This is a genomic window from Clostridia bacterium (genome assembly GCA_035628995.1).
GTDB lineage: Bacteria > Bacillota > Clostridia > Lutisporales > Lutisporaceae > BRH-c25.
This window is the reverse complement of record DASPIR010000023.1, coordinates 57672-115342: the sequence shown is the minus strand read 5'-3', so window position 1 is coordinate 115342 and position 57671 is coordinate 57672. Positions and strand designations below refer to the sequence as shown.

Sequence of the window (57671 nt, the reverse complement as noted above, 5' to 3'; positions counted from 1 at the left end):
TTTATTTGTATTTTCAGTTCCACCTCATCCAGTATAATGTCCGAATCACTTCCCAATATATCTATAAGACTTATTTCATTCCCTTCCTTATCGATCCCAATGGGGTCATGAAGTGACACCTCTGTTTTTGTTTTCTTTGAAGCCCTTATTGTCATCAGAATTTCATTTTCTATGCATCTTGCTGCATAGGTGGCAAGCCTTGTACCTTTGCCCTCGTCAAAGGTTATTATTGCTTTTATTAATCCTATTGTACCTATGGATATTAAGTCGTCTATTTCTCTTCCTGTGTTTACATATTTTTTGACTATATGCGCCACAAGTCTGAGATTTCGCTCTACCAGTATATTTTTTGCATCCTCGTTACCTTTTCTGTATTCCTCCAGATAGAATTGCTCTTCATCTGCTGAGAGTGGCTGCGGAAATGAATTGACGTTCTGAATATAGCCGAATAGCAGGCATATGTCCTTTATTGTGGTTATAACTAGAGAGGCAATAAAGAGCAGCAAAGAAGCACACCTCCAAATTTTAAAAAGTTCGCCAAGTACAAACTCATATCAGAAAATTCTGCCTGGAATTAACACGGGTTTATACAGGGGAAACTTCGCCTACTAAAATAATATGATTATCCTTTTGAAAGTGTGCATGTTTTACTACGGAACATAAATATTTTTATGTAAAGAGGGGTACGTAATTACACGGTAGTTATACATGTCATCCTGAACAAAGTGAAGGATCCAAGACCCTAAATAAACACTTACTAGTATTTCTTCAAATTAAACACTCAAGCAAAGATTCTTCGTTTCACTCAGAATGACACAAGTGGAGCTTTGAAGTCTATTTCTTTCCCGCCGTGTGTTCAGTGGATTTCAGTGTCTTCAGTGTTACACGTTATCTCTTAACGACCTCTAATATTTCCGTGGCTACCTCCTTGAAAATCGGAGCAGCCGCACCGCCTCCTGACTGTCCATTATATATAAATACAGTTATTGCATACTTGGGTTTCGCATAAGGTACAAAACCCGTAAACCATCCTTGTACAACTTCACCATCATCTATGCCTGTCTGTGCAGAACTGGTCTTACCGCTGCTCCCGCCGTACTCCTCCATATTTGCCTGCTTTCCCGTACCTGTCAATGTGACCTCATGAAGCATATCTTTCAATAGCTTGGAGGTTGTTGGATTTAGAACGATTTGGGGTCTTGACCTTTCAAGCTTCTTGACGGTAAGCCCTTTATCAGTTATTAACGCCTCTACCAGCTGGGGGTCATTCCTTATGCCATTGTTTGCAATTGTAGCCATCATCGAAGTTACCTGAAGCGGTGTGACTTGTATTTTCCCCTGTCCTATAGAGATATTGCCTATACCATCCTCCTGCGCCGTTGGCAGGTAGCCTGCTTTTTCTTCGGGGATTGTAAAACACAGTTTTTGACCAAAGCCTAGTTTTTCTGCCATCTCAAGTATATTTTCAGCTCCTATCCTAGTTCCTATCTTTATATATGCGGTGTTACAGGATAGGGCAAAGGCCTCCTTCATATCTATCTCCCTGTTTTCATGTGACTTATAGGTGGAACATTTTATCCTCTTGCTTCCCACGTCTATATAACCCTCACATTTGTATTTCTCATCACTGTTTACCATTTTTTCTTCAATTGCTGCAGCAGCCACAACAGTTTTGAATATCGAACCGAGGTCAAACTGCCATACCGATTGGTTTATAAGCTCATTGCCGCTGCTTTTCATATATTTTTCAACATTGCTCTGATCAAAATCAGGCTTGCTCACCATGCCCAAGATATCCCCATTCTTTACATCCAAGACAACAATAGAGCCTTGAATATCATTGTCCTCCAAAGCTTTCTCAATTATACTCTGAATATGGTAATCAAGAGTAAGCTTCATGCTGTAGTTGACTCCATCCTTTGGTGCTTCAACCTTTCTGAAGCCCAGACCACGAATAATATTTTTGCTGCTGTCTACAACTGCCGCAATGCTGTCGCTTCCTCGACCCTCCAGATAGCTGTTCATACTTTTTTCAATACCCATATTCCCCAGCTTGTCTGTTTTTCCTATATAACCCACCACATGCTTTGCGATACTGTCTTCGGTATACCTAAGTCTTTTTTCTACTGAAATGACTCCTTTCAGCCTGCCACTGTCAATCAAGGATAAATGCTCATTCTGCTTAATCTCACATATGAATTCCACTGTATCCTGTGAGCTGTCCATCTTCTTCTCAACAATTTCCCTGGAAATGCCACATGCTTTAGAGATGGTCTCTATAGCTGCCTTTTTGTCATATACAAAGGCCGGATATGCAACAACTACTTTCTTGACCTCTCTGTCTGTAATGGGAATAAGATTCCGGTCATATATTATTCCTCTATTGGTGGAAATGGGTATGTATACCATTCTCTGCTGAACTGCCTTCCTGGTATACTCCTTCCCCATGTAAACCTGAATAAAGAGAAGTCTTGAAAGAAGAAGAGCATATATCAGTATTAAGGAAATTCCTATTATCTGAAGTCTTTTTTTATGAATAATCATATAATTGTTCTTTCTGTAAAGTCTTGTTCCCGGAAGAGTATGAATCTCCGTGCTTTTATTTTCCTCCTCATTTTTGTGCTCTGCTTCACCGGTTTTCTTGAACATATTCAAAATTCTGGACAATATAAAACCTCCCTCAATCTTAGTATTGTCAGATTGTGGGAGGTTATTCACATTTAAGCTCTTATTGATGAAGCCCTATGATTGATTTCACCTTTGTTACCATTATATCCACGGCTACTTTGTTGTAGCCGCCTTCTGGTATTATTATATCTGCATATCTCTTAGTAGGTTCGCAGAATTCATTGTGAGCAGGCTTTACTATGTTGAGATACTGGCTGATCACCGACTCCAGGGATCTGCCTCTGTCCCTCATGTCTCTTACTATTCTTCTAATAATCCTAACATCAGCATCAGTATCTACAAAAATCTTTATGTCCATAAGTTTTCTAAGCAATGGAGAATCAAGTATCAATATTCCTTCAAGCAGTATTATCTCTCTGGGTTCAACCCGTAAAGACTGCTTTTTTCGGTTATGTACCGTAAAATCATACTGTGGTTTTTCTATAGCTTGTCCCTTAATAAGCTTCTCTACGTGCTCAATAAGCAGGTCGTTGTCAAAGGCCAGCGGGTGGTCATAGTTAACATTCACTCGTTCCTCCGCCGGCAGATGGCTCTGATCCTTGTAATAACAATCCTGTTCAATAATTGCTACATTTCTTTCTGGGATGCTCTCTAGAATTGCCCTAGTCACAGTACTTTTACCCGAGCCGGTTCCCCCCGCTATGCCAACCACTAAAGGTTTTTTGTTATATCTTGCCTCACTCCCCATCTTTGCGCTCCCTCCTTAATATATCATGCTTTTCAACAGGTCTTTCCATCTTTATAGTTACTATTTGCTGTGGATGCGGGGCAGCCGTTATCTCTTCCCCCTCAGCATTCCACATTTTCTCTAGTTTTTGACTAAACAGCTGTCTGTGCGGTCCTATTACTTCTATTTCATCCCCAACAAGCATTTTGTTCCTTTGTTCTACAGTAGCAATACCTGTTTCGCTGTCATAGTCCAACACCATTCCAACAAAAGCATAATCCCTGACATAAGCGCTTGACTCATAAATCTGCCCTTTCGCATCAGGCTTGCCAAAATAAAAACCAGTGCCAAATTCTCTGTGGCTGGCTTTGGAAAGCTCATCCAGCCATTCCTTTTTGAACTCATACCTTTGCGGGTTATCCATGTAACTGTCTAATGCCAATCTATATGCTCTTACCACTGATGCAACGTAATATGAACTTTTCATCCTGCCTTCGATTTTAAGACTTCTTATCCCTGACTCCACAAGCTCCGGAATATGCTCTATCATACATAGGTCTCTGGAGTTGAATATGTATGTCCCTCTGTCATCCTCATCTACAGGCATATATTGTCCAGGGCGCTTTTCTTCCATCAAGTAATATTTATACCTGCAGGGCTGTGCACATTCGCCTCTGTTGGCATCTCTGCCAACCATGTAGTTGCTGAGCAGGCACCTGCCTGAGTATGACATGCACATTGCCCCATGCACAAAAACCTCGTATTCCAGACTCTTTGGAGATTTGCTTATTGTTTCCCTTATCTCATCAAAGCTCAACTCTCTAGCCAATACTATTCTCTTTATCCCAAGGCTGTGCCAGAATGAGCTGCTCTTATAATTGGTGTTGCTTGCCTGGGTGCTGAGATGCAGCTCCATATCAGGTATAACCTCCCTGGCAATCATTATTACGCTCGGATCTGATACGATAAGAGCATCTGCTCCAGTATCCCCCAGCTCCTTCAGGTATTCCGGAAGCCCTTCCAGATCTTCATTATGCGGTATAATATTTACAGTAACATAAAGCTTCTTGCCATTAGCATGTGCATAATCCACGCCTTCTTTTATACCTTCCACGGTGAAGTTCCCCGCAGCTGCCCTAAGGCCATACTTTTCACCGCCTATATATACCGCATCAGCTCCATATATTAACGCCATCTTAAGTTTTTCCAGATTGCCCGCTGGGGCTAGTATTTCAGGTCTATTCATTAAATTCTACCTCCTTAAGCTTACAGCTTATGGACATACCATCACCAATGGGAATAATCGTAGTCTGCAGGCTTTCACATGAGGAAATGAAGCCTAGAAATTTCTTGAGTCTTTTTACAATAGTGATTTTTCTTCTGATAAGCAGGCTTCTTTCGGCTACCATACCCCTGAAAAGAACATTGTCACATACGAATAGTCCACCAGTCTTAAGCTTGCCTATGCTGTTCTTCATGAAATCCATATATTGGCCTTTAGCTGCATCCACAAATATCATATCAAAGCTGCCCTGAACATCTTTTAACAATTCTTCGGCATCTCCTGTTATAATCTTAATGTTATCTTCCATACCTGCCCTCTTGATAAAGTCTGCCGCCTTTACAGAGGACTCTTCATTTCTTTCAATTGTTGTAATTGAAAAACCCTCTCCTGCACAGAAACCCATATAGATTGCGGAATAGCCTATGGCTGTGCCAATCTCCAGTATGGACTTGACCTTTCCAGACTTAATCAGCACTGAAAGCAGACCCGCAATGTCCCGGGTAATGATAGGTACATGGTTCTCCTTTGCGTACTCTTCCATTTCCTTTAGTATTCCGTTGCTTTCAGGTATCATACCCAGCAGGAAGCTGTCAATATACTCATGGTTTATGTTTGTCACAATATCACCTCATATGTTCATAAAAAATACATGGATTGTGCCATGTATTTTTGTGACTTTAATAGTTTATATTTTTCGAATTATTTTTTCATTTTATTCTGAGCATTAAGGTGCTCATTATATGTCTTAGTAAAAATATGGGAGCCGTCGTCCTTTGCCACGAAATACAAGTAGTCCACATTTTCAGGATAAAGCGCAGCTTCGATAGACTTTAGACCCGGTGATGCAATGGGTCCCGGAGGCAGACCGGCATACTTGTAGGTATTATATGGTGATTCAATTTCCAAATCCTTATAAGTTAATACTTCCTTCTGCTCTTTGAAAAGGTACTGTACTGTGGCGCAGCTTTGAAGCATCATGTTCTTTTTCAGTCTGTTCTGGAATACTGCGGATATAGTCTTCCTTTCAGAATCCAGTTTGGCTTCCCTCTCAATAATAGATGCCAGGGTGATTACCTGATCTATTGTCATATTGAGCTCTTTAGCCCTATTCCTGTATTCCTCAGTAAAAATTTCATCGAAACGCCCTAGAAGCTTGTCTACAATAGCCTCTGCGGTAGTGTCTTTATATATCTCGTAAGTATCGGGGAATAGATAGCCCTCCAACTGTTTTTCTCTCTCAGGAATCTGTCCGATAAATTCATATTCATATTTTTTTGCTTCCAATGCTGCCTTAATATTCTCGGGACTTACTACTCCAAGGCTGTTTAATCTCTCTACTATCTGATTCAGCTTGTAACCTTCAGGAATTGTTAATTTCACAGTATCTACAAGGGCTTTGCCCGATACTATGACTTCAACAATTTCAGGCACATCCATGGAATTACTGACACTGTACTTGCCCGCTTTTATCTTGTCTGCCTTTTTGTTTATCTTGCAGTACATTTCAAAAACCAGACTGTTTTTTATAACATTTTCAGTCTCAAGCAGTTTTGATATTGACTTCACGCTGCTGCCCTTAGGTATAACTATCTCCCTTGTATCGGTGCTGTCTGATTTGCTGACAGCCTCCAAACCAGTGTTGTAATAGAAAAAACCGGCAGCGAATGAGAGCAATAAGCAAAAAATTATGAATCTAAATATGTTGAATTTTAGTTTGATTTTCATATTGCAACACTTCTTTCATATATTCAGTATATATTGAACGCACTTATGTTATTACGTTGTAGTATAGTGCGAATTCAATGAATATTAAGGAAACATTTACGCGAAACTTGAAATAGTAATGTACAATGTTTTTCGCGAAATATATAGAATGCGAAAAGCTTTTCCGCAATTAATATAATTTATTATATAATGTGCAACATATTTTGACAAGGCTAATAATGTCAGCTAGTGCTTATTAACATAACAAAAACGCACCCCCGCCGCAATAACGGCAGAAGGTGCATATAGTTGAAAAGTATTTATTTATTATACTTGCCGGCTTTTGCCCTTAGACTGCTATCCAATATTCTCTTTCGGAGTCTTATTGAATCAGGGGTTATCTCTACCAGCTCATCTGCGGCAATGAATTCCAAGCACTCTTCAAGACTCATGTCCAGGAAGGGTGTTAATCTTAATGCTTCATCAGTACCTGAAGCCCTCATGTTTGTAACATGTTTTTTCTTACAAACGTTGACTTCGATATCATCTGATTTTGCATTTTCTCCAACTATCATTCCTTCGTAAACCTGCACTCCAGGGCCTATGAACAATTCGCCTCTTTCTTGGGCGTTATAAAGTCCGTAGCCTGATGTCTCTCCGCTCTCAAAGGCAACAAGAGAACCTCTCTGCCTTTCAGGTACTTCCCCTTTGAACTCTTCATAACTATGAAAAACATGATGCATGATTCCGTTACCCTTAGTATCGGTCATGAACTGAGATCTATAGCCTATAAGGCCTCTTGCCGGTATCTTGAACTCAAGTCTCAGATATCCGTCGCTGTTATTGCTCATATTCAGCATTTCTGCTTTTCTGGGGCCTAATCTATCCATTACCACGCCCATGAAATCTTCAGGAACATCAATTATCAAATGCTCCATAGGCTCATGCAGCACACCGTTTATTTCTTTCATTATTACAGAAGGCTTTGACACTTGGAACTCATATCCCTGCCTTCGCATTGTTTCAATTAGTATGGAAAGATGCAATTCACCTCTTCCCGCCACTTCGAAAGTATCAGGAGAATCTGTCTCTGTAAGTCTCATTGCTACATTTGTCTCAAGTTCTTTAAACAGTCTTGACCTTAAGTGCCTTGATGTGACATAGTTGCCCTCACGTCCCGCAAAGGGGCTGTTATTTACAGTGAAGGTCATTGATATTGTAGGCTCTTCAATATTAACAAAAGCTATTGGCTCAGGATTCTGAGTATCACATATGGTTTCTCCGATATTTATTTCATCAATTCCTGCAACGGCTATGATATCACCCAAAGATGCCTCTTGGACCTCTGCCCTTTTAAGCCCCATATAGGTATATAACCTGCTCAGCTTAACGTTCTGTATCGATCCGTCCCTCTTGCAGAGAGCAGCATTCTGGCCATTTGTTATTTTGCCTCTGACTACTTTGCCCAAACCAATTCTGCCTACATAATCGTCATACTCTATTGTTGTGACAAGCATTTGCAGCGGTCCATCCACATATCCCTTTGGAGGCTCAACATAGGATATTATTGTATCAAATAGGGGTTTTAAATCCACTGATTCATCATCCAGTTTAAGTTTTGCTATGCCCTGCTTTGCTGATACGTATACAACAGGGAATTCCAACTGATGGTCATCTGCACCAAGCTCAATGAATAAATCAATTATTTCGTCCTCTACTTCATCAATCCTTGAGTCTGGTCTATCAATCTTATTAATTACAACTATTGGCTTCAATTGAAGCTCCAGTGCCTTTTTCAAAACAAAACGCGTTTGAGGCATCGGGCCTTCTGCTGCATCTACAATAAGAAGTACACTGTCAACCATCTTCAGTACACGCTCTACCTCGCCACCGAAGTCAGCATGCCCTGGGGTATCCACTATATTTATTTTAATGTCATTGTATAGCACTGCTGTATTTTTTGCGAGTATTGTAATACCTCGCTCTCTCTCCAAGTCATTGGAATCCATAACTCTTTCCATAACACTTTCATTGGTCCTGAAGGTACCGCTCTGTCTCAGCAGCCCGTCCACCAAAGTTGTCTTTCCATGATCAACATGTGCAATTATCGCTACATTTCTAATATCTTCTCTTGTTGTTTTTTCCATTTTATCTTCTCCAATACACAATTTAAGGTGTGATTCGCCTGTATATTTCACACCTCAACAATTATACGCTTATATCTATTTTTCTACAATGTTTTTATTATCATACTAAACATTATATATTTAAACTAAGATATTTAATACTTTTGGCAAAAGTTCAAATTCTGCATCATCACTTCCCGGTATCTCTCCATCTACTTCAATGAGGCCTTCGCCGTTGCTTCTTACTTTAACCTTGCTGCCTCGATACATCTTAACCTTTGGATGGCTTAGATGCTTTCCCTCATATATAAGCGGGAAGCTCTTTATCAATTCAAGCTTGCTCAAGTCTCCAAGCGTTATTATATCAAAAACTCCGTCATCTACAAGTGCTTCAGGAGCTACTTTCATTCCTCCGCCGAAATACTTGCCATTGGCTATAATGACGCTGTTCATTCTAGCTTTTAAAACAGTTTTATCATCTATGACCACTTCAAAATTCTTGTTCTTATAAAGTATTATTGTGCTTACTGCTCCCAGCATGAAGGATAAAAAGCCTTTCAGCAGCTTGGAATGCTTGTTGACCCTATTAGCTGTTTCTGCGCCTAAGCCTATATCCGCCACATTCATAAAATACCTAGTTACCGTTTTCCCTACTGTATCAATAAAGTCTACACGACCCACATCTATTTTCCTTGCTTCATTTCTCTCTAAAGTAAGCAATAACTCTTCGATGCCTTTTTTTATGCCAAGAGTTTTTATAAAATCACAGCCTGTCCCTCTGGAAAATACAACAAGCCTTGAATCTTCATACATGAGCTTACCACCCTCAAAAAATCCATTGACTACCTCATTCATTGTGCCATCCCCGCCTACAGACATTATTGTCTTATAGCCTGCATTCAATGCCTGCCTTGTAAGCTCTGTAGCATGCCCGGGGCGTTCTGTCAGTGCTGCTTCAAATTCGTAGCCCGAACCCAGCAGCACCTTCTCAAACTGAGGCCATTCCTTAGCTGTAACTTTATTTGACGAAACAGGATTCACTATAATGAATATTTTCTCCATTTTACAGTAGCTCCCCCTTGAGTAAAAGATAGAAAAAGTAAGACCTTGATTAACAAGGCTTACTCTTTACCGGGTTGTAAGAAATCCATATCCAGTTCTACCGCTTTGCCTATTATATTATATATATCAGAAAACATCTGGTTGAACTTATACTCTGCATGCAGGTACTCAGCTATATCAGGATTAAGTATTATAACCTGGTACAGGCTCTGTATCTGGCTGAGCTTAGATTCATCCGGCTTCTGTCCTGAAAGCTGCATTGCCTGAAGCTCAAACTGTCTTTTCTTGAAGTCCTGAAGCATTTCTTTTGCGCTGCTGATTTTATCTACTTTTTCCTTTGAAGCTTTATAGCTTTTGTATTCCTCTGACTCAGCCAAGGCTTTCGCCAGTTCATTTGCTTTATCATAAACATACATATTAAGACCTCCCTTAACTTGCTATATTTCCATTATAATAGGAAGAATCATAGGATTCCTCTTGGTCTTTTCATATATGAATTCCCTGAGGCTGTCCTTAACTTGCGATTTTATGGTACCCCATTCTGTTATCTGCTTTTCCTCGCATTTTGCCAAAGCTTCTTTTATGACGTTCTTCGCATCCTCCATAAGATCTTCTGACTCTCTGACGTATACAAAGCCTCTCGAAATTATATCCGGGCCTGCTACTACCTGCCCATTCTCCTTGCTTATTGTAACAACTACAACTATTAGTCCATCCTGTGAAAGATGTTTTCTATCCCTCAATACGATGTTACCTACATCGCCTACGCCAAGGCCATCAACAAGTACCTTTCCTGCGAAAACAGTTCCTGCTACACGCCCTGTATCTCTTGTGAATTCAAGCACTGTTCCGATATCCGCAACAAATATATTTTCCTTTTCCACGCCCATTTTTTCTGCTAATTGCGCATGCTGCTTAAGATGTCTATACTCCCCATGCACAGGGACAAAAAATTTCGGTTTCACCAGAGCTTGAAGAAGCTTCAGCTCTTCCTGGTATGCATGGCCAGAAACGTGGATATCTGCAAGAGATTCATATATAACATCAGCGCCTTTTTTAAAGAGCTGATTGATTACTCTTGACACAAGCTTCTCATTACCTGGTATAGGTGTTGCTGATATTACCACCCTATCTCCCGGAATTATAGTTACCTTTCTGTGTTCAGCGGTAGACATCCTGGCAAGAGCTGATAAAGGCTCACCCTGGCTGCCTGTAGTCAAAATCATTATTCTATCATTAGGGTATCTGTCAATATGTTCAACATCTATCATCACTCCGTCCGGAACGCTGATATAACCCAAGTCACATGCTACCCCTATTACATTCACCATGCTCCTGCCTACAATAGCTACTTTCCTGTTGAACATGACTGCAGCGTTTATCGCCTGCTGTATTCTATGTATATTGGATGCAAATGTTGCTAGTATCACCCTTCCAGTAGCATTTCTGAACAACTCTATGAAAGTGGCTCCTACTGTGCTCTCAGACATTGTATAGCCGGGACGCTCAACATTGGTGCTGTCAGCTAACAGTACAAGTACTCCTTGCTTGCCAAGCTCTGCAAATCTATGCAAATCCATTATTTCACCGTCTATTGGCTGGAAATCCACCTTGAAATCACCAGAGTGAACTACTACTCCAATAGGGGAATGAATAGCTATAGCTACTGAATCTGCAATGCTGTGACTGGTTTTTATAAATTCAGCCTCTAGTTCTCCAATTTTCACAATATCTTTTGGTTTAATAATCTTTAATTCTACTATAGGCAGAATGCCGAATTCTCGCAGTTTATTCTCAACTAGGCCCAAGGTCAGTTTTGTTCCATATACGGGGACATTTATCTGCGGGAGAATATATGGCAGTGCCCCTATATGGTCCTCATGGCCGTGAGTCAACAGTATAGCCTTGACCTTTTCTTTATTCTTTATAAGATATGTTACATCAGGTATAACCAGGTCAATACCCAGCATCTCCTCATCAGGGAACGCCAGACCGCAGTCTATAACTACTATGGTATCTTTGTATTCGATGGCCGTCATGTTTTTCCCGATCTCATGAAGCCCTCCCAGTGGTATTAGTTTTAATTTCGCCTTACCTTTTGACACTTTCTATATCAGTCCTTTCAGTTTTTTTCCGATCCCGATCAATAAAATAATTATACTTTATTTTTAATTTAATGAAAAGCAGAAAGCACGTCTGCCTTTAGCATCCTTTATTTTATTCTCGTCAATAATGGGTGATTTTATAACGAGTAGGAGCGTTTATTCCACCTTAATTTATTACGCTCCGTTAAACGAGTTTCATAAAAGGCTACCTTAGTTGTTAAAAACACTTAAATCATAGCCTTTTATATAACTTGTGTTTTTTGCTGCATTGAAAAAGGTATTGCATATAATATGCAATACCGTAAACTACTTCCTACACTTTTCACAGTAGCCGAAAAACTTTACGTTATGATTATTAATTTTAAAATTATATTTCTTCTCAATGCCCGTCTCTAACTGCTCCAGCAGATCTTCCTCAACCTCGATTACCTTGTTGCAGCCGACACAGATAAGATGGTGATGCTGGTGGTCCTCATTGTGATGGTTAAGCTCATATCTGCTTCTGCCATCATCAAAATTGTGCTTGTATACCAGACCCACCTCATCGAACATCTGCATAGTCCTGTAAACTGTAGCCAAGCCAATTTCAGGACATTTATCCTTCACTAGCTCATATATCTCTTCAGCACTTAAATGCTTCCCCTCAGTCTCCAATATAATATCGAGTATAGATCTTCTCTGAGGAGTTAATTTGTAGCCCTTTTCCTTTAGCTTTTCCCCCAAATACTCGTACTCTCGAATCAAAGCATCCATCTTCCTTCACACTTACTTATTCTCATATTATTATCATTTGCATATTTTTGTCAACTAATATCTTTTGCGCGGTCGATATTAATTTTTATTTTTTATCATTTTTCATAGCTTCTGCGGAGCATTTTAGACAGTTACCCGAACACGACATACTGCATTGTACAATAGTACCACACCTCGGACATTTGCCGTTTTCTTTTAAAACATATCCGCAATTTCTGCATTTTATAATCTTTTTTATATCAGCCATGCTATTATTCCTCCTGTAGCGAATGCTACTGCAAAGCTGCCAAGCCAAATAGCCAGAGCATCCCTTGTTCCTCTTTCTTTAAAAATAACCATAATTGCAGCTATGCAAGGTACAAATAGCGTCATCACTACTAATGATACAAGCACCTGCTGCTGTGTCATTACTATTGAACTGAGTCCTGCGGCTCCGAAATCTCTTCTTATAATCCCCATGATGAAAGCTGTAGCAGTTTCTTGCGGCAGCCTAAGCAGGCTTACTGTTATCGGTGACATCGCACGCTGCAAAAATACCAATGTGTTTGTATATTGTAAAACGCTTATTAATACTGCACCGAAAATGAATAATGGTACTGCCTCCTTCAAGAACATCATTGTCTTTTGGAGAGTTTTCTTTAATACGTTGCCAAGCATCGGCATCCTTATTGCAGGAAGGTCGATGAGCAGTTGGGAGCTTTCCCCCGGCATAACCTTATTGAGTATTGTTCCTGTTAGTATGAAAATTGCGAGTATCGCTGCAGTATATATAAATACATAAATTACATCCAACTGAGATATCAGTCCCATTATTACACCCAGCTGTGCGGAGCATGGTATTGCAAGTCCTAGAAGTATTGTCGCGATTATTTTCTCTCTCTTTGTACCTAATATCCTGGTAGTCATTGTTGCCATTGTGACACAGCCAAAGCCTAATATTATAGGTATTATCGCCTTCCCATTGAGGCCAAGAGAAATCAGCATTCTATCCACCAATGCCGCAATTCTAGGAAGGTAGCCGCTGTCCTCCAAAAAGGCCATAAGCAAATAAAAGCCTATGATAAGCGGTAATAAAAGACCCAATATATATATGGGCACCATTGTAAGTATCCCGAATTCTCCAATTATTAAATTTCCAATAAAACTGCTTCCACTTAATATAGGTGACATCAGTGACATAATAAACGGCCTGTATAAGCCCTCCATTATTGTTTCCTCAGTAAAGCCTACTACTGTTCCCGCTACGAATACCCCTATGATTTTATACATCAGATAGAGTGTTACTGCAAGCATTGGAATTCCTGTAACAGGTCTCAACATCCACCTGCCCATCAGCACACCAAAGGACGCTCCCTTGTTGGTCTCCTTAATAACCTTGTTAACAATCTCTTCAACCTCCCTGCGTCTTTCCATATACAATTCATCACGCATGCCTGAGGTCTTTACACCATATCTTTTTGCAATTATTTCGTCATCCTCCAGTATTATCAAGGCTTCAGCCTCACTGCAGGTGTTCTCAGCTATCTGCTTTATCCTATCAGCAAGTATTGGATTTCTATTACCCTGCCTTGCTTTTGGAAGCATCTTCATTATAGCTTCCATTCCACTCTTTTTAGCTGCCGCAGTAGGGATTACAGGAACACCAAGCAGCTCTTCCAGCTTGTTCACATCAATTTCTATACCGCTCTTTTCAAGCTCGTCCGTCATGTTCAGGGCGACTAAGACCGGCTTCCCCATGTCAATAAGCTGTTTGGTCAGAAATAAATCCCTCTCGATATGAACACTGTCAACCACGTTTAGTATTAAGTCCGCTCCAAGTATTACATCCCTGGCAACAGTTTCTTCCTCATTGAAGGAAGAAACACCATATACTCCGGGTGTATCCATCACTACATAATCCTTATATTTCCCCGTGCTTATATCAACCGTAGTTCCGGGAAAGTTTGATACATCCACATACAGACCTGTCAGATGGTTGAAGAATACTGACTTGCCGACGTTGGGATTTCCAACCAGAACCAGCTTCCTACCCTTTATATCCATATAATTAATATTATTGTTATTATGGCAATTGCTCATATTATATTTTTCCTTTCTGCACCTCAATATGTAAATCAACAGAAAATGGTCAGAAGCTAGCAAGACGAGACGTGCAAGGCGAAATGCCCGGAGCGTACGTATAATGTACGTGAGGACTTTTCGACCGCAGCACAACGAAGTATTGCGACGCTTATCACCTTTTTCGTTATACTCCTTCTACTTCTATGTCCTCCGCTAACCCTCTTCCTATTGCAACCTCCTGCATCCTGTTCTGCAGTATGATAGGTCCTCCAGGAAGCTTCTCGCTGCAAAGAAATACTGCCCCTTCATATATTCCAATCCTTATAGCCTGGGTTTTCAGGTCTTTATTATCAATTTTTTTTATTCTTACCTTATTCCCTCTTTTTACTTTATCTAATGTCATACTCTACACCTCCTCAGCTTATTGATAATCATTCTCATTCATTTATTTTAAGTATGCCTCTTTTCTGGCTGTGCCAATTAGAGGCCGTGTCATATTTATTGCTCAAATTAATAATAATATAGTTGAGAATGATTGTCAATACCATTTAGTATGGATAAAATAATTATTTTGAGAAATCTTATACTATGTATATAATGACGCCTAATTGTATATCACAATTAGGTAAAAGTTTGAAAAATTGATAAAAAAGTGTCATTTATTTTTCCAATGTGCTATTATGTACTTGTATACATATTAATTTTGGGGAGGTATTTCAGTTGATTCGTTTATCTAAAAGAGCAGAGCAAATGCCTGCGTCACCCATAAGAAAACTGGTTCCATTTGCACAAACTGCAAAGAAAAACGGAACCAAGGTTTATCACCTAAACATAGGACAGCCGGATATCAAGACTCCTGATTTATTTTTTGATGCTATCAGAAACTTCAGTGCTCCTGTATTGGAGTATGCGTTGTCCCAGGGTAATATTGAACTTATAAATTCCTTCAGGGATTACTACAAGAAGTGGGATATCGACTTTGAAGAGGACGAAGTGATAATTACGAATGGCGGAAGCGAAGCGTTGATACTTGCTTACTCTGCTATCGGCGACTATGATGATGAGGTGCTCGTTCCAGAACCATTCTATGCTAATTATAATGGCTTTGCCGTCCAAGCAGGAATGCATGTAAAGCCTATTACTACCAAAGCAGAAGAAGGCTTCCATCTTCCAAGCAAAGAAGTAATTGAGAAGCTTATCACATCAAAAACCAAGGCTATTGCTATTTCCAACCCAGGAAACCCTACTGGAGCAATTTATACTAGAGAAGAACTTGAAATGCTCGGAGATCTTGCAAAAAAGCATGACCTTTTCCTTATCGGAGATGAAGTTTATAGAGAGTTTGTATATGATGGATTGAAATATACAAGTCTCATGCATATAAAGGGCATTGAGGACAGAGTAATAGTTATCGATAGTATATCCAAGAGATACAGCGCATGTGGAGCAAGAATCGGCTGCTTATGTTCAAAAAACAAGGAACTTATGAAAGCTATCATGAAGTTTGCTCAAGCGAGACTCTGTGTTCCTACTCTAGAAATGGTCGGTGCAGTACATCTTGCTAACACACCCAAAGAATATTTCGATGAGGTGAATCAAGAGTATCAGAAGAGAAGAGATATCGTTTATAAGGCATTAAGGGAAATCCCTGGTGTCGTGTGCGAAAAGCCTACAGGTGCGTTTTATGTTATGGCTAAGCTCCCTGTAGATGATGCTGATGAATTCGCCAAGTGGATGCTCACAGACTTCAGCTTGAACAAAGAAACTACAATGGTTGCTCCTGGAGCAGGCTTCTATGCTACACCAGGCTTAGGCAAGAATGAGATAAGAATTGCTTATGTCCTTAATGAAAAAGATCTGACAAAAGCAATGTATCTGCTAGCAGAGGGAATTAAGAAATATAGAACTGTAAAAGGACTATAAAATGAAAGAAGCCGGTTATACCGGCTTCTTTTAATAATTCTAATTTGATTCTTCTTTTACTAATTCTTCATAAGCTTCAATTACCATGTTGAGCTCTTCTTCTTCATCTATGCCAATTAGTATGTCTTCTCCGTTTTCATCCTGTTCAATCCTTAAGACATATGCCTCATCCACTTCTTCAGCTTCCGGATCCCTTGTGTCATCTCTCGGCAGCAGTATTGCATATTCATTCTCATCCACTTCCAGAGTAGCGACAACCTCAAACTCTGTTTCATTGCCGTCTTCATCATAAAGCAGGATTATGTCCATTTCATCACTCATTTAAAATCACCTCAAATCTTTCTAGTTAAGGCTATTTTATCCTACTGACAATATAGTGTCAATAAGATAGAAGCCATATACTTTTTATTCTCCGACTCTACTAGTGCTTATTAACATCACAGACTAAATTCAATAAAAATGTTAATAACGCACTTCCTTAATGTTGTGCCCTGCTGCCATAAATGAATCCTATACAGGGCACTTAATTTTTCATATTATCCAGATACCCCTGCAATATCAACACCGCAGCCAGTTTGTCAATTACTTTCTTTCTGTCCTTCCTCCTCACGTCAGCCTCAATAAGTGTCCTTTCAGCAGCGCAGGTTGTAAGCCTTTCGTCCCACATATCAATTTCCATCCCGGGAAAATTCTCTTTCAAAATCTGCACAAATTCTATTGTCTTCTCGCCTCTTGGTCCAATGGTGTTATTCATATTCTTGGGTAATCCGATTACGATTCTTTTTATATTTTTCTCACAAATAATGTTTTTTAAACTATCAATATCATAATTAATGCTCTTTCTTCTTATTGTAGTAATTCCATGTGCCATCATACCCAATTCGTCGCTCGCAGCTACCCCGATTGTGGCATCTCCCAGATCCAAGCCCATTATTCTCATGTTTTTGCTCCTTTGTATATATTTTTTGCCTCGTTCTCGTGCCTCGTGCAAGGCCTTAGTATTCCTTAAGGGTCTAGATTCTTCACTTTGTTCAGGATGACATGAACCCCGCACCTCGTATCTCGTACCTCGAACCAGCTTTATATTATTTTTATGCAAAAATCAGGACAATAAGCACTGCAGTAACCGCAAAGTACACATTTGGAAGGGTCCACGACTGCTTTGCCCTTTTCAATTGTCAGAGCCTTCTGTGCGCACTTTTTGCTGCAGCTTCCGCAGCCACGGCACCAAGAATCAATCAAAAGCTTTCTTTTTTTCTCAATTAGCTTTGCTCTTATGTCCTCCGGTACTCTTTTTCCCTCAAAAACCATCACATTGTTCATTACTTCCTCATCACTCTGCATTCCCACTGCTATTGAGTGCAAATTATCATTGGAAAGCACAAAGTCAAAGCACTCACCGCTTTCTTTTATCATATTTCCTCCACCCAGCGGCTTCATGGAAAAAATGCCTTTCCCTGCCTTGCAAGCCTCAGCGACGGCATCCAGCATTCCGTTTATATTACCGTCTATTATTCCTAAACCCCGCTTGTTCACTATGGGATGCAGTACTTCAATCTCTTTGTATTTTAGTGAAGCTTTTACAGCTGCAATGGCATGGGTAGAGATTCCGAAGCTTCTTATATAGCCCTTTTCCTTTGCTTTAACAAAGTACTCAATTGCTTCCTGATGTCCTTTCAGAGTAAGCTCACTTTCCTGCTCGTGGAGTGAAAATATATCAATGTAATCAGTATCCAGCTCCTCCAGTGCTTTCTTAAGGCTTTTCTCAGCGCCTTCCCGAGTATATGCATAACACTTGGTTGATATTATTATATCCCCTCTTCTACCCTTTACCGCTTTTCTTATATAATCATATGTTCCATACAGCTCGGCTGTGTCTATAAAGTTTACTCCCATATCAAAGGCAGTCTTTATGACAGCAGTCCCCTCCTGAAGTCCCAAGTTGGCCTGAAGAGGCCCTATTGTCAGACTGCCGAAGCAGAGTCTCGAAACCTTTAGTTTTGAATTCCCCAAAATCCTATAATCCATCTTCAGTTTTCATTCCTTTCGCCTATGCACAAAATCAGCATAGTGAATGCTGCATATATCATTGCTGTTGCAGCTAGTACAATTCCAGAATCATTTACAGCAAATCCCACTAGCGCAGAACCAGCAATGCTTATCCATGAATACTTCAGATACCTGTACCGGTTGAACACGCTTCCAAGCAGCTTAACAGGCCTGAATAACATAATGGAAATTGCTGATATTATGCAAAGCAACACTTTTGTCCATATTGTATATCTTATAAGCCTGAGATTCATGGATACTTTTCTTTGTATCGTAGAAGTTATAATCACAAGACCGTTAGCTTCTGTTTCTTTTACAAGACCTCCAATATGTGATTGACTGCTTATGCCCAATGAATCTACGGCTACCAATAATGCAGCAGCTGATCCTAAAACAAGAATACCTATTGAAGTATTCCTTTTATTAAATTTTATACCATAACCCAGGAAATAGGCAAGCAAATAACCGAAAGCCCCTGCTATAGCCCCCCCAAAGTTTGCTCCGAGTGAGGTCAAACCCAAAAGTAATGTGCAGCCTGTAAATACAAGTATTGCAATTCCAGAATTTAGCTTATCAACCCATATTTCTCGAAGGCAGCCAAAAGCCATTAATGAGCAGCCAATAAATATACCCGCATATTCATTTCCTATTCCGTAGAATCTCGCTCCTATGATAGGATCATAGCCAAGCACCGACTGTTTTATAAATTGGCTATCCGTAAGTATGTCAACGGATAAACCTATAAACAGCAGTATGCATATAAAAAATATTACTTTCAATTTATCCTTAATTGCAGTATGTAGAATTAATGATAAAAATAAAGAAGCCGCAGCTGCAAAAGCTATATATCCTGCAGGACTTCCTCCCAGCAAAGCTGTGGGTAAATATAGAAGTGCCAATGGGAATGTAAGCATTGTATAGGCTAACAGACCGATTAACCAAGAAAAAGCAGGTTTATATTTCTTTCTAAAAAAGACTGCAGTAACAAATAGTATTACAATAGCTGCTATTACCATCACAGCATAAGAAGTAAGGACAGGAGCCCTTAATACTGAGGTTTTTACAATGTTTCTGTTCATATCTTCGAGAAAAGCTTCGGTTCTTTCACTTCCCGATTCTATAACAGCACTTGAATTTGAATATCCTAGCTTGCAGAGCATATAATCTGCCAGATCTGTATTAAGAACAATTCCTTCTCTCCTTGTGCTGCTGGAATACAATAAGCCTCCTCCAGATGCATCATAAACTAATACCGGTGTGAGGCGATTTCCCGCTTCTATATCAGATTTCGAAGGATAAGTTGACATAAATACAAGAGTATTGAAACCTCCGTAATTAAAAACATTCTCCATAAAAATGTCTATACTCTTTAATACTTCACTCTTGTAAGCCTCGTACGATTCGACAGCCAAAGAGTCTCTCTCTGTCTCCAGCCTCTCCATGTCTCCTGTTTCTATCACCACAAATGAAGAAGCTGCCAGATATTGCTTGTACAAATCTGCCAGCTTATTATAATCAGTTCTCTTACCCTGTGGAAACAATTCATCTTCTATTAAAATTCCTTCAGTTCCACCTATATCGATTTCTCCGTTATTATCCATTGCAATGAGCATGGAACTCCTGTTCTGCTCAGCTGCATCGGCATTTCCAAGAAAGCAGGTGCTTCCATTATTCTTATTTACTGCATCACCTAAATAGCCGATATAATTTTGATATTCACTTTTATCGTTCCTGTTTCTAAGCTTATATATATCAGTATAAACAAGGCTTTCTGGCTCTGGTGTTCTTCTACTTTCTATGCCGTAAAGCTTCCTGAGGTTTTCCTCACTGCCTCCAATTATCATGTTGGCGTTAAGTTCCAACCTTTTGCCGGAACCAATGATAAGCTTTGATTTGCTTGCACCTGCTCTTCCCGGTTGTCTGTTGTTCATTAGAGCGATGTAGCTTTCAGAAGCCTTTTTGCTCAGAAAATCCATACTGCCGATATCCTGAATATCCAGGTAATCCGCAACAACTACTACTACTTTTCGGTCAGCCGTATATCCTGTTGTTCTTGCTCCGTCAGCATCTACGCCAAGAAAAGATGTGTAAATTATAGCTGCTGCAAATGCAACTGTAGAAAAAAAAGCAAATATTCCTTTGCTCAATTTAATCTCTCCTGAAGAGTATTAGGCTATTTCCCATCAACATATGCTCTTACAAGTTCCTCCAGCAGCTCATCTCTTTCAAGCTTTTTAATAAGGCTTCTTGCATTGTTATGGCTTGTTATGTATGTCGGGTCACCGGAAAGTATGTATCCCACTATCTGGTTTATAGGGTTGTAGCCCTTTTCCTTTAATGCGCTGTATACTGATAAAAGTATCTCTGATGCTTCATACTTCTTATCCATATCAACTTGGAATTTCATAGTGTCTTCAAATTTTACACTCATTCTTACACCCCCAGCTTCATGTATATATTAATCGCGGAAAAAACTTTACAAGGACTTATTCAAGTTTCCGCGAAGTACACTAAGGAGACAAAAGTGCGAAATATAATTTCGTATTTTGTATATATATAATAATATAATATAGTTGATGCTTCATTTCAAGGAAATGTTTGCATGTGTAATGATAATGTCATATGGAGGGTGTATGCATTACACCCTCCGTATTTTATTTCAAGCTTACTTCCACAGTATGCTCTACCCCATCCTCAGTCAGGAGAATTTCATTTCCTTCCAGCTTTCTTCCGTCCAGAACAATTAAGACATCTCCCTTACTTACCCTGTTAGGATTCTTTACAGTGATTTGGTATACTGTGTCTTTGCTATGCTTATATTTAATATTGTACTCATACCAATCTCTTGGTATGCAAGGCTCAAACGCAATTTTGTCTCCTTTTTTCTTAAATCCCAATATTTGCTGCACGCCTACGTTGTACATCCAGCCAGATGCACCTGTATACCAGGTCCATCCTCCACGTCCTGTGTGAGGGGGTACTGCGTAAACATCTGCTGCCATTACATAAGGCTCTACCTTGTACCTTGAGGCTTCCAGCATTGTATTTGCATGGTTTATCGGGTTCAGCATATTAAACAGCTCCCAAGCCTTGTCACCATTGCCCATAATTGCATAGGCCATAATCACCCATACTGCTGCATGAGTATATTGTCCTCCATTTTCTCGCACCCCTGGCAAATAACCCTTTATATATCCCGGATGCAGATCACCTTCATCAAAGGGTGGCGTAAGCAGCATAATCAAGCCGTCATCCTTCCGGATAAGGTACTGTTCCACTGCCCCCATAGCTTCCTTTGTTCTTTCAGGATTTGCCGCACCTGAAATTACTGCCCAAGACTGTGCAATGGAATCTATCTTGCATTCCGTGTTCTCTGCCGAGCCCAGGGGTAAACCATTATCAAAGTATGCCCTTCGATACCAATTTCCATCCCAGGCATTTTCTTCCTGTGCTTTTGCTATTTCTTTTGCTATGTTTTTATATCTGTCTGCTTTGTTTCCATCCTTTTTTGTTCTGCAAAGCTCTGAAAAGTTCATGAGTATATCATATAGGAACCATCCCATCCAGACACTTTCTCCCTTGCCCTTGTTGCCCACTGTGCTCATGCCGTCATTCCAGTCTCCGGAACCCATTAGCGGTATACCATGATGTCCGAACTTCAAAGCCTTCTCAATAGCCCTTATGCAGTGGTCATATATAGAAGTGCTGATATCCGATACATAAGGAATATTGTATCTTTCATCCTCTCCCTCCTGCAATAGTTCATCCTCGATAAACTCTGCCATTTCATCCAGTATATTGAAGTCGCCTGTCCTTTTAATGTATTCTATCGTCACATATGGCAGCCATAACAGGTCATCTGAGAATCTTGTCCTTATACCTTTATTTGAGCCTGGATGCCACCAATGCTGCACATCTCCCTCTAAAAACTGGTGTGAAGCATGGAACAGAATCTGGTTTCTCGTAAGCTCTGGAAGCGTATTTATCACAGCCATCGAATCTTGAAGCTGATCTCTGAAGCCATAAGCACCCCCGGACTGATAGAATGCAGTTCTTGCCCACATTCTGCAGTTCAGTGTCTGATAAAGCAGCCAGCCGTTCAAAATCATATTCATATTCCGATCAGGGGTAGAAACCTCTACCTTCCTTAAAATGGCGTCCCAGTAAGCTTTTACTTCGGCAAGTGCCTTATGTGCTTCTTTTACATTTCTATATTTTTCAGTACAGGTGTTTACAGCATCGATACTTTCATTCTGTCCGAACATGAATACCAATTCCTTCTGCTCCTTGGGCTTAAGCTCAATTACAGCCTGTAAGCAAGCACAAGGATCAAAACCAGCACCCACTGTATTGGAAAGTCTTTCTTGCCTCAGGGCTTCAGGATGCCTCAAGCTGCCCATATTTCCCAGAAACTCCCTGCGGTCTCCGGTATAGTATTTTTCTTCCGAATTGGCATCAAGGAATGCTATTCTGCCTGGGAAGTCAGTATTGTAATTATTTCTTATCAGAATTGCACCATTACTGTGTAATTCTGTATATATATGCCGCGCAGTACTTTGCTCATTAACCCCCAAGACAGTTCTGGCATAATAGGTTGCAGAAAGCTTCCTCTTTGAGCCTGAAGTATTCTTAAGTTTGAGTATACACAGCTTTACACTTTCATTTACCGGAATAAACTCAACAAGCTCATGTTCTATACCGTTCCAGTTGTGTTCGAACACTGAATAACCAAAGCCATGTCTGATTATATATGGACTTTCAGTTCTTATAGGTCGAGGGGTAACTGACCAAATCTCACCGGTATTCTCATCCCTCATATAAATCATCTCTCCGGATGGGTCGGTTACCGGATCATTTGACCAAGTACTCAGCCTGTTCTCTCTGCTGTTCTCAGCCCAAGTAGTGGAAGAACCTGATTCTGTTATTAAGAAACCGAATCTCTTATTAGCTATTACATTACTCCATGGCACTGGTGTATTCATTCCTTCAGCAAGTCTAATTACATATTCCTTGCCCTCTTTGTCAAAACCTCCGTAACCGTTAAAAGATTGCAGCTCAAATTGTCTTGTATCCTGCTTGTTATATTTCTTAACCTTTCCCTTCCAAAGCTTGTATTCAAAAGCGTTCTTGCCGTTTCTAACCCTTGTCTGTACTGAAAGTGCTCCATTCCTTCCCTTTAGAACTATCCTTGCACTTGCAGCAAGAAGCTGCTTATCCTCTTCAGGTATTGAACCTCCCTGCTTTATGAATATTCCTCCAGGCCTTTCCCTTATATCTCTGGCATGGCTGACGGATAATATATCCTGCAGGAGATTATAGAGAGGTCGCGAATAGCTGCTTTCTTCCTCATTGATAACGACAATATCTACAAGCAGCCCTTTCAGCCTCCAATACTCGTGTGCCTTTATCAGTTCTTTTACAATATCAATTTCCTCTACCTTGCCTATAGATATCAGCACTATAGGAAAATCTCCTGAAATACCATAGGCCCAAAGCCCTGGCTGACCCTTCCTGTTCTCTTTTATTGCATTTTCAAGTCTTCTTCTATGTGGACTCAGGTAAAGTATCTGTGACATCATCTGCCTATATAGCTCAATTTCTTCTTTCTTGAGATTCAAGTATCTCATTTCAACCTGGCTCCTGGTCCATGCAAGCTCGAAGGCTCTATCTATGGAAGACCAGTCATGGTATTTTTCAGCTAACAGAGTAATCCTGTCCTTACTGTCAGAGACACCGGTAATATAATTAAGCTTCACTGTCTGCCCCGGCTGAAGCCTTACTCTGCATCTCAGGCTCATTATTGGATCCAGAACTGGCCCTACAGTATTGGAAAGGGGATGATTCCCTTCAACGGCTGCAGGCTTTTCCAAGCTATTTCCCCTGCCGATGAACCTGGCTCTGTCAGTCTCATATTGTATTCCTCCCAACGCTTCCTCATTCACTGTAAGCTCATGGAATGCCCATATGGAAGCCTTTTCCTTCTCCCTTGGCCTTCTTACTGCCAGCAGTGTATTGTATCTGTGCATATACTCAGTCCTGATAAAAAGGTTGCTAAATGCCGGATGAGCTTCATCAGCAGCCTGTGGTGTAATCACAGTTTCAAGATAGCTTGTTATCTCCAATATTTTGGCCTGCTGGCTGTGGTTGGTAAGCGTCAACCTCCTGACTTCTATATTATCCTCAGTTGAAACAATTATCTCAGTGTTTGTATCAATATCTCCATCAGTTCTGGCGAATGATATCTTATCCTGGGAAAACACCACCTTATACCTATTTGGAAGTGTATTGCAGGGATTCAATGAGCTAGACCATACTGAATTATTATCAATATCCTGTATATAGAAGAACATTCCTGAATTATTCAGTATGCTGTCTTCTCTCCACCTCGTAACTGCCATATCCTTGTATTTACTGAAGCCTGAACCACTGTCCGTTACCATTACAGAATAATCGCCATTAGAGAGCATGTGCACTTCCGGCAGTATATTATTGTTTAAGCCCAGTACCTTTGTATACTCAATATCATCCTTTATGGCTTCATCGAAAGGTTCTATTTTCTCCTTGTAATCCTTTGCGAATATCACCTTTGAAGGTATCTTTTCCTGCATAAGTATATCTACCGCTTTTATCACAGGCACTCCGTGGAACCTATCCTGCATTACATAGTTGTTGATTATGTTGTTCAGCGCCAAAAAACTCATACCCTGATGATGAGCCATAAAGCTTCTCACAATGCTGCTTTTCTTACCCTTACCCAATCTTTCAGGAGTATAATCTATAGCCTCATAGAACCCATAAGGACTATCCAAACCTTCCTCTTTGAGCTGCAATATATTTTTAACCGCTTCTTCCGGATTTACCAACAATGCTAAAACTGTAGCATAGGGTGCTATAACAGTATCATTTATCAGTCCCCTCTTTAGCCCTAGACTCGGTATGCCGAAGGCCTTATACTGATAGTTCAGCCGTAAGTCAAAAGCATTATATCCTGACTCTGATACACCCCAGGGTACTTTCCTCTTGCGTCCATAATCTCTCTGGCATCTCACAACAAAGTCGTAGGTCTCGTGCAGCAGTGTATTGGGGTAATTCTTCATTATTAATAGCGGCATGAGATATTCGAACATGGTACCCGTCCAGGAAATCAGCCCCTTGTAGCCGTTGACTGCAGTAAGTGTCCTATTTAGCATAAACCAATGCTCTTTCTTGACTTCGCCTCTTGCGATTGCGATAAGGCTTGCCTGCCTTGCCTCTGACGCCAGCAAATCATAATATGATTTGGTAAGCTGTTCCTCCTCCTCATTGTAGCCAATTGAAAAAAGCTTCCGCTTACTGTCATATAACGGAACAAAGGATATATCTTCAATCAGCACGTCAACTCTTGCAATTAAGCTATCCAGCTGACCGCTTATTTCTTCTGTACTCTCAAATCTATTTTCCTTGTTTAATTCATTAAGAAAACTGCTTGCACACTTATGAAGCTTAATTCCCCACTTAAGCCTTTTTAAATCGTTTTTCTTAATTATTTCTGCAAGCAACTCTCGAAAACCGGCCTGCTCCAGCTCATTATCCTTTAAAGCTGCACTAAAAAGCTCAGGGGCCAGATTCAGCTGTTCATCCTCATACCTGACCAGCAGAGATGTATCCTGCAGCCCAAATACCATGCTTCTATCAACTGAGGGTCTATTCTTGTACTCAAGCAGTCCTTGCCTCAAGGTCATCAGGTAGGCTATAAAATTACCGCTGTCTACTGTAGAGATATAGCTGGGTCTTAATACCTCCAATGTAATGGTGTCATACCAGTTATACAGGTGCCCTCTCCATTTTTTAAGCTTTTCTATTGTAGTAATTGTATTATTTAACCTTTCAAACATTTCTGTTGTACTTATATAGCCCAAATCCCTTGCAGCCATAATCGAAACCAATAGAAGCCCTATGTTGGTAGGTGATGTTCTATGGGCTATACCATTCGGAGGATTCTCTTGATAGTTGTCTGGGGGAAGATAGTTATCCATTGCACTTACAAAATCCTCGAAAAAGCTCCAGGTCTGGCGGGCAAGAATTCTTAGTTCCAATACATCCTTTTTGCTTATGCCAGTCTTTTCTATATCGCTTGATTTGCTCACCCAATATGCTATTGAGGGAGCTGCAGCCCATAAAGGTGCTATGACAAATACTAAAATAAAAGCCTCTGGAGCCTTAAATACACATAATATAACCGATGCAGCAGCTGCAGCGGGACAAATCCACATACGCCGCCAATAGCTTATCACATCATTCTTAAGTGCAAGCTCCATATCAGCAGCTGTAACCCATTCGAGCATTTTTTTCTTTGTTATAAGCACTCTCACCAGTGTCTTTACTATAGCATCCAGCATTAGCTGGGCTTGATGAGGAAGAAATATCAATATTAGCATGGACTGCATAAATGGCGTCCGCAATCTGTCAATAGCTCCATAGCCAGCCTTATCGCTAATCTTCCGATTGTACTTTATGAGCACAACTTCTGCAAAGTTCACGAATATGGGGAATATCGCAGCTATTAAAGTAAAAAAGAACCATATTAGTGCATTTCCAGGCATCACACTTAAGGAGAGCAGGAAAAGCAGCATCTCGCTGGGCGCAACAAGGCTCCTCCTCATGTTGTCCAGTATCTTCCATCTATTTATTGCTGATAGAGGGTTTTTTACTATCTCTCCTCTAGCATTACTAACTTTGCCAAAGAGCCATTGAAGGAGCTGCCAGTCTCCCCTGACCCACCTGTGATGACGCATGGAGTGAGCATTGTACCTGGAAGGATATCCGTCTATTAGCTCAATATCCGTTACGAGACCTGTTCTTACATGGGCACCTTCTATAAGGTCATGGCTAAGCACTGCATTTTCCGGAATAGCATTTCTTAGAATTCCTTGAAATACTGCAAGATCATATATACCTTTGCCTGTATAAATGCCCTCACTGAAGTAATCCTGATATACATCAGACACAGCATTGGTATAAATGTCTATACCACCCTGCCCTGCAAATATACTTGCGAACCTGGAAGCATTGGCACTTACTACGTCAACACTGATACGAGGCTGCAGCAACCCATAGCCTTCAGTAACTACTCCTCTGCTTTCATCCACTACAGCTCTGTTAAGAGGGTGTGTAATTGTGCCTAAGAGTTTTTTTGCTGTCTCAATACTTAACTTTGTATCAGCATCAATTGTAATTACATACTTTACATCTTTTAGTGCGTTGATATCTCCCTCAATATGTTCAAAGGATAGAGACTTATTTCCTAATAGTAATTCGTTAAATTCATAGAGTGCACCCCTCTTGCGTTCCCAACCCATCCATCTGTTCTGGGCTTTGCTTAACACCCTTTTTCTATGAAAAAAGAAGAATTTATCCTTCCCGTTTCCGTATTTTTTATTCAATTCCTTTACTTTTTCACTAGCAGCAGTTATTATTTTTTCATCTCCGGGAGCTCTCTCCTCTGAATGGTCCTTATAATCACCTAATAAGGCAAAATACAGATTCTCCTCTCTGTTGGCAAGATAATATTCCTCAAGGTTAAGAAGTAGTTTCACCGCAGTGCTTTCCTTAGTTATAAGGGTTGGAACTATAACAACCGCTGCCGCCTCTACTGGAATACCCTCCTGCAGCTCCAGCTTTGGTAAGAATGTCGGAGGCTTGATATGAACCAGTACCCAATTAACAGTAGAAACCGCAATGTCACTTGCTGGAATGAGTATTGCCAAGGCTATTAAAACCAATATTCCATATCCCACTGCCCCTGCTGTATATGCATAATGGAGGAAAGAAAGCACTGTCAAAACTGTAGTTACGAGTATAGAAAAAAAGTATAGGGCAGCAGGAGATAAATCAGACCTTCCTCCATGCCCGATTTTCGATAGCAGCTGCTCTTTCTCGCTCCTAAAAAGGTAATAGCCAATATGCTTCTCACCCTCGACAGCGCATTCTATCAATTTCTTTGCTACCTGTATCTCTGATACCTTCAGCTTTTTAGAAAGCTTTTCCACCTCATGGCGGTAGCTGTCCCTGGAAGGAAAGTCCATTTTCGAGTAAATGCTGACAGGATCCTGCCGCATAATTTGCTCAACCTGGCTCAACTCCTCAAAAATAACTTTCCAATCCAAGGTAGAAATAAATCTCAGGCTGGTAATGGAATTCCCCATTGAAACCTGTCTTGATGCTTGTTCCCTGTGCTCCAGATGAGTAATGCTTTCTGAGGTGGTATGCTGTTCACATAGCCGTTCATCTATGTACTGTATTATAGGAGCAATTTCTAAGCCTTGCTTCTTGAGCCTGTTTAGCAAATGTTCTCCAAAGGAAGGGTTAATGGCCTCAAGATGCTTCATACTTTCCTTCGCAACACCAAGAAGTTCTTCCGGTTTCCTATCCTTGTATGCGAGGAGCTGCTCTGCAAGCTTCTCCGCCTTATGCCAGTGCTGCTGTGATGCCTCAATACTTTCACATACATGCCTTACGTGCTCGATCAGCGCCATTCTTACCATCATTGGTATAGCCCACAGCTCACCACTGGAAAGAAGTGATTGGGTTTGATAAGCTTTTACAAAACCCAGCAGCTGCTTATCATCAAATCTTCCATCTGTATGTGAAACCAGTTCCAAAGCAATTGCATAAACCCTGGGGTAACCTTTCAAGGTTCCTGACTTCAGCCTTGGCAGCTGATAATAATATTTCCTTGAAAGGTTTTGTCTTATTTCCTTTACCTGCTCTTCAACAATATAAAAATTGTCCAGCAGCCATTCAGCAGCAGGAGTAACACTGCTCCTGACATTGGAATATTCATTCAAATCCTTGTATACAGAAGTTATCAGCTTGAAATTCTTATTCATTCTTGCTTCCAGACTGTAATACATCTTGGAGTTTTTCCCGACAACATGCTTCCGTGCTATTTCCAGAGCGTGACTTTCCAATTCTTCAGCATTCAGAATAGCATCATATACTTCCGGCTCATCCCTGTCTATAATATATAAGATCTTGCTGAGCAGATATACTAAAGCAGCAGCAAGAACAAATGCTGCTATATATATGTAATAAACTTCAACACCCAATATAATCCTCACCATTCCTTAGATTGCGTATTCCTCAGTTTTCCGACACAGAAATAATACTTTTTATTCTGTCTGTGAATTCAGCAGCAAGCTCTTTCGCATATTCCTCAGACACTCCCTCTGCATAAATATTGCATACGGGTCTCTCACTGTCGGGAAGTATGAGAACCCAGCCGTCTTCGCTGTTTATCCGTACCCCCTCAAAAAGTTCAATCTCTCTATTTTTGTTTTGCTCTATGATTTCCCTGATTACTCTTCCTTTATGCTGCCAGTCGCACTTTACCTCATTTTTCTCCATATGGAAATGGGGAAGCTCATTTACAAGGTCATATAGTATCACAGAATTAGCTGCCATAAAATCAAGAAGGCTGCCGATTCCCCATATTCCATCGAAGTTGAGTATATATTGGAACAAGGACTCCTCCATTCCTACTTTGTGCTCAAACATCGCTTTCATAATATCAGCAGGGGTGTTCTTTGTTCTTACAACCTCTATACTATAGCATTCTGCCATTTTCTCTATGACTCTTGAAGCTGTATGAGGGACTACGAGTCTTTTGTCCATTCCTGTTTTTAGTATAATAAGTGAAGTCAAAGCCATCTGCTTATCCTTGTCTAATATTCTCCCCTTGTGATCTATAAGTACTGCACTTTCACCGTCTTCGCTCAGTATTACTCCCATACATGCTCCATACTTTACAGTAAGCTCTGCTATGTGGCTGCTGTATACTGAAGGCTTGCGGTTATTATCAATTACATCTACCTCCACAGAACATCCCAGATTCCTGAGGTACGAAGCGGCCAGACCTGCTACCTGCTCTGATATGGAACCTACCACCAGCTTCATATTTGAGTTCTTTATTCTGGCGTAGTACTTAAGCATATTGGCCCCGTTTTGTATATAATAATCATCAAAGTTGCTCACTCTTACAATGTCCTTGATTCTATCTGCATTGCACCTTTTGAAATCTTCTCTTATAAAGCTGTTCTCAATTTTTCTCTCGGAAGCCCTATCTATGCTTATACCTTCCTCGTTTGAGAATTCTATGTGCACTTTGTTCTCTGAACTATTATCCATCCAGATGTGCACTCCGCCCTCTGCCTTATAGAATCTCACAGCAAATCTCATTATTGGCATTACTGCGTCTTCAATGCTTATGACCCCGATACCTGTAGACAACACCCCTGATATAAGCGATTCCCTTACGATTTCAGCTGCGTTGGTTCCATCACTGCTTACAATAATTCTGGAGTTCTCCTTCATCAAAGAGCCGAAGGCTGAGCCCAAGCGTGATGCAAATTCCGGAGTCAGACTTATATTTATATCGCCGTTTATATCCCTGTAACCGAATAAGGTTTTTGATGCTTTTGTCCCCCATACAAGATTCTGAGTTACCACTGCATCTGCCTCTACTACCTTTTCCGGCCATATTTTTATGTCAGGTTTTATTATTGCTCCAGTCTCCAGAATGGTATTACTTCCGATTACAGTGTTTTCAAAAAGATGCACTCCGCTTTTTATTCTTGCTCCAGTACAGATAACAGCGCCCCTGCACTGAACGTTCCGCCCAAACATTGAGTTCTTCCAAATTATACTTTTCTTTATTGAGGTTGCTTCTCCGATTTCAGTATTATCACCTATTATCGCAGCTTCTATTACTGCCCTGCTTTTAATCGTACAGTTGTTTCCTATAAATACAGGGGCTTTCAATGTGCAGTCATCTGGAATAATAGTATCTTTTCCTATCCAAACCCCTTCGCTTACCTTATTGCATTTTATATCTGCCCTGACTTTTCCCGTCAATATATCAAAGTTGACTTCTTTATAAACCTTCAGGTCACCGATATCATTCCAGTAGTCCTTTGAAACATACCCATACATAGGGATATTGTCCATTAAGAGCTTTGGGAATAAATCCTTGCTGAAGTCGAAGTTATCGCCTTTTTTATAATAATCAAGGACTTCTGGTTCAAGGATATATATACCAGTGTTTATGGTATCGCTGAACACTTCTCCCCAGCTTGGCTTCTCCATGAAGCTTGTAATTCGGCCATTTTCATCGGTGATTACGACTCCATATTCCAGTGGTATGGATACCCTCTTAAGCACTAATGTAGCTTTAGAACCCTTTTCTCTATGAAATTTCACTGCTTTATCCAGATCTATGTCTGTAAGAGCATCACCACTAATAATAATAAAAGTATCATCCAGAAAATCCTCTGCATTCTTCACACTTCCCCCCGTTCCCAATGGGGTATGCTCAATATAATATTTAAGCTTCATGCCAAAATCTCCGCCATTTCCGAAATAATCGGTGATTACAGCAGGAAAGTATGCCAGCGTAGCTGCAACATCCGTAATGCTATGTTTTTTCAAAAGTTCTAATGTGTATTCCATTACAGGCTTATTCAGCACAGGTACCATTGGTTTTGGTATTCCGCATGTAACGGGTCTCAGTCTTGTTCCTTCCCCACCAGCCATTATTACAGCTTTCATTCCGTCACCTCACAGCATATTTTTGCTTATCTGTCTTATTTTCCATCCATTGTAAACTGCACTATGCGATATTTTTCCCAAATAGCTGGATTTTATTATGAATATAGACAAAAAAGGTGAGAAGCTTTCGCTTTCCACCTTGAATTGGATAATCAGTAATGTATCGAAAGTTACCGCATTAGCTTTGTATATCGACTCACACAATATAAGCTTTGGACAGAATTAGAGCTTGATACTTGTAAAATCCTAACGCACATAAACCCGGCGTCCTACCGGTATGTGCTAGGTTTACATCACGTAAACCTTACGGATTTTCCTACGTATCAAGCTCTATTCTGTTACCCAAAGACTTATAAGTGTTCGCTGATATACAAAGCCAATGATTACTAAATCGTTACATAGAATACACCCCTAAGTAGCTACTTGCCAGAACAGCCATATCAATAGCCTAAGTATGCTTATACAGAAATTGTCAATGGCACTTAGGAGCGGAGCCTTAGAAAAATCGTATACGAGGCAGGACGCCGAGTAAGCCTTCCAGGGCCAAGGACGGCCTTTGGGAGGCGTTAGATTTTTCTTAGGTGTAGCGGATTAGTGCCATCAATTTCTGTATACTCATATGTGGCTATGATATGGTTGTTCTTATTTTGGATTAGCTATAAAACCCAATTAAAAAAGCGGGAAGCCATTGCTTCCGGCTTTTGGGGTCTGCTATTTTATCATGCTTTTCAATATCTCAGGCACTGCATCCATTGCAGTTTTTACTTTGTCCGCATCCTTTATCCCGCCCTGAGCCATATCAGGTCTTCCGCCGCCGCTTCCTCCAGCCAGCTTTGCAACTTCCTTAATGACATTTCCGGAATGAACTCCCTTTGCAATCGCATCCTTTGAAGCCATTGCCAGCAGTACAGTCTTTTCTCCGTCAAAAGAGGACAGCAGCACAAAGGAGGTTCCGAGCTTATCTCTTAGCTTATCTCCCATTTCTCTCAGGCTGTCAACATTCATATTATCAACCTTTGTTACAAGATATCTTACGCCCTTCTCCAAAACTGCAGAAGCAGCAAGTTCATCCAACATTCCTACTGCCATTTCAGACTTGAGAGTGGATATCTCCTTTTCAGCTTCTTTAAGCTGCTTCAGTACTGTATCGACTTTCTTCAAGCTCTCGCTAGGATGAGCCTTTAGTCTGTCACATAATTCATTCATCAGCCTTTCTTCTTCTTTTACATATTCATAAGCTTTTTCTCCGGTAACTGCCTCTATTCTTCTTACTCCTGCAGCTATGCCGCCCTCACTTATGATTTTAAAGAAGCCTGCCTGGCTGGTAGTCTTGAGGTGAGTGCCTCCGCAAAGCTCAACACTGTAGTCTCCCATAGTTACTACCCTTACCACATCACCATATTTCTCACCGAACAATGCCATAGCTCCTAGCTTTCTTGCTTCATCTATTGAGCTTTCCCTTATATTGATGCTCAAGCTGTCGAGAATAGCTCCATTTACTTCCTTTTCAACTAAATCCAGTTCTTCCTTGGTCATACCCTTGTAATGTGAGAAATCGAACCTTAAACGCTCAGGAGTAACAAGGGAGCCTGCCTGCTCTACATGTGTCCCAAGGTATTTTCTCAATGCTTTTTGCAGTAAATGTGTTGTTGAGTGGTTTCTTGCTATTGCCATTCTTCTCTTGACATTAATTTCTGCAATGCAAGAGTCACCTACTTTAACCTGTCCGCTAACCACCCTGCAAATATGAGCAAACCTTTCTCCTGTAACCTTCTTGCAGTCCTTTACTTCCAACTCAAAGCCTTCACCAATAATTCTGCCAGTATCAGCAGACTGACCGCCGCTTTCTGCATAAAAAGGAGTAATATCAAGTATTAAACTGATTTCATCCCCTTCCTTTGCCAAGTCAGTAAGCTCATTACCCCTTACTATGGCTTTGACTGCAGCTTTTGCAGTATTATTTTCATAGCCTACAAATTTGGTTTTTATGCTCCAGTCGATTTTTGCATATATGTCTTCCTTCCAGCTTTCTGCACTGCTGTCCGCTCTTGCAGCTCTTGCTCTTTCTCTCTGGCTTTTCATTTCCTTCTGGAAGGTCTCTTCATCAACCGTTAAACCTTGTTCCTCCAGTACATCTCTGGTCAAATCGAAGGGGAAACCATATGTGTCATAGAGTCTGAAGGCATTCTCCCCGGACAATGTATTGTTATTAGTCAGCTTCAATTCGTCGATATAGCCCTGCAGAATGAGAAGTCCCTGATCTAATGTCTCATAAAACCTGTCTTCTTCTACACTTATTATGTTCAGTATATAATCCTTCTTTTCTCTTAGCTCTGTATAAGCATCTCCGCTAACTTCTATGACCTTCAAAGCCAGGTTGCTCAGGAATGGATCGGTGAGTCCAAGGAGTCTTCCATGTCTTGCAGCTCTTCTAAGCAGTCTGCGAAGCACATATCCTCTTCCTTCATTGCTTGGAAGTATTCCGTCGGATATCATGAAGGTCACCCCTCTGATATGATCTGTGATTACTCTTATAGATACATCCCGCTTGGAATCCTTTCCATATTCTACACCGGTGAGACTGCAGATACTGTCCAATATATATTTTATAGTATCAACCTCGAATATATTGTCAACCTCCTGCAATACTGTAGCCATTCGCTCCAGCCCCATGCCTGTATCTATATTGGGCTTTGCCAGCTTATTGTAGTTGCCTTCTTCATCTCTGTCAAACTGTGTGAATACAAGATTCCAGAATTCTATATATCTATCACAGTCACAACCCAGCTTGCAGTCATCCTTACCGCAGCCTTTACCTGGTCCTCTATCAAAATATATCTCAGAACAAGGTCCACAGGGACCAAGGCCTATTTCCCAGAAGTTATCTTCCTTGCCCATTCTCACAATCCTATCCTTTGGTAATCCTATCTTTTTATGCCATATGTCAAAGGCTTCATCATCATCCAGATATACAGTCACCCAAAGTTTATCTACCGGAAGCTTGAATACCTCGGTGCATAACTCCCAGCCCCAGGCTATGGCCTCTTCCTTGAAATATTCTCCAAAGGAGAAGTTACCCAGCATTTCAAAAAAAGTTCCGTGTCTTGCGGTCTTTCCTACTCTCTCAATATCTGGGGTTCTAATGCACTTCTGACAGGTTGTAACCCTTAAGCTTGGCGGAACTGCCTGCCCTGTAAAAAACGGCTTCAACGGCGCCATTCCTGAGTTTATGATAAGTAAACTCTTATCACTTTGTGGGACAAGAGATGCGCTTTTCATCCTCAAGTGTCCTTTGCTCTCAAAAAAGCTAAGGAATCTTTCTCTGACTTCATTTAATCCAAGTTTTTCCATAATAATCCTCCTATGCGTTCAATATTGTAATTTTTGATAAAAAAATAAACTCCCCATCCCGGTTAGGGACGAAGAGATCTTCGCGGTACCACCCTAGTTGCCTAAAAAGGCCACTTTATTGGCTATTGCCATGCAGTATAACGCCTGCAGCGTCTTATAGAAGCTCAGCAGCAGCTTCAACAGCCTATCCCGGGGATTCTCACCACCCATCCCTTCTCTGCAAATGCTGCAATTTAGCACAGCATATTGGAAATCCGTCTGTTTACTCCTCTGCATCTACGCATTATGAATTTATATAAAATTATATATTAGCTTCGCAGCTTTGTCAATAATTCACATTGCTTGTCTGTCTCTCAGCACGTGCCTTAAAGTAAGCTTAATAGCTGCCACAACAGGGACAGCTAAAATAAGTCCTATTATGCCAAAAAGCTTTCCCCCTACTACAAGGGACATAATTACGTAAACCGGATGTATTCCCACACTTTTTCCTATTATTCTTGGTGTCAGAAATCCACTCTCTATCTGCTGTATGAAAATAAATGCCGCGGCTGCATATAATGCCTTACCTGTCGAATCCAGCAGCGCAAAAAGTATTGTCGGCACTATTCCTATAAAAGGCCCAAAGTATGGTATTACATTTGATATTCCTGCGAATATTCCCAATATAAAGGCATATTTAACCTTTATTAAAATGAGTGCTATTGTAGTGCATACACCTACAAAGCTGCCAACAATTATTTGTCCTCTTATATATTTACCAAAAACATTATCAATATCCCTTAGCAGTACAATAAATTTCATGCGTTTTGCCTTTGGCAGCAGAAGGATAAACTGACTCTTGAAGTATTCGCTGTCTTTCAACATGTAGAAGGCAATTACAGGTATTATTACTATATTGAAAAGCTGTGAAAAAATCTCAATAATGCCGTTGGCAATATTCTGAAGTAATGTGAGAATCATGCTCTGAAGCATGAAAATGTTTTCATCCAGCACTTCCTTAAAGCTTTCAGGAAGTCCGCTGTTCATGTACCCATCCTGGAACCTTTTTAAAAGCTGCTGCATCTGACTTGAATATTGCGGTATGTTCAAAGCGAGTATGCTGATTTCCTTTATGAGCTTTGGCACTAATACAAAAGACAGCAACAGGATTATTGCTATAAAAATCAAGTAGACAATAAGCACACCGAATATTCTTCCTATACCTTTCTTCTCAAAGATTTTCACTATAGGATTTAGCAGATAGGAAATGGCAGCCGCAATAATGAAGGGCTTTAATATGGTGCTGATAGTAATTCCATATTTCAGCACTATAAAAAGCATCACCGCCAGAATAATGATATTTATAAATTTTATATTGACCTTCTTTGAACCCCAAATATTGTTCATATAGCTCATCCCATACAAATTTTGATTACTATTTTATTAATTATGATACATATGGCTTTAAAATTCCTAAAATTTCTCGTTAAGCATATGCCCTGTGATAGAATTCGTTATCAGCAGCAGGGCACAACATCAAGGAAGTACATTTCAATCTTTGAGCACAACATTTTTGTCTGAGAGTGTGTGCCCGCATTCCAGTTCTATAATGTGCCTGCCTCTTAGAATATCATCTATGTACCCTTCTGAAAGCTCATATGCTTTTATGATTCCGCTGCTTGTATCAATAATCAGATCTCTTATTATTCCCAGAGTTTCACCTCTTGAGTTAAGTACCAGCTTTCCCAATATGTTTTTATAGCTCTGAAAACGTCTGTATTTCATACTTAAAACTCTTAGACTTATCTGATCGGTTCTGCCAGTCACTGCCACACTATTCTGCGTTATTGCCGATATATTCCTGTAGGGTATCGCTTCCAAAGACCTTCTAAAAACTCTTTCCTTGCATACAAGAGCATATACCCGGCTCTCTCTCATATCAATAATCACATCTCTAATTGTATATAGTCTTTGTGCTGACATGCTTTCAATCACTGGCAAATCAACTATGTCATTAACCCTAAAAATATTAATCACCTCACATTCTATGAAAGACTTCTATTGACTAATTTAACAACTGAGGGAATTTATACTTTTTTATCCGCTATAAAGAAAAAGACCGTAATTCGGTCTTTTTCACTTTTTCTGGTTGTCATACTGATTAAAAAGCTCTCTTAAATTATGTGCCATCATACCTTGCTCTTCAGCCATCTTCTTGAAGGTTCCCGACACTTTCCCGTCATCTATATTCTTTGAATACATTTCAAAGTCCCTGACCAGCTCCATGGTATTGTTCCAGGCTCTTTGGAGACAATCCCTGGTATTCATCATATTGTTGCTGTCCAAGCTTTCTCTATCCATTCTAACACCTCCGTAGCTTTTGTTCTGTCATTATTTTAGCTAAATCAGCCAATATTATTCACTTTACAAAATTTAATACAACAAAGCATTAAGTAATTCATGTTCCAGTGACTTCATTAGGTCTCCAAACATAATATGAAGTAGACGGTCCGAATAACCTTATGGGGGGCATTGAATAATGATGCATTATTATTACTCTGTTTACAGCAAGGAGTACATACACAAAGGCTTGGTGCTTTATAATTCTATGAAAAGACATGACAAGGATTTTACATTCTTTCTTATATGTTTAGACGAGGAAACAAAGCTATTGCTCGAAAGAATGCAACTGGACAAAATGATTTTGATAAGTGTAAAGGATATAGAAGCCTATGATTGTGAAATTATAAAGGTAAAAAGCTGGCATCAGGATAAGTCATATACATGGCTTGTCAAAGCCATTGGTGCCATGTATATTTTTGATTCATATAATGATTTGGATCACCTTTTGTGGTTAGATGGAGACACACAGTTTCTAACTGACCCTCAAGCAATATATGACGATTGGGGCAACTATTCAATCCTTCTTTCAGAAGAAAAATTCACTGACGATTATTTTATTTACAGTGAATTATATGGTTATTATAACACTGGTCTACTGGGGTTTAAAAAAGACGCCAATGCGATAGAATGTCTCAGATATTACAGAGAAAAACTTCTCGTTTGTAATTTTGACGACTACAAGGGAAGCTGGAATGACCAGCTTTATGTTACAGACTGGCCCCAAAGGTTTAATAATGTAGGTGTGGTAAGTAATATAGGTGTTAATCTGACGCCTTTCATAACTTACTACCGTAACAACATTGAAAAGGGTTGGCTTATAAGTAGAAAGGGCGATGAGTTTTTCCTTCACGATAATAAAATTGTATTATATCACTTCATGGCTCTAAAATATATTAACAGCGGTGAATATGACTTATGCAACTACGTCATGGATTTTAACGATGAGACTATAAAGCATGTTTATATGCAGTATTTGATGGAATGCAACGAGGACATAAAACAGATTAGTACTATCGACAATAGTTTTATTCAACCTGGCAGAACAACGGGCAGGTTTATAAGGAATTATTTCAATATTGCAGCCAATATAAATGAGCCGACCTTCAATATATGCACCGTTGCCAATGAAGAAAGTCTTGCAAAATCCATAGCATTGTATTCTTCTCTGTCATGCTGCTGCAAGGGTTTTCGCCTTTGGATATGCTGTACCGATGACAGATCTAATGAGATTCTTACCTTAATGAACCTTGATAGTGCTGTTATTATAGATATCAAAAATTTTGGGTATTCAAATGGCAAGACAGACATAGAATCGGAAAACCATCCCTATGTAAATAGCTTTACCCAACTAAAGCCTATGCTCGTTTATTACATTTTGAAGAATAACTACAACATAGAATGCTTGCTATATGCTGAAGCTGACTTTTTCTTCTATTCAAGCCCTGAGAATGTATTCCAAAAATATAAGAACTCTATAACAATATTTGAAGAAGCTAATAATGAAAAGAATTTAAATATTCACAGCTGGTACAACTCAAAACTGATGTTTTTCAGAAGAACAGAAAAAACTTTTAAATGGCTTTTGTACTCACTTAATGAAAGTAAGCAACCAGATAAAAAGATTAAATTTAATTGGTATGATAAACGCTTATATGAAATAAGGTCAGTTAATGGAGCTTATATTTATGATTCATTGAGCAAGCTAAAAGGCTCTAAGTTATCAATTCGGAAAAACAAGTTATATAATGGGCGCAAAAAGCTATCAATTATTAATTTTGGGGACGTTGCAGCTTCTGAAAATATATTAAGCCAGTTGGATACTAAAATTAGAAGTGATGTTAACCCCGTGATTTCCAAGCGAATTTGCGAACCCTATGCAGCAGCTGTAGCAGATGCTCTTAACAAAATAAAACTCCTGTATAGTGACATTGAATGCTAGACAGTGTTAAACTATTTATTACATTAGGGAAGGAGCTTTTCAAGTGCATAATTATTGTACTACGTGCAGTATGGAGTACTGCTATCAGAGTATGGTGCTTTATAATTCCCTCATTAGGTATGATAAGGATTTTAAGCTCTTTATAATCTGCCTGGATGATAAAATGGTGCAATTTTTGGATAATCTGCAGTATAGTAATCTGGTTTCAATAGATGTCCGTATTATTGAAGAAGCTTATAAAGAGCTTTTAGAGGTAAAGCAGGTTAGGAGTAAGCGTGAATATGCATGGACATTAAAACCATCTGTAATTTTGTATATATTTGAAAACTTCGATTATGCCGACCATGTTCTCTGGCTGGACAGCGATATGCAATTTTTGTGCAGTCCAGAACCTTTGTATGATGAGTGGAGCGGCTTATCGATCCTGCTTTCAGAGCAATACTATACAGGCGCATATGAATATTTGGTCAGTGGATATGGCAAATTTCAAGCAGGGCTCATAGGCTTTAAAAGAAACGAAAACGGATTGGAGTCTCTCCGTTGGTGGCAGGAGAGATGCATGGAATGGTGCTCTGATAAAGCTGATAATGGGAGATGGGCGGATCAGAAATACTTGGATGAATTTCCTCAAAAATTCAAAGATGTAGGCGTTGTTAATAATTCAGGCATCAATCTTACTCCCTTTACTATTTATAGGCTTAATACCGAACAGGGAAAAGTAGTAATGAAAAAACCTGATGGTCTTTATATTGATGATGTTCAAATCATACTTTATCATTACTACGGTTTCAGATTCTATGATCACAATGAGTATGACCTTTCCTGCTATTGGATGGTGTTCGATGAGGAAACAATTAAGTTGCTTTATGTGCCTTATATAATGGAATGCCAAGAGGCAATCCGTGAAATACAAGATTTTGACACCCTCCAATTTCAGCTTAAGGGTATAGGTAAAAACCAGGTAATAAATTATTATAATCTGGATAGAACTTACGAAGCGCAATATTATGATATATGTATGATAACCAGTAAGTCAGATTTGATAAAATGTATGACTCTCTATTATTCTATAACTCAAAATACTAGAAGAGTCCATATATGGATATGTTGTATTGATGACTTTTCATTCTCTACCCTGAACAATGCAGAGCTTGACAATGTAACCATTATTAATTCCAAGAGCTTTGAGACAAAAGAGCTGCTGGAGCTCAGAAAAACTTGCGATGACAAAGAATACATGTGTCTTCTAAGAGCCCATTATCTTTATTATATTCTTAAAAATAACTTCTCAGTTAATTACCTGCTGCACGTTGGTACTGATATATACTTTTACAAAAGTCCGTTATACTTGATGAAAGAATTTGAGAACGGGTCAATTTTTCTATATCGGCTTCCTAAACCTAATGAAAATAGTAAAAGCGTCTATAAAACTGATTTGATAGGGTTTAGAAGGGACAAAAATTCCCTTGAGTGCCTTATAAGCTGGAAGGATAGAAGTAGTGGATGGCACCTTGAAAGAACAAGTGGCAATGAATCCCCTGAAGAAAGTTATATCAATACCTGGCCTTCATGCATACGTGGTGTGAGGGTATTAGAAAACAAATATGTAAATACAGAGCCTCAAGCTACAATACATTATAAAATTGTCAATGATGGAGATAGGCTAAAGTACATCAACCGAATATTGATACTCTTAAATTTCTATGATTATAGATTGGATTATAATAGTGTCATAAACGATGAAAGTCTAGAGGATATATATATAAATGAACCAATTAATGCAAAGCTTAAGAAGAAGCATAAAGAGTCTGTTAATCGAGCAGTACTTACAATAAAAAGGACTTCTACTGAAGCCTTTTAAGAAACTCGAAATCTATACTTTCCTACTCGTTATAAAAAAAATCGAAGGCAGTATTGACAATCAATAATGCCTTCGAATAATTAAACTACCTTTCAATGGTTCCTCCGCCTACAAGGATGTCCTCCTTATAGAACACCACTGCCTGCCCTGGAGTTATTGCCCTTTGAGGTTCTTCAAATATAACCTTGACTCTGTCATCATCCAAAGGGATTACCTTTGCAGCAGCTTCTTTTGCACTGTATCGTATTTTTGCCTTCACATCAATAGGCTCCTCAAGCTTTTCAAATGTAATGAAATTCATCTGGGATGCTGTTAACTCCCTGCTGAATACCTCTGTCTCATCTCCAAGCACTACAAGGTTTTTCTCAGGAATTATCTCGACTACAAACATTGGCTTGCCCAGAGCTATTCCCAAACCCTTACGCTGGCCAACGGTATAATGGGCTATACCCTTATGGGTGCCAAGCTTTCTACCCTGTGCATCAACAAAATTCCCAGGCTTAATTTCGTCCCCTCTTCTTTCACTTATGAACCTGCCATAATTGTTATCTTCCACAAAGCAGATTTCCTGACTCTCTGGTTTGTTTGCCGTTCTAAGGTCCAACCCTCTTGCTATCTCCCTGACCTGATCCTTGTTGTAATCTCCAAGGGGCATAAGTATATGGCTGAGCTGATTTTGAGTCAGATTATAGAGCACATAGGTTTGATCCTTTTCTGGAGTGGCTGATTTTCTGATGATATGCCTCTTGAAGCTTTCATCATACATTATTCTTGCGTAATGCCCCGTGGCAACATATTCAGCCTCCAAAGCCATAGATCTTTCCATCAATGCATCGAATTTTATGAATTTATTACATGCAATGCATGGATTTGGAGTTCTCCCTACGAGGTATTCATCAACAAAATAGTCTATAACCATCTTTTCAAATACTTGTTTGAAGTTCATAACATAAAAAGGTATGTCAAGCTTATCACATACCCTTCTGGCATCTTCTACAGCAGATAAAGAGCAGCAGCCACCTTCCCGCTCAAAAGCTTCCTTGTCATCATTCTGCCAAACCTGCATTGTAACGCCTATTACATCATAACCTTCCTGCTTTAAAAGATAAGCAGCGACAGAGCTGTCAACTCCGCCGCTCATACCTATAACCACACGTTTCTTCATTAGCTTTCAACTCCTAAGGGTGATGCTTAAAGCTCTTTCCCCTGCTTTTTCATATAGTCCTCTATTGCAGCCTTTACAGCCTCTTCTGCAAGTACAGAGCAGTGTATCTTCGCCGGCGGAAGTCCGTCCAGAGCCTCAATAACCGCTTTGTTTGTGAGCTGAAGTGCCTCTTCTAATGTTTTGCCCTTTATCATTTCAGTGGCAATGCTGCTTGTAGCTATTGCAGCGCCACAGCCAAAAGTCTTGAATTTTACATCCTTTATGATGTTGTCTTCTATCTGAAGATATACTTTCATTATATCTCCGCACTTGGCGTTACCAACTTCACCTACACCATCCGCATTACATATCTCTCCAACATTTCTCGGATTTGAAAAATGGTCCATTACCTTTTCGCTATACATTAGTATTTCCCCCTTTAACCTTCTCATACAATGGTGACATTTGTCTCAGCCTGTCTACTATTTCAGGCAGCACTTCCATAACATAATCTATATCATCTTCAGTATTTGCATCTCCAATGGATAACCTAAGAGATCCATGAGCTATTTCATGGGGCAGACCAATTGCCAAAAGCACATGTGACGGATCAAGTGACCCCGATGTACATGCTGAGCCGCTGGAACCAGCTATCCCTTTCATATCTAGATTCAAAAGCAATGCTTCTCCTTCAATATACCTAAAACAGAAGTTGGCGTTACCCGGCAGCCTTTTCTCAGGATGTCCATTTAATCTAGTATAAGGTATTTTCTCCATAACAGCTTTAATAAGTTTATCTCTAAGTGCAGTTATTCTGGCACTGTGATCGTCAAGATTATTTGTTGCAAGCTCAATTGCCTTTGCAAGACCTATTATGCCAGGTACATTTTCTGTACCTGCTCTCCTGCCTCTTTCCTGAGCGCCGCCGTGAATAATGCTAAGAAGCTTAACTCCTTTTCTCACATAAAGAGCGCCTATGCCCTTTGGACCGTAAAATTTATGTGCTGACAATGAAAGCATATCTATGTTTTGTTCTTTGACATTTATCTTCACACTTCCTACTGCCTGCACTGCATCAGTATGAAAGTAAATTCCCTTTTCCCTTGCAAGCTTGCCGATGGAATCTATGGGTTGTATTGTGCCTATTTCATTGTTTGCATACATTATTGATATGAGTATTGTCTTATCAGTTATTGCATTCTTTACATCCTCAATGCTAACCATTCCATACTCGTCAACAGGCAGATATGTTACTTCAAAACCTTCCTTCTCCAAGTATTCACAGGTGTGTAATAGCGCATGATGCTCAATTCTGCTGGTTATAATATGATTTCCCTTATTTCTGTTAGCATAAGCTACGCCTTTTACAGCCCAGTTGTCCGCTTCAGAACCTCCGGCCGTAAAGTAAATCTCCTCTGGAAGTGCTCCGATAGCTTTTGCAATCTTTTCCCTGGCAATATCAACATGCTTTCGTACATCTCTTCCAAACTTATGTATACTGGAAGGATTGCCGAAATGCTCAGTAAAGAATGGAAGCATTTCCTCCAACACTTCTTTTTTTGTATAGGTTGTAGCTGCATGATCTAAGTAAATAGCCTTGTTACTGTTCATTTTTCTTTTCTCCTTCTTTCTTTTGCTGAAGCTTATAATAGTCATTTACCATATCATTTAATGTAATAGAATCAATCACGTTATTTATACTATCCATTATTTTTTCCCAAATTAGTCTTGTTACACAAAAGTCAGCCTTTGAGCATTCAGGTTCGTCATCAATTACACATTCCGACGGAGCCAGGGGACCTTCGAGAACTCTGATTATCTCCCCTACCGTGATTTCTTCGGGTTTTCTTATTAGCTCATATCCGCCTTGAGCACCCCTTACGCTGGTCACAAGACCTGCCTTTTTAAGATGGGCTATAAGCTGCTCCAAATAGGTTTCAGAAAGCTGCTGCTTCTGAGCCACCTCTTTTAACGACATCGGCCCTGTGCCGTAGTTCAAGGCGAACTCATACATCATTTTAAGTCCATATCTTCCTTTAGTTGATAGTATCATTTTATCAGCTCCTTATTAATTCCTACCTATTAACTCGGATTTCATTTTTAGATTACCATAGCATAAAAATATTGTCAATATTAAATTCTACTTTTTTAGTCGGAATTAATTATATTATTATTCATGTTCGTAATTATATGCACAAATTCAAAAGGTGCGGACCAAGCCGCACCTTTTTATATAAATTGCCCCTCAATATATCACTATATTGAAAAGCAACAATTATTCTTAATAAATCCCTTTTATAATCGTAACCATAATATATACTATGCAAAGTTATCTAAAATGTTAATACTGTCATTTTTTAAGATAAGCCAATGCCTATATATTTTATGCCTGCCTCAAGAATTTTATTCTTGTTAAGAGCCCTGCAGCCATCAAACAATATAGCTGTCCTCAAGGGCTTATATAAGTTTTCACTCAGCAGCTCCAATTACTCCTGCCATGGTGTCATAAGCACCACCGCGTCACAGTTTGAAGCTTCATTCTTATAATCTTCCGAGTAACTCAAGCCTTCTTTTTCTCCAAGTACTTTTCTTGCATTTCCCATTGCCATAGGATCTGTGACACTGACATTCGCTTTTCTTTCAATAAGAAGCTTCACAAGTCCTATAGACGGAGACTCTCTTATATCATCACTGTTCTGCTTGAAGGCAAGCCCAAGCACCAATATTCTTCTGCCTTCGATTTTCCCCAGCTCACTTTCAATCCTATCCACGATTTTAACAACCTGTTTTTCATTAATCTCTGTTACTATCCTTAACAATTCAGGTATATATCCCTTCTGTCTTGAAAAAGCTATCAGCGCTTTGACATCCTTTGGAAAACAACTTCCACCATAACCGCGCCCCGCCTTTAGGTATTTCAGTATATCCGGACTGACGAGCTTCCCATCTATTTTCGGACTAAGCCTTTTATCCAGAGATACTCCATAAAGCACCTCTTCCACATCCAAATCCCCTACCACTTCTGATATTGCTGCAATTTCATTGGAATACGAAATCAGCATAGCCAAAAGCGAATTTGAAGCATATTTGATTAGCTCAGCAGTCCTTAAGCTTACTCTTATTATTGGTGCTTCAAAATAATTCTCATCTTTATTTCTCCTTATAGCCCCAAGTAAAAACATTCTGCGATTTCCCTATCAACCTCTTCAATTTCGAATATCGCAGCTCTTAGTGCCTTAATGTAGATTCCACATACCAGACAAGGAGCTTCAGCACCGTATAATGCAGTTGAGCCGGATATTTTCTTTAGCCTTAAACCACTGAAATGGTAAAAAACCAACCTTTTCTTGCCTACATATATATTTCCGTCCCTCAGTACAAGGTCGGAATTGAAGTAATTCCATGTAGCCACATTTGCTCCTGGCAAATCAAGGTATGTGACTCCTTTGAATCTTGCTCTCATAAAATCCAAATAGCCCTGATCCGCAAACCTCCCGTTATCGTTTCTGTAATAGCACCACTCCAGACACCCTTCCTTCCACCATTTCAATGCTTTATAGGCGTGCCTGCCTCTCATGAACGCTACAAAACCTCCATTAGCCTTCCTATTAACCTTATGAGTAGTAAATAGTACAGACCAATTCTTACTTCCTTTAAAAAGCCTCATTGGACTATCAAAGAAAAAGAGATCTGAATCAAGATAGGCAAATATCTTAATGTCCTTGTAGCTTTCATATAGATTAAGCAGCAGTACAGGCTTCAATGTCCAGCAATATTCACTTGCATTCCTTTGTCTCTTTAGTTCTTTTAACTCAGCATCCTCCAGTTCTTCAGCAGAAATAACAGTTACCCCGGGCAGCTTCAATGCATCAAATACCTTCTTGCATTCCTCGTCAACCGCAAGAACAACCAAAGCTGCTTCAGCCATGAAGTGCTTCAAGGAATGATACAAAGCGACACATTGGTGCAGCCTGTATTTTGATGCTATTGTGCAAAATAATACTTCCATTGCATATTCACCAACTATACGTTTCGCGAAAAACATTCTATCTATTATTCAGATTTCGCGCAAACGTCTCCTTATTTTTATTGAGTTCGCCTTTGCTCTATAGGAATCCTTAAATGCGTTCAATATCCTTATGATATCCCTAAGATACTTTCGATGGTTCCCCAGTTCGTGTCCATATCCTGCAAATCTTTACTGGTATCCACTGCCTGCCAGAAGCCTTTGTGCTCATATACCGCAAGCTGACCTTCAGAGGCAAGCTTGGCAAGCGGCTCCCTTTCAAGAACACACTTATCCCCGCTAAGATAATCAAAGACTGCTTTATTAAATACAAAGAATCCGCCATTTATCTGTCCTTCTATTTCCGACTTTTCTCCGAAGGATGTTGCAAGGCCGTCTTTGATCTTTAATATTCCATACTGGCTTTTCTTTTGTATTCCTGTCAAAGTAGCTATTACCCCCATATTCTGATGATACTTGAGGAGTTCTCCAATATTGACATCACAAAGACCATCCCCATAGGTCAAAAGGAAGGTGTCATCACCTATAAAAGGCTGAATCCTTTTTATTCGCCCCCCTGTCATTGTATCAACTCCGGTATCTACAAAGGTTATTCTCCATTTTTCCGGTTTTTTCATCAGGAATATTTTATTCTCATTGCCATTGAAATCAAGAATAAAATCATTCTGCATCCAGTCATAATTCATAAAGTATTCCTTTATTTTATCTCCCCTGTAGCCCAATGGTAATATGAAATCATCAAAACCATACTTGCTGTATAATTTCATTATCTGCAACAGTATAGGTCTGCCTCCCACTACTGCAAGTGGCTTGGGTATTTGTTCCGTTACCTCCCTCATCCTCATTCCGTATCCTCCGCATAGTATAACTACCTTCAATATATATCACCCCTACAATCCAACAATTTGTCCTAATCCAATTTATGCATTTGATTCATTCCTTGTTACTTCTAAAGTCCAAATAATACCTGTTAAACAGGTTATATTGTTATAGCAGCTGGAAAGTATAGGTATCAGTATCCTCTGGGTCATATAGCTTGGACGCGGCAGCAAGTATCACAAGGTCTTCATCCTCGTCATTTCTAAATCCATGTGCAACATTCTCCGGCACTTTGATTACAATATCATCACCTGCTGAAACTTTAAGTATCTCAGCTTCTCCCTCCTCGATATCCTTAAGTGCTATTATTGCAGTCCCTTTTATTACGGTAAAAAACTCTACATTCTGCCTGTGGTAGTGATTACCCCTTACAGAGCCTTTTTTAGTATGCAGCACATATATTTCTTCAATTGACTTTTCAGTACTTAGCATCGATTTTACAAAAACCTTCTTAAGCTCGCCCCTTATATCTTTGTAGGGATTTATTTTAATGATTTCATGTATGTTTGTCATATAAACCTTCCTATACTATAAATTATTAGTCTGCATGTACCATCGAAAAATCCTCTTAAGGCCTGTTTTGAGATCCACCTTCGGATAATAGTTCAAGAAAGTCTTTGCCTTGGTCAAATCAGGACACCTTCTTTTCGGATTATCAGTCAGGTACTCCTTATCATCACTTTTCTTAAGCTTAACTTCAACATTCCCGACAATCTCTGCAATTAATTCCGCTATTTCCCTCATACTAATCTCCGTTTGGTCATCTCCTATATTAAACGCTTCTCCATTGAACTCTGATAGCAATGCAAGCATAAAGCCTTTTATTGCGTCGCTTACATAGCAAAAACTTCTAGTGGGAGAACCGTCGCTTAATATTTCTATCTTATGCCTATTAATGGCGTCGTTAAAAAAATCAGGTATCACTCTGCGGTCATCCAGTTTCAACCCAGGACCATAAACATTGAAGGGTCTTGCTATTTTTATGGGCACCCCGCATTCTTTATAGTAGTTGGCACACATAGTTTCGCCCATTCTCTTTGATTCATCATAGCATGCCCTTGGCCCTGTACAGGATACATTCCCGTTATAGTCCTCTCTTGTAGGTATATGAGCTGCATCAGGATCCCCATATATTTCACTGCTGGACAAGTTTAGAAAGCTCTTTATGTTCTTTTTCATGCCCAACTCAACGAGATTTTTAAGCCCAAGCACGTTGGTCTCCAAGGTCTTAATTGGATACTTCCTGTAAAAAGTAGGGGAAGCTATGCTCGCTGCATGTATGATGTAATCCACATCATTATTGAGTTCCAGAGGTTTCGAAATGTCTGAGTCTACTATTTTAAAATTATCATTATCTAAAAGGTGCTTTACCCTTTCTGGCACACCTGTAATAAAGTTATCAATACATATGACATTAGCAGGTTCTGAGAAAATGTTGTCATTGCAATATTTCAGCAAATCCATGAAATATGAGCCAAGAAACCCACCTCCGCCGCTAATTAGAAAGTTGCTGCCTTCCAAGGTTTTTAACTTTCCACCTATTTCAAGGAAAATATCCCTTACATCCTCCTGGATTATATTATTGAGACTCACCTTTTATCTCCCCTTTACGTTGTACTTGTCGTAATTTGCTCTAAACCACTCAATGGTTCTGTCTATACCTTCAGAAAGACTTACCTTTGGACTCCACCCCAACACATCAGTTATTTTGCTTATATCCGGCTGAGGGCTCCACAAATCGTTTTTCCTGTACTCTACTGAGCCATATTTGATATCACTTTTACATCCCGCTCTTTCCACTATCAATTTCACAAAATGCTTAAGCTGATATACATCTCCGCTTCCTATATTGAATATTTCATTTTTTGCCTTTTCATTTGCTACAGCCATTAGAAACCCATCAATAATATTCTCTATATAGCAGTAATCTCTGTATTGTTCACAAGGTGACAATTCGATGCTCTTCCCCCCCAGAACCGATAAAATAACATGGGGAAAGAATTTATGACTTCCCTCGTTTTCTCCAAAAACACCGAAGGGTATTATAGTAGATATATTAATATCATTTTCAGTCGCAATCTGATGTGCAATTATTGTTGCTGACCCCTTGGTGCTTCCATATATGTTTGAAGGGGAATAGTACTCTGTTTCCCGTATAGGCATTAACTTATTGCCATATTGCATGCTGGTGCCTGTATTGATGAATTTCTCACAGCCAACAGCAATAGCTGCGTTAAGCATATTTATTGTTCCAATAATATTTGTATCTGCTGCAATAACATAATCCTTCTGTCTTGAGTCAACTCCATAAGCCGCCATATGAAATATATAATCAGGCTTTATTTTTCTCATGTATTTCTCTACTTCCCCACCGTTTCTTAAATCCAGCTTGCATATTTCAATATCCTTGCTCACTTTATCCAACCTCCATAGGTCTGATGCTTCCCGGACCATGATGTGGACATGTGCCTTCTCCTCAAGCATTCTCATAGTCATATGTGATCCAATAAAACCGTTTGCTCCTGTAACAACAACTTTCTTTTTACCAAAAGACAATCTTTCCATATCTGCCTCCGAAAATGATATTTTAGTCAATAAAGTCTTTCACGTTTATCAAATTTGTAGGGTTTTCCACAGCCGATATATCATAGAATAGGGTGTAAACATCCTCAAATACGTGTTTTATCATCTGTATAGCATTGTATAAATCTGTGGCATAGGGAAGGTAAATAAGCCTTTTAGCCTTTTCATCCACCTCCGGATAATACCACCTCCACATGCCATATTCCCACTCATTGCAAATAATCAAGGCGCTGAAATGGTAGAATATAATATCCTTTTCATTAATCTGTGCCTTTCCTTCATGTTCCTTTATGTTGTGCTCAGTTATATTCCACATTGCAGCATTAGCTCCTGCCATCCTCTCACGATATACTCCATCAAACCTTTTTCGAAATTCCATCAAATATTTCTGATCACCAAATTTACCGTTTTCAATTTTGTCATAGCACCAGTCTATGCATTTATCACGCCACCAGCTAAGGCACTTTATTGCATTTGAATCTCTCCGGAACCCAATTATTCCCCCATTATAACAACCCTTCTTGGAATACAGGCATTTAAAATCGTTGTTAAAATTATGCATTGTCAGCAAAACCGAGTAGCTTTTCAGCCGGGCAAATAGTTTCTCAGGACTGGAAAATAGGTAAGCATCCGCATCAATATAAAATATTGAATCAATATCTTTATAGTATTTGAATATGTGCAAAATTAAAGGTGCTTTAAGAGTCCAGCAATATTCATGAGTGTACCTATAGTTTTTGACCGAAAGCAGCTTGTTGTCCTCGATGCTTTCAAGTGTTATTAATGTAACATTGGAAAGATTGAGTTTATTCAAGATATCGTATACAAGGTCATCCATGCAGCAAATCCACAAATGGAAGCTTTTTGCATTTCTCTTTAAAGAAAAGTAAAGTGCCAAAGCTTTGGGCAAATATTCTCTGGTAACAATAGTGCAGAAATTATAAGAATTGTTATTCTTAATACCATCTATTGAGTAGTAATATGCTGTATAATTAAAATCAGGTTTTTCCGGATAATAAAAGTTGTCATTATGTTCCCCAATAAGGGAAATTGCTTCACTGCACAACTCTATATAGGGCATATAAATGGTTTTGATAACTTTCTCGGGAAATCTCCAATTCTTATAAAAACACAGGTCAAATTCCGATTTATTAAAGAATTTGAACCCATAATAGTGAAAAAACACAACTTTAGATGCATTAACAAATATACCGCCAGAGCTTTTTTTGATGTCACCTCCCTCTTCATCCAACAATCTATTGAGTATAAATGGTGTCATATTTATGCCTACATTTCTAACTACACCGACATTACTGAATAAGCTCGGAAGATTGTTGAAATGCATTTGGTCACTCCACAAGCCTTCCTCGTGCCTGTCATAACACCATTCAATAACCTTTCCCCTCAGCCAATTCAGACATTTAATGGCGTTATCATCCCTCTTAAAACCCAAAAATCCTGTATTATACACTCCAAAATGCCAGCTCATGTAGTCATATTTACCGGAGTACTTCTCTTCAGTCAGTAATATGGAATAATCTCCCCATTCATCATATATTGGCTGAGGATTTGACAAAAAGGCTGTGTCCCCATCCAGCCACACAATATGCTCCAATTCCGGATAGCTTTCAAGCAGATATAGCATTACAGACGGTTTTACTGTCCAGGCATACTCTTTCTCATTTCTCCCGCTTTTCACTTCAAGGAGCTCCCAGTCTTTAGCTTCAATGCTATCTATGCCTATAATACTTGCTTTATCTAAATTCATCCCGCTGAAGAGCTCCTTAGCTTCCTCATTTAAGCAAATAAGAAAAAAGTGAAAATCTTCATCATATTTTTGTATTGATCTGTATAGTGCTAATACCTTATAGGTATAATCCCTGCTAGCTAGTGAACAGTAATTATGGCTCAATTTACTTGCCCCCTTCAGTGTGCATTTTTATGGACATTTTCTGTTGATACTTTGAAAGCCTAATCCGGAAGCCGGTAGTAATTCTTTATATAGTTGCCCTCAGTTGGCTGCGTGCAGCAGAAGCTCTTATCTATTGCACTTAGTTTCCCATTTATATAAACCGCCTCTTTTATATATGGAAGGTAAATATACTGTATCTGCGGTTTGTAGTATATATTTGTATAACCACACAAATCAAATTCTTTCTCATTAAAGTATTTAAAACCATAGAAATGGAAAAGCACTATTCTGTTTTCACCGATGTAAAGCTGTCCCTCTTCTCCAGTAAGCACACAGTTCCATTCCTCTATCAGCCTGTTAAAAATAAAAGGGGTAAGGTTAATGCCTGGACTTTTTACTATTCCAGTATTAGTAAATCTACTGTCCCAATCACTCACATAAAGCTGGTCGTTCCATCTGTACTGCTCCTTTTCTTCATAATTCCATTCATAAAGCAGCTTGTTTCTGAAGTATTTCAAGCATTCAATTGAATTTTCATCTTTTCTGAAACCCATAAACCCAGTATTGAAGTAACCATATATGCTGCTTATATAATCATATTTACCGGTAAATTTCTCTTCAGTAAGCAGTACTGAGTAGTTCGCCCACTCCTCGTAAATGGATTCAGGACTTGAAAGAAATGCCATATCTCCGTCAAGCCAGATTATTTGGTCCACCTCGTTGTGATGCTCCAGTATATATAAGGCAGCTATAGGCTTTGCAGCCCATGCATACTGCTTAATGCTCCTTTTATACTTTACTGCAGCAAGCTCCCCATCATAAGCCTCCAAAGCCTCAATATCTATCAGCACTGCATTTTGAAGTCCAAGACTTTCAAACATTTTAATGCTGTCACTTTGCAAGCAGACTATAAAAAACTTGAAATCCTTATCATGCCTCATCATTGAATTATATAAGAGCAATATTTTGTACGTATATTCCTTACTTGCAACTGTATAGTAATAGTGTGTCATCCGAGATACGTCCTCCTTTTTTAAGCGGTTAAATGTATTCTTAATTTCAGAATATGCTTTTCTGCTGTGACAAGTTACTTCAAAAAAACAAAAAAAAGATTAGAGCTAGTAAACACTAGCCCTTTATCTTGTTATTTATTATATTTATGATCTTGTTCAATTCTATTCCTCTCGATTCGGCAGCCTGCCGAAGGGTCCTACACTGACCTCCCCCTCAGCCACAGCCTGATGAAAGCAAGTCATATTGTTTTAAGACTATTTTTGTATGTGGATATTTCTTGATTATTTCCTTTATTGTCATGTCCTCTGTTATCATAATCAATTCCTAGCCAGTTGTGTATGGAGGAGTCGGAACACCGAGCTGTGGAGGATTGAACGAAGGAATATCCTCAAATTCGAATTCTTCGCAGAAGTTAATGTCTATAGGTGCTACATCTTCCTCTATTGCGCAGTATCCCAATACAGGAACACAAAGCTGAACTTCAGCGTCAAACTTTATTGCAATAAATGCACCAAGGTTGGTAATGAGTATTTCGCCAGTTGTTGTATTGTTTTCCTCATCTATTACTGCTTCTCCAAAACACTGCAGCTCAAATCTCCCTTGATCAAGGAAGTGCAGCAGTCTTTCAAAGTTTTCTTCTGTCACATTGGGATATGTTCTTCTAACGCTAAATGTAAAGCAAAGTTCTCCACTGGGTCCCTCTGATAGATTAGTTCCCTCAGGAACATCGATTACTTCGAGTCTAATAATTTTCCCTCTGCTATCCTTTCCAAATACGTCACAGCAGCATCTTGCCGAGAATTTAAGTCTTTTATCTGCATTAGTGGATACATCCTTAATTTCAACATTACTAAGCTTACAATTTCTCAGTATCAAGGTCGGTTCTATAGTTCCTCCATGAGGCTCCCCACATACTTTGAACTTTATGCCTTCCACGCAATCCCTCAGAACAAATTCGTCAAATACTTTCTTAACCTTAATACATTCAAATACCAAATCTTTGCTTTCAGTTCTTCCACCTACGGATATTTCTACCTTAGTAGTTCCAGTACATAATACCGTTGGTAATGAAACATTTGGGACTGTCATTATCTCACCTTCCTAATATATTAATTTCTTTGCTGTCTAGTTTATAATATGGAATTACCATTATTTTTGTGACCAAGTTAACACAAATATTTTTTATAACGAATAGGAAAGTATAAATTTCCTTAGTGTGCCACTTTCCGTAAATGAGTTTCATAAAAGGCTTCCTTGTTTTTTAAAATTTTTCAATAAAAGCCTTTTTTATTTCGTATGGCAATAACATATAAACTTGAACAAACCCATATAAATTTATAGAAGTGTATATAAATAAAATGTGAAATTCCGAGGTGGTGATTGCATGGTAGATATAAAGCCATCAATAGTACTGGAAGATTCTAAAGGCAACAGATATTTCTTTTATTACAAGGACTCCTCTATATACTACAGGGAGGTCTCTGACATCGGAGATACAAAGGATACTATACTCATCAGTCAAGCGAATAATGATTATACCGCCGCAATAGATGCAGATGACACTATATACCTTACCTGCAATAGCAGGTACAAAGGGGTTCTACTTTTCATATATGCCAACAATGGGTGGAAGTTCGAACCGGTAGTGACTCTCCATAACAGCTCCAACATATATATTATGGATATGCTGGTACTGAATGGTTCCATTCATATATTTTTTTCAAAGAAGCTGCCTGTTGCCAACATGTACAACGTGTATCACATTCACAAAACCATCAATGAGCAGACTCCTTTTATAGAGTACGCCTGGAGGAAAAACAGCCTTTCCGAAATATACTCGCAAAATATAGAGAGCTCCTATTCCTTACTTCCATCAAAGGGGGGCATAATACATTATGCCAGTGTTTGGTACGATGGAACTCACTATTATATAAACTACTACTGCTATGACGATTCCACAAAATCCTGGCTTCAGAAAAGCCTTAATATCTCATACAAAAACCAGGTATTCATAAAGCTGATACATCATAATAAAAAAATCAACCTGCTCTGTTTTTCTATTGAACAGGAAGCAAGCAACATATATCATTTCTTGAGCAAATCCGGAAGTGCAGGTGAAACAGATTTTAAGGAACTAAATAATTGTCGTGTCGATACCAACGGAATAATCCCTCTGTTTTACTCTGATGATAAAGCTCTGCAGCTTGCGTGGGTAAAGGATAATGTATTTCATCAATATACTTTTGATGACTCTTCCGGTAAATGGAGAAAAGCTATAGATTTGCCTGCAACCGCAGAGACAAATATGCAAATAATCAAAATCATAAGGAGTTCAAGCTCCATCTCTATTACTAATGGTTACTTCATACTCGATAAAAACTTAAATATCTCCAGGCCCATTGAGCACACCTCCAAGAGTATAACAGAGGATAAGCCCAAGGAAAAGCTTCAGACAGCAGCCACCAATGAAACGAGCGACTATCTTAAGCAAATACTAGGCGAAATTAAGGATCTTAGTGAGAATGTAAAATGTCTTAATAGCAGGATAGACAGCATGGAAAGCAAGACCTTTGTGCAGAATACAGCAGAGGAGCAGCAAATAGACCTGATTCCTGCAAAATCAAAGACTGCAGTAAATGGTGACTCCGAAGGCTCAAGGCTCAAGAAAAGCAACTTCAAGGAAAAGTTCCTGAAAAGTGGGAAGACTCCAAATTATGACAGTCTGCTTATGAAGCAGGAAAGCATAACTACTTTTGTTGGCAAGCCGGGAGCTAATAATGAGTCAGGCGATATTCTCCAAGAAAACAAAACCATTGGTGTCACCATAGGCAATGAAAAGCAAGCATATGTTCATCCAGGTATAGCGCCAAGGAAAGCATCTGTGAGAAATGGCACTCTTGGCGCCGAAACCACTGAAAAGAATAATAGCCTTATAAAAAAAATAGGAGAATTCTTCAAATAGAATTCTCCTTTTCTTTTCTCTTTTTTATCTTTGGCAGCTCTCCAGCTTTCTTTTCATATCCATTGTTTGATGGGAAATAGTACTGGGCATCTTTGATTTCATCGGGCAGGTACTGTTGTTCCACATAATTGCCCTCAAAGTTATGAGGATACTTGTACCCGATTCCGTAGCCCCACTCCTTTGCGCCCTTGAAAGCATCATTTCTTAGATGCAGCGGCACTGCTCCAGTCCTTTTGCCCTCTATATCCTTTAAAGCCTTATCAATTCCAACCACTGCTGAATTGCTCTTCGGCGCACATGCTACATATAAGGCAGCTTGTGAAAGAATAATCTTTGCTTCAGGCATACCTATCATCTGAACAGCATTAGCTGCTGCCGTAGCTACTGACAATGCATTTGGGTCTGCATTCCCGACATCTTCAGATGAGCATATTATTATTCTTCTTGCAATGAACTTGGGATCTTCACCTGCATAAATCATCTTGGCGAGGTAATGCAGCACTGCATCAGGATCGGAACCTCTCATGCTCTTTATGAAGGCTGATATGGTGTCATAGTGGTTCTCACCCTTCTTTTCATAGTTCACAGCCCTCTGCTGTATACATTCCTCAGCAGCTTTCAAGTCAATATGTATCTTGCCGTCACTGCTTCTTTCTGTTGTGAGCGCTGCAAGCTCGACAGCATTAAGTGCAGCCCTTGCATCTCCATTCGCAATATTGGCAATGTGTGTCATGGCTTCGTCGGTAATGACAATATTGTATGATCCAAGTCCCTTCTTCTCATCAGCCACACATTTTTTCACTAAATTCTTTATATTTTCTTCTGTAAGTGAATTGAGCCTGAAAATAGTAGACCGTGATATAAGGGCGTCGTTCACCTCATAGTATGGATTTTCCGTAGTAGCTCCTATCAATATGACTGTACCATCCTCGACATATGGCAGCATTGCATCCTGTTGAGACTTATTAAAACGGTGTATCTCATCTATAAAGAGTATGGTTCTCTGACTGTACATACCCTTGCGATTCTTTGCTTCCTCCACCACTCTGCGAATATCCGCTACTCCCGAAGTCACAGCATTAAGCTGTTCAAAATATGATTTGGTGGTATTTGCTATTATTTTCGCCAAAGTTGTCTTTCCAGTACCAGGAGGTCCGAAAAAAATTAGTGATGTCAGCTTATCTGCTTTAATAGCGCGATAAAGCAGCTTTCCCGGAGCCACAATGTCTTCCTGTCCAAAAAAATCCTCAAGAGTCTCCGGCCTCATCCTCATGGCCAGAGGACTCTCCTTCTTCATTTCCTGTTCTCTATTCATATCAAAAAGACTGAACATATCATTCTTCATTGGTATTTACCTGCCTAAAATTTATGGATTAGAATTGCACCTTTACATTCTGCCTTTCTGTTTCTTCAGCCTTGAAGTAAGGCTCTTCTCTGAACCCAAACAGTCCGGCTATTATATTTGAAGGTACCATCTGTATTGCATTGTTGAATATCATTACAGTATCGTTGTAGAACTGCCTTGCATAAGCTATCTTCTCTTCCAATTGCGACAGCTCTCCTTGAAGCTCTATGAAATTTGTGTTAGCCTTCAAATCCGGATAGCTTTC

The 57671-nt window shown here is 39.5% G+C and carries 47 protein-coding genes (2 of these 47 cut by a window edge); 5 read left to right on the top strand and 42 right to left on the bottom strand.

All coding sequences use genetic code 11. The features are described 5' to 3' along the window. The 14 genes from sigK to VEB00_07210 all read right to left on the bottom strand — a co-directional run. A protein-coding gene (sigK, locus tag VEB00_07275) for an RNA polymerase sporulation sigma factor SigK (GenBank protein ID HYF82813.1) crosses the window boundary here: on the bottom strand, positions 1-506 show its 5' portion. The gene continues 202 nt to the left of window position 1, outside the view; only the first 506 of its 708 coding nucleotides appear in the window; it begins with the start codon at positions 504-506; its stop codon lies off the left edge, out of view. Positions 507-888: 382 nt separating this feature from the next. Next, on the bottom strand, positions 889-2667 hold the full coding sequence (locus VEB00_07270) for a penicillin-binding transpeptidase domain-containing protein (GenBank protein ID HYF82812.1): 1779 nt from the start codon (positions 2665-2667) through the stop codon (positions 889-891). 61 nt (positions 2668-2728) lie between these two features. After that, positions 2729-3376: a uridine kinase gene (gene udk, locus VEB00_07265; GenBank protein ID HYF82811.1), complete on the bottom strand. Its 648-nt coding sequence runs from the start codon at positions 3374-3376 to the stop codon at positions 2729-2731. Further along, positions 3366-4601 (bottom strand): U32 family peptidase, encoded by a 1236-nt coding sequence (locus VEB00_07260; GenBank protein HYF82810.1) that lies wholly within the window; start codon positions 4599-4601, stop codon positions 3366-3368. Before VEB00_07260 ends, udk begins: the two co-directional genes overlap by 11 nt. Then, positions 4594-5259 (bottom strand): O-methyltransferase, encoded by a 666-nt coding sequence (locus VEB00_07255; GenBank protein ID HYF82809.1) that lies wholly within the window; start codon positions 5257-5259, stop codon positions 4594-4596. Before VEB00_07255 ends, VEB00_07260 begins: the two co-directional genes overlap by 8 nt. An 80-nt stretch (positions 5260-5339) precedes the next feature. After that, positions 5340-6365, bottom strand: a complete 1026-nt coding sequence (mltG, locus tag VEB00_07250; GenBank protein HYF82808.1) for an endolytic transglycosylase MltG — start codon at positions 6363-6365, stop codon at positions 5340-5342. 299 nt (positions 6366-6664) lie between these two features. Then, on the bottom strand, positions 6665-8491 hold the full coding sequence (typA, locus tag VEB00_07245; protein ID HYF82807.1) for a translational GTPase TypA: 1827 nt from the start codon (positions 8489-8491) through the stop codon (positions 6665-6667). A 120-nt stretch (positions 8492-8611) separates the two neighbouring features. Next, the gene (locus VEB00_07240; protein HYF82806.1) at positions 8612-9532 is read right to left on the bottom strand and encodes a diacylglycerol kinase family protein; all 921 of its coding nucleotides are present in this window, start codon (positions 9530-9532) and stop codon (positions 8612-8614) included. A 59-nt stretch (positions 9533-9591) separates the two neighbouring features. Next, a complete protein-coding gene (locus VEB00_07235) occupies positions 9592-9948 on the bottom strand; it encodes a YlbF family regulator (protein ID HYF82805.1) in 357 nt (118 codons plus the stop codon). Positions 9949-9969: 21 nt separating this feature from the next. Continuing rightward, positions 9970-11637: a ribonuclease J gene (locus VEB00_07230; GenBank protein ID HYF82804.1), complete on the bottom strand. Its 1668-nt coding sequence runs from the start codon at positions 11635-11637 to the stop codon at positions 9970-9972. Between the two features lie 306 nt (positions 11638-11943). Next, on the bottom strand, positions 11944-12390 hold the full coding sequence (locus tag VEB00_07225) for a Fur family transcriptional regulator (GenBank protein ID HYF82803.1): 447 nt from the start codon (positions 12388-12390) through the stop codon (positions 11944-11946). 85 nt (positions 12391-12475) lie between these two features. Beyond that, entirely contained in the window at positions 12476-12637 is a 162-nt protein-coding gene (locus tag VEB00_07220) for a hypothetical protein (protein ID HYF82802.1), read from the bottom strand. Further along, on the bottom strand, positions 12625-14469 hold the full coding sequence (gene feoB / locus VEB00_07215) for a ferrous iron transport protein B (GenBank protein HYF82801.1): 1845 nt from the start codon (positions 14467-14469) through the stop codon (positions 12625-12627). Before feoB ends, VEB00_07220 begins: the two co-directional genes overlap by 13 nt. 166 nt (positions 14470-14635) lie before the next feature. Beyond that, positions 14636-14854 (bottom strand): ferrous iron transport protein A, encoded by a 219-nt coding sequence (locus tag VEB00_07210; protein HYF82800.1) that lies wholly within the window; start codon positions 14852-14854, stop codon positions 14636-14638. A gap of 320 nt (positions 14855-15174) precedes the next feature. On the opposite strand from VEB00_07210, the gene VEB00_07205 reads away from it, so the two are divergent. Then, positions 15175-16374 carry a pyridoxal phosphate-dependent aminotransferase gene (locus VEB00_07205; protein ID HYF82799.1) on the top strand — a complete coding sequence of 400 codons (1200 nt, stop codon included), beginning with the start codon at positions 15175-15177 and terminating at the stop codon, positions 16372-16374. Positions 16375-16413: 39 nt separating this feature from the next. On the opposite strand, the gene VEB00_07200 is transcribed toward VEB00_07205, so the two are convergent. The 7 genes from VEB00_07200 to VEB00_07170 all read right to left on the bottom strand — a co-directional run bounded on the left by VEB00_07200 (position 16414) and on the right by VEB00_07170 (position 32007). After that, entirely contained in the window at positions 16414-16695 is a 282-nt protein-coding gene (locus VEB00_07200; GenBank protein ID HYF82798.1) for a DUF1292 domain-containing protein, read from the bottom strand. Positions 16696-16897: 202 nt separating this feature from the next. Beyond that, positions 16898-17314, bottom strand: coding sequence for a Holliday junction resolvase RuvX (ruvX, locus tag VEB00_07195; protein HYF82797.1), 417 nt, complete (start codon positions 17312-17314; stop codon positions 16898-16900). A 140-nt stretch (positions 17315-17454) separates the two neighbouring features. Then, positions 17455-18402, bottom strand: a complete 948-nt coding sequence (locus VEB00_07190; protein HYF82796.1) for an aldo/keto reductase — start codon at positions 18400-18402, stop codon at positions 17455-17457. 2 nt (positions 18403-18404) lie between these two features. Continuing rightward, positions 18405-20570 (bottom strand): hypothetical protein, encoded by a 2166-nt coding sequence (locus tag VEB00_07185; protein HYF82795.1) that lies wholly within the window; start codon positions 20568-20570, stop codon positions 18405-18407. Positions 20571-20596: 26 nt separating this feature from the next. After that, complete coding sequence (locus VEB00_07180) at positions 20597-20854, bottom strand: IreB family regulatory phosphoprotein (GenBank protein HYF82794.1); 258 nt, start codon at positions 20852-20854, stop codon at positions 20597-20599. Between the two features lie 223 nt (positions 20855-21077). Then, positions 21078-29510, bottom strand: coding sequence for a glucoamylase family protein (locus tag VEB00_07175; protein ID HYF82793.1), 8433 nt, complete (start codon positions 29508-29510; stop codon positions 21078-21080). Between the two features lie 34 nt (positions 29511-29544). Beyond that, positions 29545-32007: a sugar phosphate nucleotidyltransferase gene (locus VEB00_07170; GenBank protein ID HYF82792.1), complete on the bottom strand. Its 2463-nt coding sequence runs from the start codon at positions 32005-32007 to the stop codon at positions 29545-29547. A gap of 97 nt (positions 32008-32104) precedes the next feature. On the opposite strand from VEB00_07170, the gene VEB00_07165 reads away from it, so the two are divergent. Continuing rightward, a complete protein-coding gene (locus VEB00_07165; GenBank protein HYF82791.1) occupies positions 32105-32233 on the top strand; it encodes a hypothetical protein in 129 nt (42 codons plus the stop codon). A 485-nt stretch (positions 32234-32718) separates the two neighbouring features. Here VEB00_07165 and alaS read toward each other — a convergent pair whose 3' ends face one another. From alaS to VEB00_07140, 5 genes are all read right to left on the bottom strand, one after another. Beyond that, a complete protein-coding gene (alaS, locus tag VEB00_07160) occupies positions 32719-35358 on the bottom strand; it encodes an alanine--tRNA ligase (protein HYF82790.1) in 2640 nt (879 codons plus the stop codon). A 93-nt stretch (positions 35359-35451) separates the two neighbouring features. Beyond that, positions 35452-35598, bottom strand: a complete 147-nt coding sequence (locus VEB00_07155; GenBank protein HYF82789.1) for a hypothetical protein — start codon at positions 35596-35598, stop codon at positions 35452-35454. A 93-nt stretch (positions 35599-35691) separates the two neighbouring features. Next, positions 35692-36744, bottom strand: coding sequence for an AI-2E family transporter (locus VEB00_07150; protein ID HYF82788.1), 1053 nt, complete (start codon positions 36742-36744; stop codon positions 35692-35694). A gap of 144 nt (positions 36745-36888) precedes the next feature. Then, complete coding sequence (locus VEB00_07145) at positions 36889-37374, bottom strand: PRC-barrel domain-containing protein (GenBank protein ID HYF82787.1); 486 nt, start codon at positions 37372-37374, stop codon at positions 36889-36891. Between the two features lie 99 nt (positions 37375-37473). Next, on the bottom strand, positions 37474-37698 hold the full coding sequence (locus VEB00_07140; protein HYF82786.1) for a rubrerythrin: 225 nt from the start codon (positions 37696-37698) through the stop codon (positions 37474-37476). A gap of 178 nt (positions 37699-37876) precedes the next feature. Here VEB00_07140 and VEB00_07135 point away from each other — a divergent pair, with 178 nt between their 5' ends. Next, positions 37877-39679, top strand: coding sequence for a hypothetical protein (locus tag VEB00_07135; protein ID HYF82785.1), 1803 nt, complete (start codon positions 37877-37879; stop codon positions 39677-39679). A gap of 43 nt (positions 39680-39722) precedes the next feature. Next, on the top strand, positions 39723-41540 hold the full coding sequence (locus VEB00_07130; protein ID HYF82784.1) for a hypothetical protein: 1818 nt from the start codon (positions 39723-39725) through the stop codon (positions 41538-41540). Positions 41541-41625: 85 nt separating this feature from the next. On the opposite strand, the gene mnmA is transcribed toward VEB00_07130, so the two are convergent. From mnmA to VEB00_07060, 14 genes are all read right to left on the bottom strand, one after another. Continuing rightward, complete coding sequence (gene mnmA, locus VEB00_07125; GenBank protein HYF82783.1) at positions 41626-42705, bottom strand: tRNA 2-thiouridine(34) synthase MnmA; 1080 nt, start codon at positions 42703-42705, stop codon at positions 41626-41628. A gap of 26 nt (positions 42706-42731) precedes the next feature. Next, complete coding sequence (nifU, locus tag VEB00_07120; GenBank protein ID HYF82782.1) at positions 42732-43109, bottom strand: Fe-S cluster assembly scaffold protein NifU; 378 nt, start codon at positions 43107-43109, stop codon at positions 42732-42734. Further along, a complete protein-coding gene (gene nifS, locus VEB00_07115) occupies positions 43102-44295 on the bottom strand; it encodes a cysteine desulfurase NifS (GenBank protein ID HYF82781.1) in 1194 nt (397 codons plus the stop codon). Before nifS ends, nifU begins: the two co-directional genes overlap by 8 nt. Beyond that, complete coding sequence (locus VEB00_07110) at positions 44285-44737, bottom strand: Rrf2 family transcriptional regulator (protein HYF82780.1); 453 nt, start codon at positions 44735-44737, stop codon at positions 44285-44287. The genes nifS and VEB00_07110 overlap by 11 nt, the downstream gene beginning before the upstream one ends. 304 nt (positions 44738-45041) lie before the next feature. Further along, positions 45042-45170 (bottom strand): hypothetical protein, encoded by a 129-nt coding sequence (locus tag VEB00_07105; GenBank protein HYF82779.1) that lies wholly within the window; start codon positions 45168-45170, stop codon positions 45042-45044. Then, complete coding sequence (locus tag VEB00_07100; protein HYF82778.1) at positions 45171-45866, bottom strand: UDP binding domain-containing protein; 696 nt, start codon at positions 45864-45866, stop codon at positions 45171-45173. Next, positions 45845-46693: a hypothetical protein gene (locus VEB00_07095; GenBank protein ID HYF82777.1), complete on the bottom strand. Its 849-nt coding sequence runs from the start codon at positions 46691-46693 to the stop codon at positions 45845-45847. The genes VEB00_07100 and VEB00_07095 overlap by 22 nt, the downstream gene beginning before the upstream one ends. Before the next feature lie 128 nt (positions 46694-46821). Then, positions 46822-47589 carry a sugar phosphate nucleotidyltransferase gene (locus tag VEB00_07090; protein ID HYF82776.1) on the bottom strand — a complete coding sequence of 256 codons (768 nt, stop codon included), beginning with the start codon at positions 47587-47589 and terminating at the stop codon, positions 46822-46824. A gap of 109 nt (positions 47590-47698) precedes the next feature. Next, positions 47699-48103 carry a WxcM-like domain-containing protein gene (locus VEB00_07085; GenBank protein ID HYF82775.1) on the bottom strand — a complete coding sequence of 135 codons (405 nt, stop codon included), beginning with the start codon at positions 48101-48103 and terminating at the stop codon, positions 47699-47701. A 15-nt stretch (positions 48104-48118) separates the two neighbouring features. Continuing rightward, positions 48119-49183: an NAD-dependent epimerase/dehydratase family protein gene (locus tag VEB00_07080; GenBank protein ID HYF82774.1), complete on the bottom strand. Its 1065-nt coding sequence runs from the start codon at positions 49181-49183 to the stop codon at positions 48119-48121. Positions 49184-49186: 3 nt separating this feature from the next. Continuing rightward, complete coding sequence (locus VEB00_07075) at positions 49187-50155, bottom strand: GDP-mannose 4,6-dehydratase (protein ID HYF82773.1); 969 nt, start codon at positions 50153-50155, stop codon at positions 49187-49189. 22 nt (positions 50156-50177) lie between these two features. Then, positions 50178-52085 carry a glycosyltransferase gene (locus tag VEB00_07070; protein ID HYF82772.1) on the bottom strand — a complete coding sequence of 636 codons (1908 nt, stop codon included), beginning with the start codon at positions 52083-52085 and terminating at the stop codon, positions 50178-50180. 59 nt (positions 52086-52144) lie between these two features. Then, on the bottom strand, positions 52145-53098 hold the full coding sequence (locus tag VEB00_07065; GenBank protein ID HYF82771.1) for a hypothetical protein: 954 nt from the start codon (positions 53096-53098) through the stop codon (positions 52145-52147). Positions 53099-53423: 325 nt separating this feature from the next. Then, positions 53424-54188 carry a hypothetical protein gene (locus tag VEB00_07060; GenBank protein HYF82770.1) on the bottom strand — a complete coding sequence of 255 codons (765 nt, stop codon included), beginning with the start codon at positions 54186-54188 and terminating at the stop codon, positions 53424-53426. A gap of 295 nt (positions 54189-54483) precedes the next feature. Here VEB00_07060 and VEB00_07055 point away from each other — a divergent pair, with 295 nt between their 5' ends. Further along, positions 54484-56061 (top strand): hypothetical protein, encoded by a 1578-nt coding sequence (locus VEB00_07055; GenBank protein ID HYF82769.1) that lies wholly within the window; start codon positions 54484-54486, stop codon positions 56059-56061. Here VEB00_07055 and VEB00_07050 read toward each other — a convergent pair. Both VEB00_07050 and VEB00_07045 read right to left on the bottom strand, forming a co-directional pair. Further along, positions 56054-57406 carry a replication-associated recombination protein A gene (locus VEB00_07050; protein ID HYF82768.1) on the bottom strand — a complete coding sequence of 451 codons (1353 nt, stop codon included), beginning with the start codon at positions 57404-57406 and terminating at the stop codon, positions 56054-56056. The genes VEB00_07055 and VEB00_07050 overlap by 8 nt on opposite strands. Before the next feature lie 28 nt (positions 57407-57434). Then, positions 57435-57671, bottom strand: the 3' portion of a protein-coding gene (locus VEB00_07045; protein HYF82767.1) for a LemA family protein. The gene runs 309 nt beyond the window's last position; the window shows 237 of its 546 coding nt (coding positions 310-546); the start codon falls outside the window, past its right edge; the stop codon is at positions 57435-57437.

Bases quoted from the DNA above. Each gene is read 5' to 3' on its own strand.
- VEB00_07240 (HYF82806.1), bottom strand. From the start codon at position 9,532: ATGGAGAAAATATTCATTATAGTGAATCCTGTTTCGTCAAATAAAGTT.
- mnmA (HYF82783.1), bottom strand. From the start codon at position 42,705: ATGAAGAAACGTGTGGTTATAGGTATGAGCGGCGGAGTTGACAGCTCT.
- VEB00_07050 (HYF82768.1), bottom strand. From the start codon at position 57,406: ATGAAGAATGATATGTTCAGTCTTTTTGATATGAATAGAGAACAGGAA.
- VEB00_07225 (HYF82803.1), bottom strand. From the start codon at position 12,390: ATGGATGCTTTGATTCGAGAGTACGAGTATTTGGGGGAAAAGCTAAAG.
- VEB00_07085 (HYF82775.1), bottom strand. From the start codon at position 48,103: ATGACAAACATACATGAAATCATTAAAATAAATCCCTACAAAGATATA.
- VEB00_07180 (HYF82794.1), bottom strand. From the start codon at position 20,854: ATGAGTGTAAAATTTGAAGACACTATGAAATTCCAAGTTGATATGGAT.
- VEB00_07060 (HYF82770.1), bottom strand. From the start codon at position 54,188: ATGACAGTCCCAAATGTTTCATTACCAACGGTATTATGTACTGGAACT.
- VEB00_07170 (HYF82792.1), bottom strand. From the start codon at position 32,007: ATGAAAGCTGTAATAATGGCTGGTGGGGAAGGAACAAGACTGAGACCC.
- VEB00_07235 (HYF82805.1), bottom strand. From the start codon at position 9,948: ATGTATGTTTATGATAAAGCAAATGAACTGGCGAAAGCCTTGGCTGAG.
- VEB00_07165 (HYF82791.1), top strand. From the start codon at position 32,105: ATGAATATAGACAAAAAAGGTGAGAAGCTTTCGCTTTCCACCTTGAAT.
- udk (HYF82811.1), bottom strand. From the start codon at position 3,376: ATGGGGAGTGAGGCAAGATATAACAAAAAACCTTTAGTGGTTGGCATA.
- VEB00_07110 (HYF82780.1), bottom strand. From the start codon at position 44,737: ATGATACTATCAACTAAAGGAAGATATGGACTTAAAATGATGTATGAG.
- ruvX (HYF82797.1), bottom strand. From the start codon at position 17,314: ATGAGAATAATGGGCTTGGATCTGGGAGATGCCACAATCGGGGTAGCT.
- VEB00_07150 (HYF82788.1), bottom strand. From the start codon at position 36,744: ATGAACAATATTTGGGGTTCAAAGAAGGTCAATATAAAATTTATAAAT.
- typA (HYF82807.1), bottom strand. From the start codon at position 8,491: ATGGAAAAAACAACAAGAGAAGATATTAGAAATGTAGCGATAATTGCA.
- VEB00_07210 (HYF82800.1), bottom strand. From the start codon at position 14,854: ATGACATTAGATAAAGTAAAAAGAGGGAATAAGGTAAGAATAAAAAAA.
- VEB00_07260 (HYF82810.1), bottom strand. From the start codon at position 4,601: ATGAATAGACCTGAAATACTAGCCCCAGCGGGCAATCTGGAAAAACTT.
- VEB00_07220 (HYF82802.1), bottom strand. From the start codon at position 12,637: ATGGCTGATATAAAAAAGATTATAAAATGCAGAAATTGCGGATATGTT.
- nifU (HYF82782.1), bottom strand. From the start codon at position 43,109: ATGTATAGCGAAAAGGTAATGGACCATTTTTCAAATCCGAGAAATGTT.
- VEB00_07065 (HYF82771.1), bottom strand. From the start codon at position 53,098: ATGACACACTATTACTATACAGTTGCAAGTAAGGAATATACGTACAAA.
- nifS (HYF82781.1), bottom strand. From the start codon at position 44,295: ATGAACAGTAACAAGGCTATTTACTTAGATCATGCAGCTACAACCTAT.
- VEB00_07140 (HYF82786.1), bottom strand. From the start codon at position 37,698: ATGGATAGAGAAAGCTTGGACAGCAACAATATGATGAATACCAGGGAT.
- VEB00_07075 (HYF82773.1), bottom strand. From the start codon at position 50,155: ATGGAAAGATTGTCTTTTGGTAAAAAGAAAGTTGTTGTTACAGGAGCA.
- alaS (HYF82790.1), bottom strand. From the start codon at position 35,358: ATGGAAAAACTTGGATTAAATGAAGTCAGAGAAAGATTCCTTAGCTTT.
- VEB00_07190 (HYF82796.1), bottom strand. From the start codon at position 18,402: ATGGATTATAGGATTTTGGGGAATTCAAAACTAAAGGTTTCGAGACTC.
- mltG (HYF82808.1), bottom strand. From the start codon at position 6,365: ATGAAAATCAAACTAAAATTCAACATATTTAGATTCATAATTTTTTGC.
- VEB00_07200 (HYF82798.1), bottom strand. From the start codon at position 16,695: ATGAGTGATGAAATGGACATAATCCTGCTTTATGATGAAGACGGCAAT.
- VEB00_07100 (HYF82778.1), bottom strand. From the start codon at position 45,866: ATGTTTTTACTTGGGGCTATAAGGAGAAATAAAGATGAGAATTATTTT.
- VEB00_07055 (HYF82769.1), top strand. From the start codon at position 54,484: ATGGTAGATATAAAGCCATCAATAGTACTGGAAGATTCTAAAGGCAAC.
- VEB00_07095 (HYF82777.1), bottom strand. From the start codon at position 46,693: ATGGAAGTATTATTTTGCACAATAGCATCAAAATACAGGCTGCACCAA.
- feoB (HYF82801.1), bottom strand. From the start codon at position 14,469: ATGAGCAATTGCCATAATAACAATAATATTAATTATATGGATATAAAG.
- VEB00_07135 (HYF82785.1), top strand. From the start codon at position 37,877: ATGATGCATTATTATTACTCTGTTTACAGCAAGGAGTACATACACAAA.